Here is a 51,068-nt window from a genome sequence, read left to right as displayed (position 1 = left end):
ACTTCTTCTTCGGGGAATGCTAAACTTTCACTATAGCTGTAGAGCCTCTGAGACAGTTCCATCATCGGGAATTCATTTTTAGGAGCCTCTTTAATCACACCTCGGATTGCTTCGACTTTTGAATACGTACCTGAGCTGTAGACACTCTTCAGCAAGGTAGCGCATAGCCAATAGAATAACTGCTTACGGAGGTGCTTCCCTTCTTGAGATTCCCACGTTAGACCCACTCTAGGGTTCTTATAGACGAAATAGATGATAGGCATAAGACAGACGTTACTAGTAACTGAGTGGCCATCGAATCCGTAACTCTCTATCAGCTCTAAAGTCCTGAACAAAGATTTCTCGAAGTCATCATCTGTCCACGTGTTCTTCATTTCCGTAAGAACGTCTCCATCCATGAAGTGCTCAATTTTGTACGCCATCGACTGTTCGGATACGCAGAGTAGATTCTTCAGAATGAAACTGATATCAAAACCAAACCCAGAGATATCCCTGTATCCATTCAATTCATCCACAAGGTTTGTAATCTCTTGTCTGGCGTCAATTGGCGGGTCGCTCTGAGACCATTCTGCTGTCGCCATCGACAATAACACCTCGTCTTTACCGAGCTGTGTCCCACCTTCATTCGCCCGGATGAAGACATTCAGGATACGGTCACTATCTTGTTTTTCCGTTTCGTAGAAGTTGATTACAGGACGCTTGTGAACAGCATCCCAAAGAGCATCTAAATTCTGTTTTATGTACTTTTCATTGATGGTTGATTTGTCGACATTTGCGTACTCCAGCCTTTCGAGGACTGTATCGACGTAATCGTACTTGTCCTCCTCTTCCATGTCGAGGACATCACCGACCCTATACCAATACTCCCCATCGCTAACAGTTGGTTCGTTCTTGAATTCAAATTCATATTTCATCTGGAGAGCGTCATCGGTCTCGATTTTTGGATTTGAGAGAAGATTGAGATAGAGTTGTTTTCTTGTCCATGACTCTGGCTTCTTACGCATCTTCCCGTGGCCTCGGTCGGTGAAACTACCTTCAAGTCCAATATAGAATGAAGTCAACCTCTGCTGACCGTCTAATACTAGAGTCAGTTTGTCAGGTAGCTTTGCGAATTCATCGTGGACTTTCTGATTTCGATGATAAAGCTCATCGAACTGAGAGGGGTAGTTTCCTTCTGTTATGTAATCCTCGATGAATTTGTACTTGACTTGACGCTCAGCGAATTTCCCTCTGACATTCCAGTACAGGAACGAACCAATCGGGTAATCTCGAACTACCGAGTCAAATAGACGAACAATCTGCTCTTCATCCCATACAAATTCCCTCTGGATTGCGGGGAGGAACATCTGCCTGTTGATATCAGGTAGAGTCTTCGCAATCGTTGTCGACTGATACGTCATTGATACAAGAATGTCTTCGTCCTCGAAAGTAACTCTTGCGCCGTATTTGACAAGATTAGGAAAGAATTACTGGTTGTACACCAGCTCACATCTTGAACTTAATATCTACTCTCCGCATAACATATCTTATATCCTGTAAGCGGGTGACCACCCGCTCACAGCCTGTAAGCGGGTAGGGGTAATATATATACTCTCTCACATGCAAGCTACTACTATGGTTTTTAACGCCAAAAAGTCGGATATTGCGGTCTATGTTCGACGCTCAACAGATGGACAAACAGATGAACACCAGCGAGATGATATCGGAGATTGGCTTGAACGTCACGAGCTCGGAATGGCTGATGTTGAATTATTCGTTGATACTGGGTCTGGTGCTGATGGCGGTCGAAAAGAATTCCTACGCTTGATTGATGCAGTAGAAGACGGTGAACTGACCGATGTCGTCGTATGGGAGATTTCGAGAATTGCTCGCAAAGGAGTGCTGGCACAGCAATTCTTTGATGCATGCGAAAATGCTGACGTTGTTATCCACGTCACAAATGGCTCTGTCAGAGAAATCAAACCTGATGGAACCGGACGTATGGTCGCTGGCATTATCGCCGAAGTAGCAGCTGAAGAACGTCGAAACCTCATACGACGCACCAAGTCCGGGCAGAAGCGAGCTCGCAAGGAAGGAAAATGGATGGGACAAGTACCTGCTGGCTTTGAGCGTGTGGACGGGTACCTGCGAGTGAATCTTGAGCCAGACTACGAGGATGGCGAGACCGGCTACTACGATATTGTATCCGCACTTGAGGATATCGAGGACGGAGCATCATATCGTTCGGTCGCTGAACGCACACCAAATGTGACCAGACAAACACTCTCGACAATCTACCAAGACGAAGAGCGGCAACAGTGGTATCTCGGGTCAGAGGCAGATGATGAAAGAGTAGAAGCAGCGGTCGAAGCCGTCAGATAGACGGTCGACACATCATCCTTTCAGTTTACTAGCGCTCAGATATACTCTATGAGATATTATTGAGATAGAGATTATGAGAAAGGTAATCAGAGATATAAGCAATATAGGGATTAACACAGCCAACGCAGTGCTATTACTGTCAATCCCTATCAAATTGAACATGATGCCATCGAACAAGATGATATCAGACAAAAGTAGAATAATACTTAGTACACCAGCTATCTGTAGGGATTTTCTCACGAGCCAATGTGTGTAGTTCCCAAGTTCGATTTCGTATTTGTGGTCTACATCTTCTTTTGAATCTGAGCCTATGTTATGCCGCATCAAGAGAATAAACCCGAGGAACAGTATCTGACCTACAAATAGGTCAATAGCCTCAATTGCAATTGCTTGACGATATGATAAGGCCGAAGCAAGTGCGTAGGAAATCAAAAATAAAGCAAGTGCTATTGAGAAGTATGAAAAAGCCGAAAGCTTGTCGTCTTGTCTGAATGATTTAGTGAACTCAACTACTGCGTTGTCTGTGATTATGATGGCTGTTATTCCAAATAGAATTGATGCACCGACCATGCCGAAGATAATGGGTCTACCAGTCGTTTCGGTTAGATTTGACAAGTAAACGATTATAGCTGCGAATACACCGGAGACAGTAATCAAGCGGTAGTTCTGTTGAATGAAGGCCTCAACTGATTGGGGTGGTTTGTTCCCCGCTCTGTGCAAGTAGTAAGATATCGGGAAGAAGTGTTGTTCGTGGGGCTCAACCGGGTCCTCCGACTCCATTTGATATGCAAATGACGTAGATGGTTAAAAAACTCTCATATAGAGACGGACAGACAGACAGACCCCCGCCCCAAATGCGCCCGCTCGTGCGCACGTGCGAGGCCCGACTGATTCTCACCCACTAATTATCCTCCCCAAACAGTGGTTCATACTTCTGCTCATAACGCTGCTTGTGACGTGTCACAGTCTTGCTGGAGACCTCGTACAGGTCAGCAATCTCGCTATTGGTTAACTCAGTCGACCAAGCCAGCAGAGCAATCATCTCCCGCTTGTGTTCCTCCATGAGCTTGTCAAGCTCCTTTTGTGTGACCTCAGACCCATCCCCAGCAGCATCCGGGTCAAAGACAAACTCTCCCTCATCATACGTGCTCCAGTCGTCGAAATTAGTCGCAGGGACACCCGAGAGCGACATCATCTTACCAACCCCCTGTCTTTCAACTACGTCGTGATAGAATGATGCCTTCTTCTGCGATTCTTTGTGTACAAACGCAGTACACAGCGTCCGTAGAGATGGTCCAATATCTTTGCCATCCTGCCCGATAAGTAGCATGTTAGCATTGGCTTTTCGAGCCAGTTTCAGGAGCTTAGCGAGGTGTTTTGCTTTGTGTTGGTCAGAGCCACTCCCAGTAAAAATCTGAGCTGCCTCATCGATAATCATCACGATGGGCTCCACCTCTTCACCTGCCCTCATTCGCTCCCGACGGTCTTCCAGAATCTCAATCAACTCGCTGTAGTGCGTAATGCAACGGTCTAAGTCGTCGCTCTCAATGTTGGCAGCAAGAACGATATTCTCCTTTCCATATATTGAGATGAATATCTCTAACAGCAAGAAGGCAAAATCCGTCTTCCCGCTCCCCATAATCCCGTAAATATAGGAAATGAAGACTGGGATATCCCGAATCATCTGCTGAATACGCATCAGCGTCTGAACCCCGGACACGTCTGTTTGATAGCCTACAAGGCCCGAGTAATAGCTGAGATACTCAGAGTTCCGTGTTTGTAGAGCCATTGTTGCCGTTCTGTCACCATACTTTTTGATGAACTCTTGGCAGTATACGGTATCTTCAAAGTCATCTGGCATCCCGGCTACTGAGCCGTCATAGTTAGCGGCGCAGAAGGCTAGGTGTTCCGCAATCTCGGGGTCAGATATGAGACCAGTCCAATAGTATACGTCCCTGTGGTCCTGTTTCGGTAGGTTTCCGTGTGCGTATTCTCGGAACTCGGCTTCTACTGGTCTGCTGTCAACATCTGGTTCTTGTGTGCTCATTGCTCATCACCCTCTTCCTCCGTTGCTTCAGCACCTTCTTCGAACCTCTCTTCGAGGTCTCGTTGGTTCTCAGAACGTTTGTCAACGATACGTTCCTGTCGGTCGTACTTCTGTTCTAAGTAGTCCTGTAGCGGTGTAGATGGTGTTTCACCAGTCTGTAGGGTACCACGTTCCCTGCGCCGGATAGACTCATTAATTTCCGCCATCCCTGCTTCTCGTGCTACTCTTTCCTTTGAAGATGAAGTGTCAATAGCAGCGTTGACCAGTCGATACATCTCTGTCCTGATGTCTTCCACGACGCCTTTGGCGGTCCTGATATCAGACGGGTGCTCCCCGGCATACCAACTAGTGATTGCTGTGTGTGTATCCGAGTCGTATTCGTCGGCTTCGTAGGCTTGTGTTCCACTGTACGTCGATATGCGATGGAGCCCATCTGTACCAATCTCATTACCCTCATAATCCAACACAGTCATACTGCTCAATCGTTCACTGGGAAGCTCCCATACGCCCGTCTGACCAGTCTTCGCATCCACTGCACGCAGTACCGTATTGCTCCGCTGCATGATTTTAGCAGCCACAATGAGGGCAGGTAGAGAACTAAGTGTGATAGCCCACCAGCTGATTAGCAAAAGGGGCTCGTGTTCAGGACCTATCCACGCAAATACCTGCTTGTCAAGGAGGCTGATTCCGTTAACCCAATCAAGCATCCGAAAACCGAGAATTTGAAGACCGCCGATTAACCAGACGGCACCCATCACCCCAATAGGGGCTAGACTGACTGTCCAGATAATAACTGTCTTGATTCCTCGTCCAATTGATTCAACGACTCCCTTCGCTTGTTCTGTTTTCGTCATTTTACACCACCTGTTTAATCCGGTTCTTTACAACTCTCGAAATCCACATCACGTTGGCCAAAATCCCGATAAATGCGATGACTGAAGCAAGGACAATCGCATGCATCGTATAGTTGCCCTGAGGCACCGCTCTTATGCCGTCATCATACCCATTAAGCCAAATCCCACCATCGCCCGATATCGTTACTTGACGGTCTTCTACAACGGTGTACGAGACGGTTGTAACACCATCACGTGCAATCTGTTCTGTCTGCGGTTGTAGGTCTACATTCTCACCGTTTCTAGCTGTTCTTCCAGCGTCGACGATTGTGACAGACGTGCTCCTATCTGCTTCAAAACGGGCAGTGAACGTCTTTCCGTCCCACTCTGAGTCAATCATTCTAAGCGAATCAGACATGACTAGTTCGTATTCTCGTTCTTCGTCAGATTCGTCGGCCTCCGGGGTCTCGGTCTCGTCTACTTCTTCTTCTTCTTCGGTTTCTACGTCTGTTTCTTGCGCTTCCACGATTGGCATCATCGCTGTCACTGCGACGATAACCAACACTAGTAACAGTGCTAGTTTGATTATTTTATATTTTAACATATATGTAATTAATCACAGTTAAAGAATAAAGGTGCTTCCCGTAGGGAAGCAAAAGTTTACTTGCTGACTCGTGCCGCAACTGCCAAGAACGCTGCAAGCAGCGTCACAAGCGCCCCGGCATAGATGATAGTGTCACGGTCCACAGTGCTGTCACCAGCACCACCACCAACCACATCATCACCATCATTAGCGTCAGACCCGTCGTCAGTACCATCGTCAGCGTCAGTGCCGTCAGAGCCATCGGTACCATCATCAGTGCCGTCAGACCCGTCGTCAGCTCCTCCGTCGCCAGTACCGTCACCAGCGTCAGTACCATCATCAGCACCATCGTCAGTACCATCACCAGCGTCAGTACCGTTAGTACCGTCGTCAGCACCGTCACCTGCGGTGTCGTCGACCACTACGCCGCTAATCGTGATATCCATTATCTCTAACGGCATGTCGTTATCGGTGTTAGTTAGTGACATCGTCCAACTATCCACACCTGTGCCGTCCGCATCTATCGTCGTCGTGTCACCACTATCCAACGCCCCCGGTGTCGTGTCAGATGTATATGTTATGTCGGTCCCATCGGAATCATCAATTAGCGTTAGTGTATCGGCATCATACGCCGTATTAGCTGTGATTATGATTTCTACGGGTTCAAAATTGTATGATTTAGTGTCATATGTTGCACCCGGGTCAAGCATCAGTTTTGGTGATGACCCACCCGCCATGTAAGTCACACCCGCTGGCAGCGCACCATCGGTCGCATCGACAAAGTCTTGTTCTGTTTCTATCTCGATTGTCGTAGTATCCTGCGCCATCACCGGCATCGTTACCATCGACAGCACCACCACTAGTGCCATCATTGCCGTCGTCATCGTTCCAATCTTTTTCGTTACATTCATTTTCTTTGTTTCTGTTATTTTATGTTTTCGAGTGTGTCTGTAACCCCGACACAGGGTATTCTGATATCGTTACGTCGCAGGGTGCAATCGGAAGGCTACGTACAGAACGAATAGCACGAACCCAAATCCGAAAACGATGACAGCACCGCCGAACAAGCCAATAAGACCCGTCACAAGCGGACTAATCCCATCACCATCGCCAGCACCACCACCAGCAGTCAAGTCATCTCGCTCATCTACCGCATCACGGATGTCCTGCTGCGCCTCGATACGGTCCTGCGCTGAAGACCCAGTGAAGTCAGTGTTAACACCCGTGTGCGTCACTGCTACTGTTTGCTCGTTACCGTTTGCGTCGTAATTCTCGGTCAGTGTCCAAGAGTTGCTGAGCTGTGTCCGGTCAATATCCCCACTACCCGTTGCGTGGAGCATATCGTAGTTCTCAGAGTAATCATTGCCCTGAACGAATCCACGCACCTCAGTGATAAGCTCGTCCGTGAACAGAACATACGTTCCAGACTCGACTACGTCTTCTCCAGATTCATCGACTGCCCGGAAGAGAACGAAGTTCTCATTCTGCATGTCCGACTTGTCGAACGTCGCTGTGACGTTGCTACCGTCTCTGCTGACGGTTTCGCCGTCGACGTTCAGCACGTCGATAGTAACATCACTGGTAGCGATATCAGACCCATCAGCGAACGTAATCTCAGCCGTCTCAGTCACATCTTCTTCACCAGTTTCGACGAACTCAAGAACTCCCTCATGGGTGTTTGAGCTGAGCACCACGTCACCATTATTGGATACTGGAAGTGGGTTCTCATCGTACACTAGTGGTGCAGATTCAGCTGAATCTACGATGATTCCACCCTCCAGCACACCCGCTTGAGAATCATCCACAATCATTGTCGCATCGTACGTCGAACTGTACCCTAGCGTGTTGTAGAAGTACAGTTGCGAGGCGACAGAAGTGTCCATCCCAGCACCGTAATCAGTGTAGTACTCCCCGGGGCCGTAGTACTCATCTGGCGGGACCTCCCCGGCCCCAACATCATTGTACCAGTTGGCCTGCACAGTGTCGATATCATCGATAACGTTAGCACGGTCACTATCAAGCTCATCCATTCTGCTGAATGTGTTGAATAATCGGAAGTCATCCATCCCGCCGTTGGGGTCGTTACCACGGATATCTAGACGGTCTACACGTGGCGTGTGGGAATCAACTACCTCCTCGTTGGTCACACCCTCGTATGATACTCCGACAGCCCCATCTCCGCCGTCAAACCCGTCGCCGTAGACGGCAAACACAACGTCGGTGCGGTCCCCATCAGGCATCACATCATCGTTACGAGTAATGTCGATGTCAGTAATCCGGGATACGTACTCAACCTCCTCTCCATTCGGCAAGGTTACAATATCATACTCCAGAGTACTGTTCTCGCTAGCTTCCCAGTTTACTCGGAACTGCGTGTTAGCCGTCGTAGGGAAGCTGTGCTGATGTTCAACGTCGATGACAGTATCAGTTAACGGGTCCACATTTGTCGCACGTGACCCCGTGTAGATTTCTTGCCATTGTTGCTTTTGCCCCTCAATGTAGGACTCAAAAGCCACAGAATACTCCTCGTTCGCTGCCTGACGACCAGCCAACCTAGCATCAGTTGATGACTCATCAGCATATCGTGCCTCCACGATTGCTTTTTCTGCCTCAAAAAATGCTAATGTATCATACTCTGCGTCAGCAAAGTCAGACGACATTTTCGAGTTTGTTTCATCAATACTACCATGCGATACGTACACTGTCTCAGCTAGGTTCACTCCGGTCGGCAAGTCGGTGTCGCCGAACAGTGAACTCGCTGAGCAATACACACTGGATAGGCTCCCTCGTACGTCTAAGGACATCAGCGACCACCAGTCCCCGTCTATTGGCTCACAAACCACGGTCTGTGTCGTATTGTCGCTGTCATCTTGCGCAGATGCGACCCCGACTGCCCCGATTGGCATCAAGACCATGCTCGTCACCATCAAACACGCAAAAGCGAGGGCTAAGGACTGCCTCCCAGCTGTTTTTAAGTTATTCTTATTCATTACTATCCCACCTGTTTTAGAGCTCGTTCTGAGCTGTCTGAGCCGCAAAGTACATCGAGAGACCTGCGACTCCAAAGCCAACTAACCCGACAAATGCAGCCGTAGCCCCATCGAGCGACGCAATAACGTCAACTCCGAGATTTTGTTCGATACCTACAATACCACTGATTACACCGGCTCCGAAGCCAGTAATTACTTTTCCAATACTCATTTTTAGTTCACCTACCTCTTCAGTATTTTTCGAGAGATAGAGTAATTAAACAAACTAGCACAGACTGCAAAGGTTTACCCCCGAATAGTATGCTACTCGCTCACAAAGCGTATCGAAAACCCCCGAGAAACCGGGGAAAACCAAACCAGCTTTTCAAGACTTCAGACGCCCAAATATGAATCCCGCATGCACAGACAGGGCGTCTACATTACCATATGAAGGACGATTGCAAAGGTCTACCCCCACACAAGAATACGAACAGAAGTCCGGGAATCTGTGCAGGAATCTCTGAAGGAAACTGCAGATAAAACCGTACAGAAATACTCCTATGAAGCCCACTAGAACACTACTGAGTAAACCGACGAGTAAACCCACTACCCGGACAGCGACTCCGCCGACCTCGGAACCCGTAACCAAGCAGGCCTACTAAAATCAATCGGACTAAGCAACACCGAATCACCCTTGACTTCCCGGGTACCCGGTGCATCTGTATTCGGGTGTAATGGGGCATCGACCAACTCATATGCGTGTACACCCCCCGCAATCGTCGCCGTCGACCCATCCTCGTGAAGCCAAACGACAACGTACATATCAGCGTGGATACGGCCACCTCGGGCAGCAGGCACAGAATCATACCGATGGCCGTAACGTGCCATGTGCTTGCCCCAATCCCGTGTTTTAACGTCTATACGAACGCCAAAAACCTCAAAATCATGTGTACGAGTACCAACACGATGCCAGTGTTCTGACGGAATATTTTGATGTAACCAAAACTCGAACACTGCTTCGCCTTTTGACCCAGATTTTAAATCATCGTCAACCCGGGCAGCCGACCGACCCTTTTTTCGGCTCGCACTGAAGTCCCGCCACTTACGTAAGTCATCCACAGACGGCATAGGCATCTCGTTCATCCAACACGTAGGCACGTCCACCGTCATGGTGACATCACCCACTTGATTATCAACCCAGTGCCAACCATCACACCCACTACCAGAACACTAGCCTCGGCGGGCGTCATTATCGACCACCCGTATCATAATACGACTCTTCAGCTCTAGACTCTCCCTCGATAAGGGATTTTTCAGCGAGATAGATGTCTAATCCGGTGTGAAACTCCTCACAAGGCTCGTCAGACCACCCACACACAACACACCAGTACTCGGGTTTAGGCAGTACCAATCGCCTCTCATTTGGATTTAGAGACGTTTCTTCGTCACCCCCGCACGAATCACCGTCATCAACAACGAATGCGTCTACACACGCAGCACACAGGTGCTCAACGTACTCGGACCCGCAGACACTGCAACTCATTGGCCATCACCGGCATCACCCCCGTCATCAGCTACCCGCCAGCAATGGTCACACGCCAACCCAGCACAATCGATAATCATCGGGTGCCCACAATCATCACACAATCGCCCCTCCGGGTCAGGTACGACACCTGCCCAGTCACCATAGTTACTCATCGAGAATCACCCGTGAGCACGCAGTACCCCTCTCCAGAATCAACTGCGTAATCTTTGACTTCAGCAGTCACTCCGGGGAAATCATACACTTCGTTGATTCCCTGAGCTGCTTCTAATGCTTTTATTCTGCTACTATACACCTCGAACCGAGTGCCAACCATCATGATTGACACAGTTTGGTTTTGTGAGTTCATCTTGTTTTCACCCCCGTTTTGGTAGACCGGACGAGGAGACCGGGAAAACCTGAATCAGGAATCGAACCTGCGTGGGCCAGTATCAGGCGATTAATTGTCGAAGAACCAATCCTCAGAGTCCGCATCTGTGCGGATGTGCACGTAATAATTGCAGTGTGCAGCTGCGTTAACATCGTCGAGGAGCTCACATGCGAGTTCATTGTGAGCATCCTGACCAGAATCAACCTCATACTCCTCAATCAGGACGAGATAATCCTCATCCTCATACTCTAATAAGTCCTCGTGGACTCGCACATCCTCAAATTGTGTCTCTGCTACTGTGCTGCTGTCGTCGGCTTGGTTTGTTTCGTTCATTGTTCTAGTAGTAATACAGGTTAATTGTGCGGGTTGATTCGAAGTCGATGTTGATGTCTACGGTATTGAAGTAATCTACAAAGTCTTCCCAGCCTTCCTCACAGTCGTTATCAGTAATTGTGTTGGGGCTGATGTAGTCTACTCCTTCCTTCATGTCCCACGTGTTGGGGACTACATCATAGTGTAGCCAGTGGGTCCCGGTCTCGTCTTGTTCAATTCGGAGAATGTGGGAGTTGCCTTCGTGTTCCCGCATTAATCCTTTTAACGCCTCTAGTACTGTGAGTCGGTCTGTGTGGATGTCTAGTGATTCGGTGCTTGCTGCGTCGTCGGCTTGGTTTTGTGCTTTCATCACAACTCTACCTACTCGGCAGGGGAATAAAGGTGTATCCCCGACCATACTGGGTGGGTTGGAGACAACCCTTTATGCACTTGACGTGAACACTACCTATGGCAAAACAAACAGAAGCAATGATAGACATCATGGATAATATACGACTACACGGGTACGCCCGAACAACTGACTTAAACGGGTACAAAAAAGGACATTACTCCGCCAAAACCGCCAGCAGAGTCTTTAGAGAGCTCCGAGAGAACGGATACGTAACCAAAGAATCTGAAGCAGCTCACACTTATTATCCGACTGATAAACTCACTCGATTCGAACGGCCAGAACTCTAACTCTAATTCTAAAAATTTTTACTTTTTACCTGACCCAAGCCCCTAAACACCCGCCAAGCTAATACGGACACAACTACATTTTATCAGACGGAACAAGCAGTGACCAAACTACGTTTGGGAACAAGCAGAGTAGAAGTCCAACCACTAAAAACGATAGACGGCAGTTAGTTCAGCACCTCATCAATAGTAACATCACGGCCCACTAGCTCCGACAACCGACTGAGTTTTTGGTCAATTACCACTTGTCGCTGGGTAAGGTCCCACCCCGTGTAATCAGACATCAATTCCATGTCGTGCTGAATGTCCCGCCGAATCGTATCCGGGTCAGTCGTCGTCCACACATTATGTTCCGACATTATAGCTCACCCTCTGCATCATCAATATCTGATTGAATATCAGACATTAGTTTACTAACCATCTCTATCTCTGCATACTCTGTCCCCTCCAAAGCATCAATCATAGCTATCTGAGTCGATGTCATCGTCCGTGCATCACCAGACCGTGACACAGTTAAATCCCTGATAAGATTGCGTTCCAGTTCGGCGTCATCCAGATAATACACATCATCTGTCGTCATCAAATCGTTATCCACACCAAGGCAATCCTCGATATCATCTATATTCTCGAATAACTCTTCTTTTGAGATGAGACCATGCCCACGTTTGTTGTGACCCATCTCAATCGTATCATCAATGATTGTATCAATCTCCGCCCACAAATCGGCTAAAGGCGCAGCTGATAGTTGTAGAATCACTTGCTGTGCGTGCTGATTAGCAGAATTATACGATACTCCGACATCACGCATAATCATGTCACGCACCTCTTTCTTAGTAACTCTTTTAGCATTTTGACCACGCAGGCACGCAATATAGATAGCTGTCTTATCAATCCCACGAGCACCCGCCAGAACACTTAGGTCGTGCTCAGACTGTACCAGATAACCTTGTTCCTTAGCTAGTCGTTCTAGTTCTTCGGCAGGATTATCAGCTGTTAACTCTGGTTTGGTTGTGTGTGTGTCCCCTGACTCGTCATCCGAAGACAAGATAGCAGTATGCAGGTCTGATACCATTGAGATTAAGTCGTCAGATGATTCATTAGCTACTAAGTCGTCTACCACCTGACCTTGCTTATAACGGCTTCCGTGCCGTTCTACCGCCATTTCTTCTAGTTTATCAGCTGTCTCCTGTCGTACATTCAGGTTCTTCGGTACTCGGTTGCCAGTTTGACTTTTTTCAGTCATACTTAGCAGTACACATTAAGGGTATATTGGTGTTGCTGCTATACTACTACTATACTAATACTATTTTACTATAAATTAATATATAAGGTTAAAAACCGCCTTCAACCACAACGCAAACCGACCACCTCAGCTATTGGTCTCTACTCCTGAAAGTGCCGAAAACGACCGTCTTACGGATTTGACCCCTTCGAGCCATAGGCACTGGGGCTAGCTCCCTGCCTGAGACAGCACACACTCAACCAAAAATAAGGTTAAACGATAAGACATCGATTCACCACCACCAGATTAATCAGGCCACCATAGGATACGGCAGATTAGTGCTTAGGATTATGGGTCGTATGTACGGCTATCGTACGGATTCTGTGAAATACTTCTGGGGGAAGTAGGCGGTTTATAAGGGGCGATTCTTACTAAGACAGATTCCAAAACCGCACTCTGAATCAGATTTCGTCGCCTTCAGCGGGTTCGATATCAAGCGTCTCTAGGTCCAGACGGAACGCCGTGTGTGGCAACGTGTACTGGATTTCTTTCGCTTGGTTGTTGTAGCTCTTAGTAAGTATTGATGCGTCAACTAAATTTTCCAGTTCTCTATAGATTGATTCCCTCTTTGTATCTTCATACTCTTCTATATATCTTCGATGCGCTTCAGCAGCTGAACGGGGACTACGTTCAATGATTTGAATTAGATTGAGACGAGTATTCAGATCAACCGCGATGCACTCTCGGTCGCGATCGACACCCGGAAGACCATACCGTTCGTCTCGACTCGGACCGACCGCAGTCAGGCCGAAAGGAGCGTTCGCTCCGGCGGAAACATGGTACGAAAAAGAAACGTCGCGCGTCGCGACGTGGAACGGGTGTCAGTCGTCGGTATCCGCGAGCGTTTGCTTGATCTGCTCTAATCGGAGGTACGTGGCGAGGGCGAGTATGGTGCTCGGCCACAGGCCGATGAACTGGCCGCGCTGCTTGTCACCGCGAACGTAATAGAAGTACAGTGCGAGAGCGACGGAGCCCATGGACGCCAGCGCGGCGGGTCCGAAGTCGTCGACGTTGATCGCAGCCGCGGCCTCGTCTGGTACCGTGTCTGATGAGTTGTTCACGGTTTATAATTGCGCTCCAGTGACAAATCAGTTCAGCCTAAGATGATTAAATCGCCGCAGTATCGCTAGTCGCGTCCCGACGGCGCAGACTGGCTAACGACCCGCGTTGCGGTCGCCTTCCACCGTATCGCCACGTCGTCGACGGCGTTCAGGGCCAACCGATCCGCGCTCTCTCCGGTGATCAACACCCGGAAGACCACCCCGTCCACGGCGACTCGAACCGCCGACACCGTCTCGCCCGCCTCGGTCCCGACGACCTCGCCGCGCAGCCGGTTTCGGGCGCTCGTCGCGTCCGGGTCTACACCGACGTCTCCCGTATAAATCGTCACCGCGTCCGCGCCGATCCGCACCTGCACGGCGTCGCCGACCGCCGCGCCGTCGTGAAGCCCGCGAACGGTCCCGACCGCGGTGTCAACGTCGGCCAGTTCGCCGTCGACGCTCGCGACCGTCCCGTCGAGCACCGTCTCGGGGACTCGCGCGGTCGCAGCCAACACCGCCTGCAGGCGGTCGTAGCGGTCGAGCAGGTTGCGCCCCGCCGCGGTCAACTGGCTCCCGCCGCCGCCGGAGCCGCCGCGTCGGCGCTCGACGAGGGTGCCGAACGCGTCCTCCAGCGCCTCGATACGCGCGAGAGCACGAGCACGAGAGCGACCAAGGTCCGAGGCCGCGCCCGCGACCGAGCCCGCCTCGTAGACGGCCCTGAGCAGTGTCGCGTCGCGACCGTCGAATTCCGCGTCACCTTCGATGAGCGCGGCCCGACCCCGGCCCGCGGCCTCGTCGCTGCCCCGCGAGTTGTCGACCCCGTCGTCAGCGACCTCGTTTCCGTCGCGATCCGCCGACTCGTCCATATCGCGTCCGTCTCGCCGCGTGGTGTTGGCGTTTTCCCTCCGTCCCAGCTGTCGTCGATGTAACGAGATTCAGATACGCGACGGATCGCGGCGGCGACGCCCGACCCGCGCGATCAGCCGGACTGTCTCGCTCTCTGGAACGAATCCGCTATCGCCGCCGCCCGAGCATAACTAATTATGATTACTCCCGCGGCAGAAGATATATTTGGTATCGGGCGTTCGGTGTATCTATGACGATACATCGTCGGGGGTTCCTCACCGCGATCGGTGGGGGGGCAGTCGCGAGCACCGCCGGGTGTACCCGGCTCGTCGGCGGTGGTGCCGGCACCGGTGACCGGCCGGCCGTCGTCGGCGAGACGCTCACGCTCACGACGACGACGAGCACCTACGACACGGGCCTGCTCGACGAGATCCACACCGACTTCGAGGCGCGGTACGGCGTGACCGTCGACGCGGTCGCCCGAGGGACGGGCGCGGCCCTCAAATCGGCTCGTAACGGCGACAGCGACGTGGTGATGGCCCACGCCCGCTGGCTCGAAGACGAGTTCATGCGCAACGGGTACGGCGTCAACCGCCGCGATCTGATGTTCAACGACTTCGTGATCGTCGGTCCCGAGAGCGACCCGGCGGGGATTCGGGGAACCGGCTCGGCGACCGAGGCGCTCACCGCGATCGCCGACGGGGAGGCGACGTTCGTCTCTCGCGGGGACAACTCCGGCACCCACGCCAAGGAGCGCACCCTCTGGGAAGCGGCCGGAGTCGACCCCGGGGGCGAATGGTATCAAGAGACCGGTTCCGCGATGGGCGAGGCGCTGAACGTCGCCAATCAGCAGGGCGCGTACACGCTCTCCGACCGCGGCACGCTCATCTCCCAGCGCTCGGAGATCGACCTGACGATCCTCGTTCAGGGTCCCATCGAGGGCGGCCCGGAGATCCTCGCGAACCCCTACGGGGTCATGGCCGTCAATCCCGGCGTCCACGACAACGTCAACTACGACCTCGCGATGGCGTACATCGGGTGGGTCACCAGCCCGGAGACACAGGCCGGGATCGCCGAGTACCGGCGCAACGGGGAGCAGTTGTTCTTCCCCGAAGCCGTCTCCGAGGACCCCAACTTCCAACAGTACGTTCCGGAAGGTTGGAGTGGCGACTCGTCCGACGAGTGAGCGTGGCGATCGAATCTGTGGCACCGTTGGCGCTGATCGCTTCCGGTTTGCCTGCAGCCGTTGATCTGTTGGGCGCCTCTGGACTGCCGTCGACCCTCGATCCGTCGGCCGTCCTCGGTCTGCCGGACGTCTTCGACCTCCCGTTTCGGGACGGGTACGTTTCGAGCATCATCTACGTCTCGCTGTACGTGAGCGTCGTCGCGGTGGCGCTGAGCACGCTGTTCAGCGTCCCGGTCGCCGTCGTAATGGGATTCGCCGACTTCCCCGGCAAGCGACTCGCGAAGGCGGTCATCAACACGGGCATGGGCTTCCCCAGCGTCGTCGTCGGACTCCTCGTGCTCTTTGCCGTCTCCAATCAGGGACCGCTCGGGACGCTGAACCTGGTGTTCACGAAAGAGGCGATGATCATGTCGCAGTTCGTCCTCGCGACGCCGCCGATCACGGCGATCAGCCTCGCGGCGATCACCGGCGTCAACGAGAGCGTCCGCGACGCGGCGAGCGCTCTCGGCGGAACGAGACTGGACGTGGCGCTCGTGGTCCTCAAGGAAGCGCGGTACGGGATCGCCACCGCGATACTGGCCGGGTTCGGTCGCGCCATCAGCGAGGTCGGCTCCGTCCTCATCGTCGGCGGCAACATCACGGGCGCGGACGGGATTTCGAAGACGCGCACGCTGACGACCGCCATCCAACTCGAAGCGCGTCAGGGCCAGTACGAGACCGCGATGCTGCTCGGCGTGATCCTCGTCGCGCTCGTGTTGATCGTCAATACGGTCGTCCTGCGCCTCGGCGATCAGGAGGTGCCCCGCTGATGCTCACCGCGACCGACGTGACGCAGTCGTACGGGGACGCGGCCGTGTTCCGCGACCTGTCGATCGACGTCGACGCGGGCGAGGTCGTCGCCGTCATCGGCCCGTCCGGCGTCGGAAAATCGACGTTACTCCGGACGCTGGCGTGTTCCGTCGAGCCCGACGCCGGAACCGTCGCCCTCGATGGCACCGACCCGTGGACGATGGGGAAGTCCGATCGGCTGTCCCTGCGGCGGCGCATCGGCGTGGTGTTCCAGGAGTCGAGCCTCTTCGACGCGTCGGTCGCTCGCAACGTCGAATACGGGCTCCGCGTGCGTCGGTCGTGGGAGGAACGGCTCCGGAACGAACTCCGCTCGCTCGTGAGCTCGAACGGGACCGCGGAGGGGGTCCGTGACGCGCTCGACGTCGTCGGGCTGGCGGACAAGACCGACGAACACGCGGCGTCGCTCTCCGGCGGTGAAGCGCAGCGCGTGTCGTTCGCTCGCGCGCTGGCGTACGACCCCGATTTCCTGCTGCTCGACGAGCCGACGTCCGACCTGGACCCGCGAAACAGCGCGGTCATCGAGAACGCGATCGAACGGGCCCGAGACCGCGGGCTCGGCGTCGTCGTCGCGACACACGACATGCATCAGGCGGAGCGGATCGCGGACCGGACCGCGGTCCTGCTCGACGACCGCATCACGGAGGTCGGCCCCACCGACGTGATCTTCGAGAGTCCCTCCGACGACCGCACCCGGAAGTTCATCTCCGGCGAGTTGGTGTACTGACGGGGCCGACGCCGCTCGCCAGAGTCACTCGTCGAGCGCGAGATCGAAGGAGAGCCGCACCGCGTCCCCGGCCTCGGCGTCGCCCGGATCGACCACGTCGTCGCCGACCGCGAACCCCGCGTGGAGGTGTCCGTAGGTGCGGTCTATCGCCTCGACTATCACCTTCGTCTCGCCGGTGACGGGCATGAAGTTCGTGTCGCCGTTCCATCGCGGGACCACGTGGGTGTGGAGGTGGTCGACCGAGCCGCCGGCGGCGGCCTCGCCGAGATTCTGTCCGGTGTTCACGCCGTCGGGGTCGACGTCGCGCCGCACCGCTTCCAGCGTCGCCGTCTTCAGTCTCGCGTGGTCGAGGAGGGCCCGATCGTCGAGTTCGGTCGGGTCCTCGCGGTGCTCGCGCGGGATCACCATCGCGTGCCCGGGGTTGTACGGGGCGTTGTTCAGGAGCACGTAGTTGTGATCGCTGTACGCGACGATCCGCGCCTCGCGGGCGTCGTCGCGCTCGGGGAGGACGCAGAACGGACACCCCTCGATCGGGTCCGCGTCGCGTTCGACCCACTCGATCCGCCACGGCGCGTAGATCCGGTCCATCAGTCGAAGTCGTGGATACCCGCGGTCGTCACCTCGACGCCGTCCTCGGTGACGAGCAGGGTGTGTTCCGCCTGACTCACGAGGGCGTCGTCGCTCTCTTTCAGGACGGGGTACCCCTTGATCGCGTTCGCCTGCTTGAGGCGTCGGAGCGCCATCCCGACGCGGTCGCCGTCGAGCCACCGCGCCGCGAACGGCAGGTCGTCGAACGCCTCGATCTCTTCGAGGGCCTGGCGCGCCCGGCGGTCGCGGACGCTTGCGGAGCCCTGCCGTTCGAAGATCTCCTCGTCCGTTCCCTCGCCGACTTTCCCCCGACCGTCGGTGGCGAACGGCTCGATGGCGACCGCCTGTCCCGGTTCGAGTTCCACGGAGCGGTCCACGCCGCGGTTCGGGATCGACGGCCCCGTGTGGGCGTCGTAGCGCTGAACACCGTGGCCAGAGAGGTTCAACACGGGCGTGTAGCCGTATCCGCGGATCACGTCTTCGATCGCCTGTCCGACGACGCCGACCTCGACGCCGGGGCCCGCCTCGTCGACGGCGGCTTCGAGCGCCATCTCGGCGGCCTCGACCAGCTCCGTGTTTCCGGTGTGGTCGACGGTGACCGCGGCGTCGGCGATGTAGCCGTCGACGTGGACGCCGATATCGAGACACACCATCTCCTCGCCGAACTCCGTGTCGTCGTCGCGGCCCGGAGTGGCGTGTGACGCCTCCGGGTCGACGCTGATGTTGACGGGAAACGCGAGCCCTGCACCCTGATCGCGGATGAAGTCCTCGGTCCACTCGGCGACCTCCAGGTGGGTCCGCCCCGGCTCCACCATCTCTCGGGCCTCGTTCATCGCCTCGACCAGCACCGCACCGGCCTCCCGGTAGCTCTCGACCGCGTCGTCGTCCAGGGATCCGTGACTCATGTCCACGAGTTTGGCGACCGACCGCAAAGAGGTTGCGGAGGGGACGCGGCGATGGCGAGAGATGGAACCGTCACGCCTCCCGTCAGGACTCCTCCGCGGCCGGCAGCCACATCGTCACGAGCGTGCCCCGGGGCTCGCGGGTCTCGATGTCGAGGTCACCGCCGGACTCGGTGACGATCCAGTGAACGAGCCAGAGCCCGAGCCCGCTCGCGTGTTCGAGGGCCGTCTCGCGGGCCTCCGAGAAGACGGCCCGCTCGACCGGCGGAATGCCGGGGCCGTTGTCGGCCACGCCGATGTAGAACCCGTCGCCGTCGGCCGCGACGCTCGCCTCCACCACGGGCTCGGGCTCGTCGTTGTGGACGACGGCGTTCTCGAGGACGTTCCGGACCGCGGACTCCAACAGCTCGTCCGCGCAGACGACCGCCGAGTCGGGACAGGAAACCGTCACCGTCGCGTGCGGGAACGACGACTCCAGCGACTCGCCGAGCCGGGCAACGAGTTCGGAGAGATCGATGGTCGCTCGGCCGACCGAGCTGTGGAGCGCGACGTCGATCTGCCGAGCTTGATCGCTGAGGTGCGTCAGGGTCTCGACCTTGCGGTCGATGACGTCGAGATACTCATCGCCCTCGTCGTCGACGTGATCGCGAAGCAGATCGGCGTAGCCGCCGATAACGTTGGTGTCGTTTTTGAGGTCGTGTCTGAGCACGCGGTTGAGCACCTGGAGCCGCTGCTCGTACCGCCGGTTCTCCGTTACGTCTGTCGCGGTGATCACCAGCTCCTCAGTGTCGTCGAACAGGCGTTCTATCACCGTCTCGAACAGCCGCCAGTTACCGTTGGCGTGCGCGATTCGATGGTCGATCGGCTGCGGGTCCCCGCTGTCGAACGCCCGCTCGAACGCCCGCTGGGCGTCGAGTTGGTCGTCCGGGTGGACGAGGTCGATTATCGGTCGGCCCTCGATCTCGGCGGACGTGTACCCGAGCAGCCGCTCGACGGACGGGCTCACGTAGCGGAGGAGCCCGTCGGTGCCACAGACGGCGATGACGTTCGGAGACTTCTCGATGAGCGCCCGATAGCGCCGCTGGAGCGTCTCTCGCTCGGTGATATCACGGAGGAGGAGAACGCAACCGCCGACGCCGGATCCGTCGGCTATCGCGTGTACGTCTGCCGTGAGGAAGCGCGGCGCGCTCCCGTCGTCGAGCGTCACGTGGAACTCGTCGGTGACACGGCGATCGGTGGGACCGCTACCGTCGCCGTCCGGAGTTACCGCGTCGGCGACCGCCGGGACCTCCGCGAAGGCGTCGTCGGCACACCGGCCGACCGCGACCGACGGGAACAGCCCGCGTGCCGGGCCGTTGCAGTCGACGATCCGCCCCTCGCCGTCGACCACGACGACTCCGTCGGAGAGATTCGCGAACACCGCGTCGCGAGCGACCGGCGAGATGTCGAAGAGCCGGTGTTTGAACACGACCCAGCCGACCGCAGCCGACGTGAGAGCGAACGCCACCGGCGTGAAATCGACGAACGTCGGTCCGAACCTGCCCCACAACCCGAGGACGCCGGCTGCCATCGGGGCCACGCCGGCGAGGAGCAGTACTCCGGCCTGCCGTCGGAACATCCCGTCACGCACGAGGGCGGCGTATCCGAGCACGGCGAACGTCACGAGATTCACACAGTACGTGTACGCGATGAACCCGATCAGCGACGCCGTCGGAGTGTACGCCATGACGTTGTAGCCGTCGGGAGAGACGAGCGTGGGGGACTGATAAAAGAGGGCGTCCGCGCCGAACGCGAGGACGCCGACCATCGTTGCGGTCGGCACGAGACAGAGCAAGGCGAGCCGACGCGGCTGCAGCCAGCGCGTCAAGTCGACGTACGCCAGCACGAAGGCGGGCCACGCGGCGGCGAGCAGCCCGACACCGATCCAGACGAACCGGTTCCAAAAGAGAGTCCACTCGAGCGTCACCGCCGAGAGCTGTGTCGCGTACGCCAGCGACCAGATCCCGCACCCGAGCGTGACCGCGACGAAGGTCCAGACGAGCGCGTCTCTGTCCCGACTTCGCTGAGAGAGGGCGTAATAGAGGAACGAAAAGGAGGCCGCCGCCGCCACGAGCAACGGGGCCGTGTACGGCGTCGGTTGCCACTCCATCGATACGATGGTGCATGTCACTGGTGAATAAAAAGGAACCGACCCGCTCGGAACCGCCAACCAAACCCACTAATACGGCGTCATCCTCACGTAGTGTATGCTCGAACCGGGCGATTCCGCACCCGAGATCACGCTCCGTGACCACCACGACGAGACCGTCACCGTCGATCCGAGCGCCGCGCGTTACACCGTCGTCTACTTTTATCCGCGCGCGGACACGCCGGGGTGTACGGCCGAGGCGTGTGGCTTCCGCGACGAGTGGGGGGCGTTCGAGGACGCCGACGTCGCGGTCGTCGGGATCAGCGACGACCCGGTCGACGATCTCGAACCGTTCGCGGAGGCGTACGACCTGCCCTTTACCCTCCTCTCGGACCCCGACGGCGCGGTCGCGAGCGCGTACGACTCGTACGGCGAAAAGCAGATGTTCGGCAACACCTTCGACGGCGTGTTCCGGAACACCTACGTGATCGACGCGTCGGGGACGGTCGTCCTCGCGTACGAGGGCGTGTCTCCCGAGGACCACGCGACGGAGATACTCGACGACATCGCGGCGCGAGACGACTGAGACGACAGGGACGACAGGGACGACAGGGACGACTGAAACGACAGGGACGACTGGAACACCGAGACAGCGGTCGGGCTGGCGGCCGGATCGCTGCGTCCGAGACGCGCAGTCAAAACAGCCCGCCGACCCGCGCGAGCAGCTTCGGCACTTCCGTCGCGATCGCGTGCCGCTTCAGAAGGCCGAAGCCGACGACGATGACGACGAATCCCGCGACCGTCATCGCGGTCACCGGCTCCGCCAGCAACACCGCTCCCGACACTGTCGCGACCACCGGAACGGCGTAGGAAACGAGGTTGATCTCGAACGCCCCGAGCCGGTCGAGAAGCGTGAAGTAGATCGTGTACGCCACGGCCGAGGCGAACACGCCGAGGAACAACAGCGAGACGAGCGCGGGGAGTTCCGTCGCCGGAAGTCGCTGACCCTCACCGAGCCCGAGGCTGAACCCGTGCATCAACAGTCCGCCGAACAGCATCGCCCAGCCGGTGAGCGCGATACTGGAAAAGGACGTCTCCACGGTGCGCAGCCCCACGCTGCCGACCGCGACGGCGATCACGCCGACGGAGATGAGCGCGACGCCGATCGTGACCCCACCGGTGAGGTTGGCCGGGTCCGGCTGGGCGACGAGACCCACGCCGACGAACGCCAGCACGACGCCCACCGCTCCGCGGGCGTCGAGATCCGAGCCGCCGACCCAGACCGCCGCCACCGCCGCGGTAGCGATCGGGACCAGACTGTACGTGATGGCGGCGATTCCGCTCGTGGTGTACTGCTGCCCGACGAACAACAGGGAGTTGTTGACCGCGACGGAGAGCCCGCCGCTGAACCCGATCGCGGCGAGGTCGCCGCGCGTCCGCGGGAACGGTCCGCGTTCGGTGAGGAGGACGTACGAGACGAGCACCAGCGCCGCTAGATCGAACCGGTACGCCGCGTACAGGACCGGCGAGTAGTAGTCGAGACCGACTTCGATCGCGATGAACGAGCCGCCCCACAGGAACGCGAGCAGAAAGAACAGGGCGGCGTCTCGGTATCCAGACACGCTCAGACGAACGAGCGGCGCAAATAAAGCGGTGTTCGTTCCGGCCAGCGACGGCGGGTTCAACGACGACGGCGCGGTGGGGGGGTGACCCCGACACCGCGAGGGCGAATTCGAGCCTATCGACGCGGAAACCGGGTTCGAACCCCTACGCGGCCAGCTCAGTACCCGCGAACGATCAGGTAGTCCGCGAGGTCTTCGAGCAACTCGCGTGAGCCGCTCTCGGGGAGGAGTTCGAGGTGCTCTTTCGACCGCGCGGTGAGATCCTCGGCGGTCTCTCTGGCGTACGCGATCGAGCCGACCGACTCGAGCGCGGTGACGGCGTCATCGATCGCCTCCTCCGTGGCGTCCGCCGGGGTGTCGGCGTCGACGAGCCCGTCGACGTCGACGCCCTCCTGTCGCGCGTGGAGGGTGATCAGCGTCTCCTTCCCTTCAACGAGGTCGGAGCCGCGCTGCTTGCCGAGCTCCTCCGAGGGTACCGTCAGGTCGAGCACGTCGTCTTGGATCTGGAACGCCCGGCCCGAGTCGATACCGTACTGGTATAAGGCGTCGACGACCTCGTCGTCCGCCCCGAGGAGGATCGCCGGTGTCGCGGCCGACGCGCCGTAGAGGACGGCGGTCTTCAGCTCGACCATCTCTAGGTACTCCTCCGGGAGGATGTCGTCGCGGGATTCGAAGGCGACATCGAGCGCTTGCCCCTCGCAGATCTCGGTGCAGGTCGTCGCGAGCATGCGCATCGCCTCCAGTCCGTCGGTCGGATCGGCACCGGTCTCGGTCATGAACTCGAACGCCTTCGAGTACAGCGTGTCGCCGGCGAGGATCGCAGTCGAGGTGTCGTACTGCTCGTGGACCGCCGGCACGCCGCGCCGGAGGTCGTCCTCGTCCATGATATCGTCGTGGATGAGCGTGAACGACTGGATCACTTCGATGGCGACCGCCGCGCGCATGATGTCGACCTCGGTCCCGTCGATCGAGGGGAACTCGCGAAAGTCGGTGCTCATCGGCTCGACGCCGGTGACCGCCTCCGCGGCCAGCGTCGTCACGGTCGGTCGGAGCCGCTTACCGCCCGCTTCGAGGATGTACCGCGCCGCCTCGTAGAGACGTTCCGGGTGCTGTACCGGCAGCTCTTCGTCGATAGCGACGTTGACCAAGTCACGCCGCTCGCGGATGGCGTCTAACACCCGCGCCTCCTTCGTCTCGTTCGTCATTCGACGAGTTGGACGATACTGCCGTTCTGCGTGACGTGCACGTCACGGCCGAGCTTGTACCCCTGCGACTTCGCGAGATCGACGTACGGCGAGCGACCTTTGAGGTCCTGGTGACCGGGAATGACGTGCTGCGGCTGGAGCGCGTCGAGCATCTCGTAGTGGCCCTCCTCGCGGAGGTGGCCGGAGACGTGGATGTCGTCGTAGAGGCGCGCGCCCTGCATCCGGAGCAGCTGTTCGGACTGGTAGCGCTGCCCCTCGTTGGTCGGCTCCGGGATGACGCTCGCGCTGAAGACGACTTTGTCGCCGTCGTCCAGTTCGTACGGCGTCTCGCCGCGACCCATGCGGGTCAACATCGCGCGCGGCTCGCCCTGGTGGCCCGTGACGATGGGGAGGAAGTTACCCTTCCCCTCCTTCATGATGCGCTTGAACGCGCGGTCGACCGACTTACGGTGACCGTACATGCCGACGTCGCCCTGGAAGTCGACGAAGTCGAGTCGCTCCGCGGTGCCCGAGTACTTCTCCATCGAGCGGCCGAGCAGGACCGGCTGTCGGCCGATCTCGCGGGCGTACTCGACCAGCGTCTTCACGCGGGCGATGTGGGAGGAGAACGTCGTGGCGACGATCCCGCCCGAGTAGTCCTCCATCGAGGTGAACGTGTCCTCGACGTGTTTTCTCGCGTACGACTCGGAGGGCGTCCGACCCTTCCGGCCCGCGTTCGTGCAGTCCTCGATGTAACAGAGGACGCCCTCGTCCTGGCGGCCGATCTCGCGGAACCGGTCCATGTCGACCGGGTCGCCGATGACGGGCGTGTGGTCCAGTCGCTTGTCGAGCCCGTAGACGATCGCGCCCTCGGGAGTGTGGAGGACCGGGTTGATCGCGTCGATGATCGAGTGGGTGACGTTGACGAACTCCATCTCGACCTGTTCGGAGTCGCCGATACGCATCGTGCCGCCCGCCTCCATCTTCACGAGGTCGTTGTCGACCTGGAACTTCCCTTCGTCGGCGATCTGCTGTTTGACGAGCTCGATCGTGTACGGCGAGCCGACGATCGGGGCGTCGTACCGGTGGGCGAGCTTCGGGATGCCCGCGATGTGGTCGAGGTGGCCGTGGGTGGGGACGATCGCCTGAACGTCGCCCTCAAGTTCGCTCATGACGCGATCGTCCGGGATCGCGCCCATGTCGATCAGGTCGAGGCTGTGCATGCTTTCGGTCTCCACGTTGTCGTGGATGAGGACCTTACTGAGGTTCAGGCCCATGTCGAAGATGACGATGTCGTCGCCCGCTCGAACCGCCGTCATCTGTCGACCGACCTCTTCGTACCCGCCGAGTGTCGCAATTTCGATTTCCATGGTTTGTTGGTTTCGAACGCCGTAATCGGCGTCCATCACTGAAACCCCGCAAGGAGCCGTCAGCGCTACGTCCGACCGCGCGTCGTTGAGGCCCCGCTACGGCCGAGCCGACGTCGGCTCACCGTGTCCCGCGGGAGTGTGGTGTTTGAGCGTACAGGTGCACGTGATAAAAACACCCGGGTTCGGTCATCGTCGACACTCGACCGCATCGCCGATGCGAGTGGCTGCCTTTTTGACTGGATTGACGGCCCTCTCGTCCCGGTATTTTTAATAGTGCGACGAGTGCAGTAGAGACAATGAGTGGACGACCCCTCGACGTGCTCGAAGCGTCGCTCGAGGAGCCGGTGACGGTACACCTGAAAGACGGCACGACGTACTACGGAATCCTGTCCGGCTACGACCAGCACATGAACGTCGTCATCGAGCCGGAGTCGGAGGTCGACGACCGCGTCGACGACGAACTCGACGGCGAGTTCGCCGTCGCAATCGAAGACACAACGATTATACGCGGCGATAACGTCGTCACCATCAAAGCATGACCGGCTCCGGTACGCCCTCTCAAGGGAAAAAGAACAAGACGGTTCACGTGAAGTGCCGCCGCTGCGGCGAGAAGTCCTACCACGTCAAAAAGGAGCGCTGCGCCTCCTGCGGCTTCGGCAAGTCCGAGAAGCAGCGCGGCTACTCGTGGCAGTCGAAGAACGGCGACCACTAACGACGCGCTCTGTCTTTCTCCGCGCTGTTCTCGACTCGGTCAGCCGTGGCGCCGCCGACGTCGATGACGTCGCGGTGACGGGCCAGTTCGACGGCGTCGCGGTGGCGTGACTACTCTACGCGCTCGCGAGCCGCAGCGACGAGCATCGGCAGCATGACGGTCGCGTCGCCGTAGACAGAGGCGTTACGCGCGTCTTTCTCCAGTTTTCCCCACGATCGAGCTTCCTCTAAGCTCGCCCCTGAGAGCCCGCCGGTCGCCTCCGGATCCATCGTGATCTGAACCGCGTAGTCGTACGCGCGCGGGGTGACGAGCATCGTCTGCAGCGTGAAGTTCTTCGGAACGCCGCCGCCGACGAGCAGGCACCCGGCGTCGTCGGCGTCGAACGCGAGATCGGTCAGCTCCGTCATGTCGTCGAGAGCGTCGAGCGTGAAGTCGGCCGTCTGCGCGTACATCCACGCTTGCAGCCCCAACACGGAGTCCTGCACGGCCGGACAGTAGACGGGCACGTCGCACTCGTACGCGGCGGCGGCGACGCCCGGGTCCTCGGCCACGTCGTCGCGCTCGTTGACCGCGGCGTTTGCGCGGCCGAGCTCGCGCGTGAGGTCCGCGATGGAGACCGCGCCGTCGCCCGACCCCCCGCCACTGCCCGCCCCGCTGCCGTCGCCGTCGGGATCCGCTTCGAGCGCCGGAAACACGTCCTCGCGGAGGTGGCCCTCGAACGCGGCGAAGTGCTCTTGCGGTAGATACACGTTATAGATGCGGTCGACGCCCTCGTCGCGGAGGCCCTCGTCGTGCTCGCGGGGGCTCTTCTCTGGGTCGTGCGTGCGTCCGTGGTGGTGTTTCCCGCCGATCGCCTCGATGGCGTCGTGCGTGAGGTTCGCGCCCGTCGTCACGAGCGCGTCCACGTAGCCGTCTCGGATCAGATCCGAGACGATACGACGCATTCCCGCGGGGACCATCGCACCCGCGAGCGAGAGAAAGACCGTGCAGTTCTCGTTCGCGAACATCTCCGCGAGCACGTCGCCCGCCTCGTTGACGGCGGCCGCACCGATCCCCGCCTCCCCGTACCCGTCGACCAGTTCGCCGACGGTCATCCCGGCGGTCGCGCGGGTGTGTCCGACCGGGTCCTCGTGGAACTCCTCGCGGTGCGGCTCGTGGTCGTGGCTCGGCTCGTCGGCCGGGTCGTCATCGTCGCCGTCGCTCATACGGCAGGGTCGGGCGGGCGGCCGTTTGAAACGCGCGATCCGTCGGTCGCCACCGATACCCAGATCGCTACCGGTACGGAGGGGGCTACCGGTACGGGGGCGTTACCCCCTGACACGAGCGGGCTACCCGCCGCTCACGGGTGGGAACAGCGCGAGCTCGTCGTCTGCATCGAGGGTCACGTCGAGTCCCCCGTCGAGGTGCACGCTCCGGCCGTTCCGGAGGACGTTGATGTGGTCGGCGACCGCGCCGTCGTCGTCGAGCACGCGATCGCGAAGGTCGGGACGACCGTCGAGCAGGGCGTCGAGCGCGTCTCCGACAGTCTCTCCCGACTCGACGTCCACCGCGATCACGCGGTCGCCGGCGATCTCCGCGAGGTCGGCGAACAGCTTCCACTCCATATCTCATCTCCCGCGCGGACGCCTCAAGAGCGTTGCGTCCCGTCCTCCGCGTCCTCTCCGCGGTCTGCCGCTCCCGAACCGGCGTCGTCCGCCGCGATCCGCTCTTCGACACCCGGCCCGGAGTCAGCCGCGGCGTCTCGCTCGGCGGTGGGGACCGATCCCCCACCGCCGCTCCCCGTGGCCGCCGACTCAAACCGACGGATCGCGTCGGGGCGAGCGACGAGGTAGACCAGGTCCCCCCCGTCGAACGTGTACGATTGCGGCGGGATCGGTTGTACGGACCCCTCGGCGGGTCTGACGGCGACCACGACGACGTCGACGTCGCCGACGGTCTGCTCGTCGAGGTCGCTACCCGTTCCGATCTCGACGGCGGCCATCGTCTCGTCGACGGTCCGCAGCAGCGAGGCGAACTCCCGATCTGCCTGCGGCTCCGCCGGGAGGGTCACGAGCCGGTACGGCCCCTCCGACGCTAGTTTCTCGGCGTCCGACTCGTCGAGGGCGACCGTCACTGCGTCGCCAGCGACGCCCCTGAGCTCCCCCGTGGCAACGCGTCTCGCCTTCGGTTCCGGCTGCCACACCTGTACCATGTCGCCAGCGGTCGCGTTGTTCGGCGGGTCGGCCACCACGGCGACCGCAGCCGATCCGGGGGCCAGCGTCGGGCCGAGCCCGGCCGCCCGCGACCCCACCGCAAAGTACTCGACCGTGCCGTCAGCGGCGATGTCGACATCGACGTAGGCGACGCCGTAATCCTGTTTCACGCGCTCGACGAGCCTCTCGCGGAGCTGCTCCCCCGAGAGCTTTCGCGCGAACAGCAGCGTCTTGTCGGCGAGCTCCGCCTTCTTTTCCGTCGAGACGGGATCGTACGTGTCCATGTCGTTGATCTCACTCGCCTCGGGCAGCGTCACCGCGGTGAAACGGCCGACAGCGCGGACGATCCCGCTCAACTCGCCCTCCAGCTGTTTCGCTCCGGAGAGCGCGAACACGTCGACTGCGAGCCGGTCGCCGACGTATCTGCCCGCCGACGCGACCGCCGCCGCCACTCCGAGCGAGACGACGTTGAAGAAGACGCTCTCGGGAGCGAGCAGGCCCGGGTCCTCGCCGACCGCGACCGCACCGAGCGAGGTCGTGTTGAGATACAGCGCGACGACGGCGACGCCAAGCAGCGCGGCGACGCCTTCCGGGATCTCGGTGCGGAAGTACCACCGATACGCCAGCGCCGCCGATCCCGAGACGAGTATCGACAGAATTGCGAACGTCACGAGCGTGATCGCGGCCGTTCGCGGCTGCGCGAAGCCGACGAGTACAGGCGCCGAGTCGGCAGCGATCGCAACGCGCCCAGCGAGTGCAGCAGGGATCATCGAGCGACCTCCGCGAACCGATCGAGCGCGTCGCGGCTGCCGACGACGAACAGTTCGTCTCCGGCCGACAGCGGCTGGGACCCGCTCGGCGCGATCGTCCACGAGTCGTGCCGCGCCGCAAGCACAGCGACGTCATACGCCTCTCGAACACCGATCTCACCGATCGTGTGCCCGTCGAGTGGACCGCCAGCGATCACCGAGACCTTGCGGAAGCGCTTGCCCGCGCGCCGAAGGAGCGTCGTGAGTTCGTACTCCCGCCTCGTTCCGCGCGAGAGCACGACCACTCGCCCCCGGTCAGCCCGCAAGAGCATCGCCGCCGCCGACCGGTCGACGGACACGGTTACCCGGCCCTCCCCCCCGGTCGTCGTCGGCGCGCTTGCGGATGGAGGCGCTTCCGAGGGCTCTTCGCCCCCGTCTGTTCTCGCGTCGCCGTCGGTCGTCGGTCCACCGGGCAGCGGCCCGTCGGTTCCCGGATTATCGCCGCTCGTACCGCCGGAGTCCGTGGATGGCTTCGCCTTCGACAGCTCCGGCTGTCCGCTCGATTTCGCCGCCAGTATCGTCCCGTCGACGGTGACGTCGGGCGTGAGCACGCGAACGACGTCGCCGCGGGCGATTCCGGTGGGGACGAGCGCGGGGACCGATACCGCTCGCTTGCCCGCCGGCACGCGCTTCGATAACGCACCGGTCGGCGGCGCGGCAGCCACCGTCGCGCGCGCCTGTTCGTCGATCCGGACGGAGACGTCGGCAAGGTCGAGTTCGGTTCGAAGTCGCTCGGCGAACCGGTCTTCTAATTCGACGAGCGGGAGGTCCGCCGGGAAGGTCCACTCGCCCTCGACGATCGCCCGACGCGTCTCGGCCGGAAGCGGCGGGTATCCCTCCATGTCGCTTACCTCACCGGCGATCGTGACGGTGGCGCGCCCACGCCCGCCGACGAGCTCCACGACGTCGGTCGAAAGCGTCCGGTCGCGAAGCTGTTTGAGAGAGATCCGCTTGGGAACGCTGGCGCCGAGTTTGTCGCCTTGGGCGTGGGCGTACAGCGACAGCATCAACACGACGACGATCGCCATGAGGATCGCCGGTGCCCGCTCCGAGGAGCGAATCGTCTCGTCGTTGAGCGCGAGCAAGCCGCCGTTGATCCCCGCAATCGCCAACGCGAGAACGACGACCCCGAGCCCCGGAACCGTCACGCCGGTGACGTACTTGAACAGGAACCCAAGCACCCCGGCGACCAACGCGGGAACGATCCCGGTGATGACCCCTAAATAGATCCCGAACAGGATTTCGACAGGAAGCGACATACGCCGTTCAATCCTCGGATGACTTAAACCAGTATCGGCGCGGTACGGTGGTGGAGGGCTGTCGGCCGCGGGCGGATGGGAACCGGTCCGGAGCTGTCGGCCGCGGGCGGATGGGAACCGGTCCGGAGCTGTCGGCCGCGGGCGGATGGGAACCGGTCCGGAGCTGTCGGCTTCTCGCGAGGTTTAAGTTCGGCGTCGGCGACGGGCCGATATGGAGCTAACCCGCGACTGGGTGACCGTGCGGGCGTCCATCGCCCTGACGTTCGCGGTCGCGATCCTGTCGATTCTCGCCGGACTCGCCCAGATCGGCGGGGTCGGTGTCGACGGACCGCTGGCGCTTTACGTCCCGGACGTAGTTCGGCAGACCGTCGGGTTCACCGGGACGATCACCGGATTTTCGATGCTCGGGAGCGGCTTCGCACTGAAGAACGGCTACCGTGTCGGCTGGTACTCGACCGCGGTACTGCTCCCCCTGACCGCGTTGCAGGGGCTGATGCAAGCGTCCGTCCTGTCGTTCCCGCTGGTCGCGCTGTCCGTCCTCTCCATGCCAGCGCTGGCGTACAACCGCAACCGGTTCGACCGACCGTTCTCGCCGTCACCGACGCAGCTCGCGGCCGGCGCGGCGCTCGTGACGGCGATCTCGTACGGAACCGTCGGATCGTACGCGCTCCGCGACCAGTTCGAAGGAATCGACACCATCGTCGACGCGTTCTACTTCACCGTCGTCACCGCCTCGACGGTCGGCTACGGGGATATCACCCCGACGACCGGCGCGGGGGGCGATATCGCGCAGCTGTTCGTGCTCTCCTCGCTCGTGATGAACGTCGCCGCGTTCGCAGTGGCACTCGGCGTCCTCCTCACGCCCGCCATCGAAGCGCAGCTCTCCAAAGCGCTCGGAAAAATGACCGAAAAACAGATCGATCTCCTCGACGACCACGTCCTCGTTCTCGGTTACGGGGACCTGACGGAACCGATACTCGAAGAACTGAACGGACGGGACGGCGTCATGTACGCCGTCATCACGACGGACGAGACCGCTGTCCGCCGACTCGACGAGCGAGGAGTCCCCGTGCTCACCGCCGACCCGAGCGACGTCGAGCCCCTCGAACGAGCCCATATCGATGGGGCCCGCGCAGTGGTCGTCGCCACGGAAGACGACGCCCGCGACGCGCTCGCGATCCTCACCGCTCGCCAGCTCAACCCCGGCGTGCGGATCGTCGCGGCGGCGACCCAGCGTGAGAACGTCAACAAGCTCCGGCGGGCTGGCGCAGACCAGGTCATCTCTCCGTCCACGCTCGGCGGGCACATCCTCATCGACTGCGCGTTCGGCGCGAACAGCGACGACGCGACGACGGAGCTCCTCGGCGACGCGGTCGACGTGTCCGACGACGTCGACGCGGCCGACGACTGACTCACCCGCGACCGCCTCGCCACCTAGCGGCTCTGTCTTCCCTTCGTCTGTCGGTAATCGCGACTCAACACGTTCTCACGCATGTGCTCGACGAACGCCGTGACCTCAGTGTCGGTCATGGACGCCGGGTCGGTCATCGGTACCAGCTCGAACCCGCGGCCGCGGATCGTCGTCGCGTGTTCGGCCTCGATGTCGAAGGAGTCCGGCCGTCGCGTCGTGTACTCGACGGCGAGTTCGCGGAGCGGTCGCTCTCCCACGGGAACGATGATCTGCGGATTTATCATCCGAATCTCCGCGTTCAAGAACGGTTCGCAGGTGTCAACCTCCCGGTCGGTCGGCGCGCGGTCGGGGTGTCGACAGCGGGTCAGGTTCGTGAAAAAGACGTTCTGTACGTCCGGCTCGGTCGCCTCCGGAGTCGATCGGACGAAGCCGAGGTCGGCGAAGATCGACTGTACTCGCTCGCCGACTCCAGCGCCCGTGAACGGGACGCCGTTCGCCTCGGCGGCCGCCGTCGGTCCCGTCCCCACGACGAGGAACTCCGCGCCCACGTCGCCGTAGCCGTGAACCACGCGCTCGCGCGGACCGCACAGCTCGGGACAGTTCTCGCACGCTTCGTCCATCCCGAACGGGTTCTCGAACTCCTGTTGGTTCGCGTCCACAGCTCCTCTGAGTACTCTGGGGTTCTAAACGCTCCGCCGCGGCGATCGGTGTTCCGACCGCGCTCAACAGAGTGGACCGTCGCGCTCGGTCAGTTCAGTGCGTACGTGTCGCCGTCGTACTCAACCATCCCCTCTCTTTTGAGGGTTTTGAGGATACTGTACAGCGAGAGCTTCTTCATGCCGAGCGAGTCGCCCATCTCGGAGACGGTCGCATCGCCGTTCGTCGTCAGATACAGGTACACGAGCTTCGCACGGGGAGACTGCAGCTCCGGCGGCAGCGTCGGGGCCGCCATACGTGCGGTCTCTGTTTCTATCATCTTACTCGGTGCATTGAGTTCGACAATAATAAACCCCCTATTCAACGATCGTCGAAATACATAGTTCAGACACTTCAGGCGCGTAGCGCGGTGTATTCGGGGGAAGACAGACGATCACGGTCGCGAATCGGGTGCAGAACGGTCAACGTTACCACGCTATTTCGACCGATGACGGATAGGAAACCGTGATCGATCGGTATCAATCGGGAACGACCGCGGTCGCGTTCCGGTGTTAGTACGAGCGCGTCTTCGGCTCGTACGCCTTCTCCTCGCCTTCGAGCATCGCTGGCTTGTACCACAGCTCCGGCTCGCCGTCGTTCCACGAGACGAGCGTGTGTTTCAGCCAGTTCTCGTCGTCGCGCTCCTGCCGCTCTTTTCGCCAGTGAGCCCCGCGGAACTCGCGGCGCGCGAGCGCGCCCATCGTCAGCGCCTCGGCGATGTCGAGGATGTTCCGGGTCTCCATCGTGTGGATGAGGTCCGTGTTGAACGTCCGTGACGGGTCGGAGACGGCGACGTCTTTGTACGCGTCGCGGGCTTCGTGGAGGTCACCGAGCGTCTCTTTGAGCCCCTCCTGCTCGCGGAACACGTTGACGTTCGCGGTCATCGTCTTCTGGACCTTCGAACGGATCTCCGCGTGGTTACGTCCCTTACGAGAGAGCAACTCGTCGACGCGCTCCTGCGCGCGAGTGACCGCCGTGTCGAGCACGCTGTCGGCGTCCGTCGCCACTGCACCGCCGTCGGCCGCAGCGGGGCCCTGCCCACCGGTTTCGCCGACTTCAGCCTCGAACTCGTACTCCGCGGGCTCCCATTCGCCCTCCTTGCCGGTCGGGATCTTGGCTTCGCCCATCTCCGTGCCAGCCGCGTGGTGGCCAGCGCGCTTGCCGAAGACGGCGAGTTCGGGGAGCGCGTTGCCACCGAGGCGGTTCGCGCCGTGGACCGACGCACAGGCGCACTCGCCGGCGGCGTACAGCCCGCCGATGACGGTCTCGCCGAACTCGTTCGTCTCGATTCCTCCCATCGCGTAGTGCTGGCCGGGCTTGACCGGCATCGGCTCCGTGAGCCCGTCCGCGCCCTCGAAGTCCTCCGCGAGGTGGAGAATGTTCTCCAGCCTGTCGAGGATGCGCTCCTCGCCGAGGTGTCGCATGTCGAGGTGAACGTACTCGTCCTCGATGCCGCGCCCCTCGTTGACTTCGGTGAGCTCAGCCCGCGAGACCACGTCGCGGGAGGCGAGTTCGCCGTCGTTGTTCGCGTACCCGTGCTCGAACATGAACCGCTCACCCTCGCTGTTGTAGAGGATTCCGCCCTCACCGCGGACGCCCTCCGAAATCAGAACGCCGGTGGACGGCAGCGTGGTCGGGTGGAACTGAATGAACTCCATATCCTCCATCGGGACGCCCGCGCGGTACGCCATCGCGACGCCGTCGCCGGTGTTCGCGACCGCGTTTGTGGTGTGATCGAACACCTGTCCCATCCCGCCCGTCGCCAGGATGACGCCGCCGTCGGCGCGGAAGCCGCTGATCTCTCCGCTCTGGATGTCGTAGGCGACGACGCCGTGACAGGTCCGCTCGGCCGGGTCCTCCTCGTCGGTGACGGCGAGGTCCATCACGTGCCACTCGTCGTACACCGTGATTCCGCGCTTGACCACTTGCTCGTACATCGTGTGGAGCATCTGATGGCCCGTCTCCGCGCCGGCGTAGGTCGTCCGCGGGAACGAGAGCCCGCCGAACGGGCGCTGGGAGACGCGGCCGTCGTCCTCGCGCGAGAACGGCATCCCCCAGTGTTCGAGCTGGATGACCTCCTCGGGGCTCTCCTGACAGAGCGCCTCGACCGCGGGCGCGTCTGCGAGGTAGTCCGACCCCTTCATCGTGTCGTACGCGTGGTCTTCCCACGAGTCGGCGTCGCGCAGCGCCGCGTTGATTCCTCCTTCCGCGGCGCCCGTGTGCGAGCGGACCGGGTGGAGCTTCGAGACGATGGCCACGTCGGCCCCGGCTTCCTGTGCCGCTATCGCCGCTCGGAGTCCCGCCCCCCCAGCGCCGACAACGATGACGTCGTGTTCGTACATTGTGATATGGTAATTGCTTAGGTCTGAAGTCCCTTGAGCGTGTCTCCCGTTGTCACCAGAACTTCAGGTTGTTCTTGACCGCTTCGCGCTTCAGCTCCTGGATGTGCTCGGTGAGAGGGATGTCCTTCGGACACACCTCCGTACAGGAGAACTGGGTCTGACACCGCCAGACGCCGTGCTCCTGCTCGATGATCTCCAGCCGCTTCTGTTTGATGTCCTCACCCTCTCGTTCGTCCATGGCGAACCGGTACGCCTTGTTGATCGCGGCGGGGCCGAGGTACTCGTTGTCGCCGGCGGCGATGTTACACGAGGACATACACGCGCTACACCAGATACACCGGGTCGACATCTTCACTTTCTCCCGGTTCTCCCGAGTCTGCCGCTGCTCTTCCAGTTCGCCGTCCGGGAGGTCGTTCGTCTGGAAGTACGGCTCGACCGCCTCCATCTGGTCGTAGAAGTGCTCCAAGTCGACGACGAGGTCCTTCGTCACCTCGGCGTGCGGGAGCGGCTCCACGCGGATCGGCTCGTCCAGTTCCGATATCTGCGTCTTACAGGCGAGCTTCTGTCCGCCGTTGACGAACATCGCGTCCGACCCGCAGATCGCCTGCCTGCAGGAGTGTCGGAAGGTGAGCGAGGAGTCGTACGTGTCCCGCGAGTACATCAGCGCGTCGAGGACGGTCATCCCCTTCGTGAACGGGACGTGGAACGTGTCGAATCGCGGCTCCTGTTTCCCTTCGATTTCGGGGTCGTACCGGAACACCTTCAGTTCGATCGTCTCCTCGTCGGCCGCGGCCTTCTCGGCCTCTTCGGCCTCGCGCTGACGTCGCTGCTCGTCCGCTCGACGGCGTTTCTCCGCGCGGCGCTCGTCGCCCTTCGAAGGGATGTCAGTCTCGGTCTCGGTCTCGGTTTCGCTCGATTCCTCGGTCTGCTTCGGTATCTGTGTACTCATGGTCTGTTCAGTAGAGTCCGATGCCCGCCCACGCGTTCGCGGTGCGGATTCCCTGGACGATCAACACGGCGCTCGCGGCGACGAGCGTCCACTTGATTACGGTGCGCTTGGTGCCTGTCAGTCCCTGATTAATAAGAGCGTTGTACACCCCGTTGACCCCGTGGAACGTCGCAGTCACGAGGAAGAGGATCATCAGCGAATAGTAGCTCAGCGTCTCCATTCGTCCAGCGCTGGCGAGGAACGACACCTCGTCGGCGTGGTGGACGAAGTGTAGCAGGAAGAAGTGGAACGCGAGCACGACCAGCAGGAACACTGCCGTAACGCGCTGTAGGAACCACATTTTCCCGCCGTGCTGGAACGAGGAGTAGCGTTCGGCCATCTCAGAACGCCCCCGCGATGAACGTCGGCACTGACGCGACGGTGATAGCCCCCGTCAAGATCAGCGACGCGTAGAAGCTCTTGTCCTGTGCGTCCAGCCCGATCCCCAAGTCGACGAGGAGGAGCCGAGTGCCGTTGAGCATGTGGAACACGGCGACTGCCAACAGTCCGACCTCCAGAATTCGAACGAGTAGGAGCCCTTCGAGGGTGACGATCGTTTGCGTGTACACGTCTTCGCCCGCCATCAGCGCGGCCTCGCTCGCGCCTGCGGCCGGGATTCCGGTGCTCAACACGGCGATATGGGTGAACAGGTAGCCGATGAGCACCCATCCCGTGAACTTATGAAAGATCCAGGCCCACATCCCCGCCTCGAACTCCCGCCAACGGCTGAAGTCCTCGATGAGGCCCCGATTGTACGACTGACTCATACCTAATGGTTCTGGACTGGGGTCGTATAGTAGTTTCTAACACGGCGGGGGATGCGGGGATATCTGCCCGCAGTCACGGGATGGAACGCTCACGGACACTGGGGGAGAAACTCCGCAGTTACCGGAGGGAGAACCCCCCATCCGCTCGAACGCAAAAACCGAGAGACGCGGAGGAAGACAGACGGCAGTCGGCGACCCGCGTTCGATCGGGTGGCCCCGGGCGGGTGAGTACTAATCGGGACACATGCGTACACTGAGCCGGGACACGTGCGTACACTGAGCCGGGACACGTGCGTACACTGCTCGCGGAAGTGTTTTATATCGGTGGCGCGCTCTTACAGACGCAATGGCGACCGGAAAGGTTGATTTCTTCAACGACACTGGCGGCTACGGGTTTATCGAGACTGACGACGCGGACGAGGACGTGTTCTTCCACATGGAGGACGTCGGCGGCCCGGACCTGGAAGAGGGTCAGGAAGTCGAGTTCGACATCGAGGAGGCCGACAAGGGTCCGCGCGCGACGAACGTCACCCGTCTGTAACCGTACCGACGACGACGTTCGATGGTTGTATCGGCTTTTCGACTATTTCCACTCCCCGAGCCGACGCTCCGTACCGCAGCCGCTGCGCTGCGCAGCGGCACGCAGGAGCTACGGGAACTCGCGTATCTCCCCGACCGATAGGAATTTATCAGTTGCTGACTGACCGGTCAGTCAATGAGCGAACAGCCGAGCGCGGCGGACGAGATCATGGACGGAGTCTACCACGCGCTCCGCGCCCACGGCTACGCCGATGTCACGATGCAGGATATCGCGGACGAGTGCTCGAAGAGCAAGTCGCTGCTCCACTACCACTACGACACGAAGGAGGACCTCCTCGTCGCGTTCCTCGATCACGTCATCACGGACTCCGAAGCGCGGATCGAAGCACACGCCGACGATCCGCCGACGGAGCGGCTCGTCCAGTTCGTCGGCTGGTTCGTCTTCGAGCCCGACGCCGTCGACCGCGAAGCGTTCCACATCGCGCTGTTGGAACTCCGCACACAGGGGCCGTTCAACGAGCGGATCCGCGACCAGTTGGTACGGAGCGATCGGCTGCTCCGCGGGACCGTCTCCGACATTCTCGAATCCGGCATCGAGGCGGGTATATTCCGCGACGTCGACGTCGAGGAGACGGCGGCGCTACTCGTCGCGACGCTCGACGGCGCGCGAACGCGGCAGATCACACTCAGCGGAGAGGCGAATGACGACGAAAGCAACGGCAAAGCGACAGACGAAAAGGGGGAAGACGGTGCGGAGCGCGGCCGTAAGCCGACTGCTGGGGGCGTTTCGTCGACGTACACGCGGACCGTCGCCGAGGCGACGCTCCAGCGGGTCGTCGGCCCGCTGCTCGCGGAGGGCGTCGAGCTCCCGTCGCTCGAAGACGGAATCGACGAAATGACGCGTGACGGTCGATACGAGGAGTGACTCGACTTCGTAACGGTACGACGGCCGGACGAGTGAGACGACAGCGGCGAGGGGACTGAGATGGCGTGGCTCGGCTTCGATCGACCGCCGACGGTGTTGCTCGCGGTCATCGCGAGCACCTTCTTCGTCGGCTTCGGCGGCGGAGTCGTGTTCCCGATCCTGCCGAACCTCGGCGCGGTCCTCGGGATCTCGGCGTTCATGGTCGGGGTGATCCTCTCGGCGAACCGCTGGGTACGGCTCGTCGCCAACGCCCCGGCGGGCGCCCTCGTCGACCGGTACGGCACCCGGAAGCCGTTCGTCCTCGGGCTATTCATCGAGGGGATCGCCACGCTCGGGTACGTGATAGCGCTCGTGATGCCGTCCGCGGCGTCGCTGCGGTGGCTCGCCGAGGCGCTCCCGGCGGGGACGGTCGGCCCGGTCGCGGTCGGGGCCGACTGGTGGATGACGCCGATCGCGGCGGCCGTCGCGCCGGAGACCTGGTTCCTCCTCGCACGCGTCCTCTGGGGACTCGGCTCCGCGGCGGTGTTCGCGACGGCGTACACCATCGCCGCCGACCTCTCCGACAGCGGCTCGCGGGGAACGAACATGGGCGTCGTCCGCGGCGGGATCACGATGGGCTTTCCGGCGGGGCTCGTGCTCGGCGGGGTCGTCTCGTCGCTCGCGGGCAACGCCGCGGCGTTCGCCGTCGCCGCCGCCTTCGCGCTCGTCGCGAGCGCGGTCGCGTACCGGCTCGTTCCCGAGACGCACGTCACCACCGACCGCACGAAGGAGTCGGTCAAGCCGTGGGACATCGACACCTCGGTTCCGGCGGTGACCGTCGGACTCGTCAACTTCGGGCTGCTGTTCGCGTACATCGGCGCGCTGTTCGCCACCCTCGTTCTCTTTCTGGGCGAGAACGACCTCTCGCTCCTCGGGCTCGACCCGCAGGGGACCTCCGGGCTGTTCATGGCCGGTACCGTGCTCTCCGCGTCCTTTTTCATGCTCGTCGGGGGGCGGATATCGGACACTCGCGAGTCGCGAACGCCGGTTCTGATCACGTTCCTCATCGTCTCGTTCGTCGGGTTCTTGCTGCTCGCTCGCTCTGAGTCGATCGCCGACCTCGCGTTCGCCTGCGTCTTCATCGGAGCCGGACAGGGCGGAACCAGCGGGCCGATGATGGCCCTCTTAGCGGACCTCACGCCCGATGAGCGGATGGGACGCGCTTCGGGGACGAACAACGTGCTCGGTGACGTCGGCGGGGGACTTGGTCCGATGGTGTCGCTCCCCCTGATCGAAACGGTTGGATTCGCACCGATCTACGCCGCCTGTGCAGTCGTTCCGCTCGCTGCTGGCGTCGCGCTCCTCCTCGGCGTTCGGCGGGAGACGGGAACGTTTCTGCCGGGGCGAGCGGCGGGCGAGACGGCCGCGGCCGACGACGGGGCTACGGCGGATGACGAATCGGCCGCTACCGAGTGAATGCGCCGCCGTGTGCGAACCGCTCGCGCCCGCTGCCCGAAAGAACAACCGTTAAAAGTCGTCACCGGGTTCGTACGGATATGGCTGGAACTATCGAAGCGCTCGTCCCCGGCGGGCAGGCCAACCCCGGTCCGCCGCTCGGTCCCGAGCTCGGACCGACGCCGGTGGACGTACAGGACGTCGTGGCGCAGATCAACGACGAAACCGCCGCGTTCGACGGCATGGAAGTCCCCATCACCGTCGAGTACGAGGACGACGGCTCGTTCACGATCGAAGTCGGCGTCCCGCCGACGGCCGAACTGATCAAAGACGAGGTCGGATTCGAGACGGGTTCCGGTGAACCCCAGAAGGACTTCGTCGCCGACATGTCCATCGAACAGGTGAAGAAGGTCGCCAAGCAGAAGTCGAGCGACCTGCTCGCGTACGACGTGAAAAACGCCGCCAAGGAAGTCGGCGGCACGTGCGCCTCCCTCGGCGTCACCATCGAGGGCGAGGACGCCCGGACGTTCGACGACCGCGTCGACGCCGGCGACTACGACGACGTCCTCGACGAGTAACGCGGCTTTTCGCGGCTTTTACTGCGGTGTTCCGTCTGACAGCCGCCTAGACCGCGGGCCGATTCGCGGGGTCGGGTTCCGCAACGTCGGTCGCGACCGGTCGCACGTCGGTCCACGTCCAGCCGATGATGGCGGCCGCGGCGACGAGCGCGTAGAACTGGACGAACACGCCGGCGATCGTACCGAGAATCGGAACGACGGAGAGCACGCCGACCGCTACCGAGCCGGCGAACACCACCGCGACGGCGGTGAGCCATCCGACCGCGTACGCCCGCTTCGTGACGACGCCCCACAGCGTGCCGATCGCGAAGCCGTCGCCGACGCGTCCCGAGTCAGCGACCGCGGCCAGCGCGGCCGGGGTCGCGTAGAGTCCCGCAAGCGAGACGGCGAGCGCGACGACGACGAACAGCAGCGCCAGTAGCCCTCCCACCAGCCCACCGAAGAACCCGCCGGCGCCGTTACCGGACCCGACGACGACAGCGCCGATACCGAACACGGCGGCAACGGTGAGAATCGCGAGCGGTAACAGCGAATAGACGAACGCGACGGCGAACGCCTTCAGCCCCTCGACGAGGAGGTCACCCCACGCCTCGAATACCGGCGCCTCGTCGTCTCCTTCGGCCGTCTGTCGGATAACGCGGGTGAGGTATCCGAGCACGAGGAACGAGGGAATCAGGAGGGGACTCGCCAGCAGCAGTACTCCGCCGATTGCAACCGTCACGATGGCGTCTTCGCCGTCTCGAAGGTAGTTGAGCGATGCTGATATCATGAATAATCTCACGTACGGACGCGCTGAGAGGGCTTAATCTCGTAGGTCGGTTCACCCGAGACGCGGTTGCCGAGTCCGTCGAACGACGCAGACAGCGCGGACGGCACTTTTACCTCCGAATCGCACGGACGTTCCGACATGCCCGACCTCAATCCGATCGCCAAGCGCATCCACAACATCCAACCGCGACCCGTTCGACTCACGATCGACGGCGACGAGGTCGGCGTCTTCGAGTTCTCCTCGACGGAGTTCTTCCAGCGGGAGTTCCGGGGCGAGGGAGTTCGAACCGACGCCGACGCCGATGCGGAGTTCCGGCTCATCACCTCCGACGATTACGAGTCCATCCTGCTCGGCCGGTCCGGGTCCGACGCGGAGGGATGGTCGATGATCGGCGAGATCACCGCGGCCGAGCGCGCCGACGACTGAACGCCGTGAAGAAGCGCCGCCAGACGGCCTCGCGGCTCACCGAACGACGGTGACCGGGACCTCCGCTCTCCTGACGACGCTCTCAGCGACGCTACCAAGTACGACGCGTGAGAGTCCCGTCCGTCCGCGACTGGCGAGGACGACGTGATCGAAGGGGTCGGCGAGGCCAGTTTCCTCGTCGTCGACCGCGCGCTCACCGGCCGCAACGTCGAGTATCGTCGCGGTCGGTCTCCCGACCTCGAGTCTGGTGTCGATGTCTCGATCGACCGCGGCCGCCGCTTCCTTCAGGATCCGCTTTCCGCGCTTGGTGGCGCTCTCGTACCACTGGTCGACCGCACCGGGAAACCCGCCCTCGGCACCGGTGGTCGAATCCGCCGGGTTGATCACGTGCAGTGCCGTCAGTTCGGCGTCGGGCCACTCCGTGGCCGCGAACTCGAGTGCCTCCGTAGCCTCAGCCGATCCGTCGATAGCGACGAGGATTCGTTTTCCCATATCCGCGTTTCACTCGCTCGGGTTAAAAATGACTGCACCGGCTCCAACGCGACGGAAACCCTCCTCGTGAGAGGTGAGTCGGACATCATCGGCGACAGTGTACCATTCAGAAAACACTTGCCAGACGGTCATGCATCCCCTCGCATGGATACGTCCTACCCACTACAAGTGCGAATGGCGTCAGTCACCGCCCGCGGTGGCGCGTGGCTCGTCGACATCGTCGCGAGCGTTATCGTCGCCGTCGTCGTTCTCGCGGTCGTCAGCGTCGTCTCAGAAGCGCTCGCTATGGGCTCGTTTCTCCTCATCCTGGTGGGATGGTACGTCGTCTCGGAGGCCGTCTGGGGGCAGACACCGGGGAAGCGGCTCGTCGGGATCAAGGTCGTCGACACGAACGGCAACGAGATCTCCGCGGGTCCCGCGATCGTGCGAAATATCACGAAGATCGTCGGGGGATCCTCGCTCCTTTTCATCCTCGCTGGTGTCGTGCTGATCGCGGACTCGCGGGACAACCAGCGGCTCGGTGACCGACTGGCGGAGACGCTGGTCGTGCGGGCCTGAGCCAGGCATCCCGTAGGGGGTGAACCAGTCGGTGTGCGGCGTCGACCGCGACGTTCCCCGTTAGTCGCCGTGGCGCGTCACGCACGTCGAGAGGCCGATCAGTTCGACCGGCTCGGAGTTGTCCGGCGAGTAGACGACCATCTGGCCCTTCTCCATGTACGGGACCTTTCCGGCGAGGTTGGAGGGAATGTTCACGCTGGAGATCGCGTCCTCGTCGCCGAGGTTCAAGACGATCTTCGTGTTCACCTGTTTGAACACGGACTCCGCCACGTCCTGCGGGTCTTGGGTGATCAAGAAGAGGCCGAGTCGCTCCTTGCGGCCCTGCTTTGCGGCCTCCGTGAACTTCTGGACGACCTTTTGGGCCTGAACGTTGTCCGCGTCCGCGAGGAAGTTGTGCGCCTCGTCCATCCCGACGAGGAGCGGCGTCTCCTTGATCCGGTCGCTCGCGGGGTCGTTCGAGAGCTTGTCGTCGATCAGCAGCCCCGCGACCGCGAGGACGACGATCTCCTTCTGTCTCGACGTCGGCAGGTGGTACGTGGGGACGACGGAGAGCCCGCCGGGGCGGACGAGGGTGTGGTCCAACTCGGTGATCGGCTTTGCGTCCTGGTCGAACACGCCGCCGGGAACGCCGCGGACCCGCCGCTTGACGGCGTCGTACGTCGCCTCGTGGATCCGACCGCTCTCGTGAAGCTCCTCTTTGAGCGCCGGGTCGTCGAGGTACGACAGGAACTGGCTGTACGTCCCCGAATCGCCGTAATCGCGGAAGAACCGGTTTATAAGTGTCAACAGCGCGGGGTACTGGTTGTCGTTGAGTCCCGACCCCGCCACGAGCCACGGCATGTCCTGCGCCAGCGAGAAGGGGATCGTGAACTCGACGCGCTCGGCCCGGTGACCCTCACCCGGGTACGTCGCGTCTGCGACCCGCGGCACGAGGGCGACGGTGTCGTCGTGCCCCCCGTGAGCGATCCCCTCTCGCTCCAGTCGCCGGGCGAACGCCGCGTCGAGGTCGGGGTTGTCGTCGTGCATCTGCGCGTACTCGTCTTGCGGGTCGAACTGGACGACCGCCATCCGCGACTCTCGCCCGTCGCCGGTCGGGTACGTGCGGTCCGCGTCGAGGTACTGCCGCAGGACGTTCTTCGAGGCGTGCGTCTTCCCGGAGCCGGTGCCCCCGGCGACCAGGGTGTGCCGGAACGCGAGCGGGTCGCCGTCGGCGTAGTCGTCCTTCACGCGGTAATCGACGGTTGGCGGCTCCGCGGCCGTGCGCACCTTCTCGCCGCCGACGGAGAGATGACCGAGGAACACCCCCTCCTCGGGGATCTTCAGTCCCGTCTTGATCTCGGCGTCGTCCGCGGCCTCCTCGACGACCGCGCCGGGCTTCGGGACGCGGTCCGTCATCCGTCGTTTCATGTCGTCGCCCGCGCCGTAGACGACCGACATCGGCTCCAGCTCGGCCATGAACTTGTAGTCGCGCTCGGCGAACTCGTCGCGACGCATCTGTCTGCGGGCGTGGATCTCGGTGGCGTCGTCCGACTGGAACTCCTGTGCGTACTCCAATCCGACAATTCGGCAGAACAGCCGCTCGCCGTCGGGATACGGGATCAGGAGGTACTTTCCGAGCCTGACCGCCTCGCGGTTGCCAGTCGTGACGAACGCCTTCAGCGTCGTCTCTTCGGCCTCCTCGGCGACGCGAAGCCCCTGTGAGACCGAAACGACTCCGAGTCCCCTGTCGCTGCCCGCGGGCTCGACGTCGTACGTCGCGAAATCGTCGCCCGCCTCGTCGGCGGGCACGCTCCCGCCCGCGCCGTCGACGGGGGCGTCTCCAGTGGGACGAGTGGACCCATCGCTCTGTGTGACGCCACGTTCGATGGATTCAGCGGCTGTAGCGTCTCTTTCGGCGGCTTCCGCCGTCGCGGCGTCCCTTCCGCTAGTCCCGGCCGCGTCGGCCCCGGACCCCGCCGGTGGGTCGGACTCGTCGGCGTCTCCGCCGCCGTCCCCGTCGGTGAATTCGGTGAAGTCCTCCAGCGTCATGGATGTATCACCGCCGCGGGCCCCGAAAGCGTTTCCCCCTCCCCGCGGGGTCACCGTCCAAGCGGATTTGAGAGGCATCCGGCCGCGGGGTCCTTTTCAGTGTCCGGCTCGTACCGGAGACATGATACTCGTTCGCGGCAGCGGCGGTGGGACCGACCTCACCGGGACGGTGTTCGAGCGCGGCGAGGAGCCGCCGGTTTATAAGGGCGCGCCGAACGAAGACGCGCCGTACGTCTGGGTCTGTGATTCCTTTTATCAGGTCGAGAGCGGCGGCTCGGCCCTCCGCGTCGACGGCGAGGAGATCCGCGTCGCCTTCGAGGAGCCGATGCCGCGCGGGTTCGACACCAAGTCGGCCGCGATCGACGCGGCCAAAGACCACGTCAGGACGCAGTTCGCGCGAATCGGCGTCGACCCCGAGCGCGTCGAGGTCGAGGTGACGAAAGCCGACCCGGCCTGAGCGCTCGGGCTGATCGGCGACCGTCAGAGATGTCTCGGGCCGGTTGCGTCGAGCCCCGCAACGGGATTTACCTTCGTAGCCCCGGTATAGGGCGTATGTCGGAACCACCGGAGGACTTCGATCCCAGCTCGCGGAAGGAACGCGAAGTCGCCGCCGAGGCCGCGGACGACCGCTCCGACTTCCTCTCGCTCATGGCTCACACCTACCGGGGCGAGCTCGGGCGGATGAGCTCGTGGCGGACCCGCATCGACCGAACGACCAACTGGGCGGTCGTGGTGACGGCGTCGTTGCTCACGTGGACCTTCTCGAGCGAGTCGCGTCCGCACTACGTGCTGCTCATCGGGCTCGTGATGCTCAGCGTCTTCCTCGGGATCGAGACGCGCCGGTACCGGATGTTCGACGTCTGGCGGTCCCGCGTACGACTCTTAGAGGAGAACGTGTTCGCGAACGCGCTCGAGCCGGGGGGCGTCGAGCAGTCGAACTGGCGGCAGCTCCTGAGCGAGGACCTCCGCGAACCGACGATCAAGACGCCGAGTATCGAGTCGATGTCCCGCCGTCTCCGCCGGGTGTACGCGCCGCTTTTCACCGTCCTGATCGTCGCCTGGACCGTCAGACTCACGGTGTTCATGCCCTCCGGGAGCGGGGTCGTCGCGACCGCGGCGGTCGGCGCGATTCCGGGTGCGCTCGTGCTCGCGCTCGTCGGCGGTTTTTATTTTGCCGTGCTGGTGTTGACGCTGCACCATCGCCCGAGGCACGCGAAGGGAGAGCTCCGGTCCGCAGAGGACGTCGACGAGTGGAAGTGAACCGGTCACAGTTCCGCTTCCCATAACCCCTTTTCGCCCTCGGTCTAACCGAGTCGTATGACAGCGCTACCGCACCGCGTCGTCGGCGACGCGCGCACGAGCGACTTCGGGTGGACCCTCCTCACGGATCTCGTCGATATCGGCAACCGAATGGCCGGCTCCGCGGGCGAGCGGCGCGGCGCGGAACGCGTCGTGGAGGCGTACGAGGACGCGGGGCTCCGCAACGCCGGGCTCGACGAGTTCGAGATCCCCGGCTGGTGGCGCGGCGACTCCGCGATCGAGCTGTCGGGCCCCGTCGACCGCCGACACGAGGGTTCTCACGAAGTGATCGCGCTCCCCGGGACGCCTGCGGGCGAGGTGACGGCGCCGCTCGTCGACGTCGGCGACGGAACCGACGAGGCGTTCGAGGCGGCGGGCGACGAGCTAGACGGCGCGGTCGCGATGGCGTCCTCGCGTACACCGGAATCGCACGACCGGTGGATCCACCGGATGGAGAAGTACGTCAACGCGGCCGAGCGCGGCGCCGTGGGGTTCGTCTTCCGAAACCACTTGGAAGGTGCGCTCCCGCCGACCGGCGAGGTCGGGTACCACAACCGGCCGGGCCCGATCCCGGCGGTCGGCGTCTCGAAGGAGGTCGGCGCGCGGTTCGCGCGCCTCGCTGCGGGGGACGACCCCGTCGAAGTCGGAATCGAGATCGACTGCCGAAACGAGCCCACGACCTCCGTCAACGCGGTCGCCGACGTGGGGCCCGACACCGACGAGGCCGTCCTGCTCACGGCGCACGTCGACGCCCACGACGTGAGCGACGGCGCGAACGACAACGGGGCCGGATCCGCGCTCGTGGCCGAAGTCGGACGCCTGCTGGCGACGGTCGAAGATGACCTCGACACCCGCGTCCGGCTGATCACCTTCGGCTCAGAGGAGATCGGCCTCTGGGGAGCGTATCACACCGCGGAGACGACGCCGCACGACGAAATCGCCTGCGTGATCAACCTCGACGGCGCGTGCAACTCCCGGAACCTCCGGATAGGTACCAACGGCTTCGACGGGATGGCCGCTCCCTTCGAGGCGGTCGCGGAGGCGTTCGATGCACCAATCGAGACCGGTGAGACTATCTCGCCGCACGGGGACCAGTGGGCGTTCGTCCAGGAGGGAATCCCGGCCGTGATGGCGTCAACCGCGGGAGCGCAGTCCGGACGCGGGTGGGGACACACCCACGCCGACACGCTCGACAAACTCGATCCGCGAGACCTTCGAGAGGTGGCGACGCTGGTCGCGGCCGCAACGTACCGCTTCGCGACGCCGGGCGACGACGCCGCCAGCGGGGGTGCCGTCGAACACCGGCCGAGAGATGAGATACGGGCGTCGATCCCCGACGGCTACGTGCGGGAGCTCAAAACGGGCGGTCGGTGGCCGTACGAGTAGCGGTGCTACTCGTCCTCGTCCGAATCGCAGACGCCGAGCGGGAGCGTCTCCGCCGCCTCCGCGTCGCCGTCGAATCCCTCGTACGCGTCGTCGATGAGGCGAGCGAGCTGGGCCTCCGGCGTCACGCCGCGAGCGGCCGCCAGCGCCGTGAGCCGCTCGTACTGCTCGGTCGGAACGGACATCGAACCCTCGTTCATACGCGGCGGTCCGTCCCGAACGTACAAAAGTATTGTTCGAGATAAGGGGAGAACGCGCCGTTTTAGCTCGATTTCGAGGATCGTGTGCCGCGGTTCTCGGCGTCGACCACCCACGCCTCAAATCGGTCGAACAGGGCGTCCATCACCGTTGACTCCGCCCGAGAGAGGTGTTCCCACACGGTGGTCGTCCCCAGTTCGAGCTCGCCGGCGACATCTTCGACGCCGACCCCGCTACCGTGGTCGTAGTATCCGATTGCGATCGCCGTCGCCAACACCTCGCGCTGTCTCGTGGTAAGCCCGTCGAGGATCCCGGAGGCCGGCATCCCCGGCGGCCGCTCCATCGAGGCGAGCTCGACGTTCCGCGCCAGCTCGACGTCGTTTCCCCCGCGCTCCAACGTCCGAATCACCGCCGACAGATCCTGATCGGCGGTGATGTACACGGTCCACCGCTCTATTCCGCCGGCGATCGTCGTCCCGGTGCGATAGTGAACGCCCATCTCGGAGAGCCGTTCGCTGATCCCGTCCCATCCCTCGGTATCGACGCCGAGTGCGACGTAGGCGTGGTTCCCCGTCACCGGCGAGAGCGGTTCCGCTTCGGTCACCGCCTCCGCCGCTCGCAGTTCGTCGATGAACGACTCGATCTCCGCGGTCGGCCCGCGGAGTTCCATGATCCGCTTTCGCTCGGCCTCGCTCCCGGTCATCGAGGAGACGGAGCGGAACGTCACCTCCGGATGGCGGGCACTCACTTCCGACTCCGGGCCGCCGCGGTGGCGGATCCGAAACGTCACTTCGCGCATACCGAACCGTTCGCGCGGAAGTTCAAACGGTTTCCGGCAGCGGGCTCGGCAGATAGCGCCGGGGGGTCCGCACCCGATGAGACAGGGAAGGTGTCAAGATATTGCAGTGGTAACTGGACGGTGAATGCCCGATCGACCCTCCCGCGACGGGCGCACGTCGGAGTCGACGAACGGTAGCGGTTCGAGCGCGTCGACGGACCCGACGCGCGAGGCCGACTCGCCGACCGCGCCAGCGGACGCGACCGTAAACGGTCCGCCGGCGGACGCGACCGTGGACGAGACGGTGCAACGTCGTCTCCGCGAGGCGTACCTCAACGACGAGGAAGCGGTCTTGGTCGTCACGGGGGTACGGTCTACAGACGACGCGGTCGTCGTCGAGATGGAGACCCCGCACGGCGGAACCACTCACGTCGAGCGGTTCCCCGCGCCGCGTCGGGGGTCGCTCTCGGAGTCCGAGGCGTTCCTCGAATTTCTCGGTGCCGCAGGCGTCTCACCGCTCGACATCGACGGGCTGATCGGCGAGCGGGTGCCCGCGACGTACGACGTGGACGACGGGTGGCGGATCGACGGGGCGTCTCTGTGCGGACGGGACGACAGAGCGGACCCGCGGGGAGACCCGAACTCGCCGGGACGCGTGACGCGATCGCTCCGGTGGATCAACACGCATCGCTACTGGCTGCTCGCGGGAGCACTCATCGTCGGCGAGTTGGCGTTCGTCGCGGTGATAATCCTGTTTTACGCGTGAATCGGGAGGGCGGCTTACGCCCGCGGAAGGGGCGTCACACGGTCCAGATAATCGCGATCCCGACGGTCGTCACGACCGCTAACAGGATCTGCAGCGGCCCGCCGACGCGCAGGAAGTCGGTGAACTCGTAGCCGCCGGGGCCGTACACCATCAGGTTCGTCTGATATCCGACGGGGGTCGAAAAGGAGGTCGCGGACGCGAACATCACCGCGAGCAGGAACGCGAATCCGTTCGCACCCATCTGTGCCGCCGCGTCGACAGCCACGGGAATCATGAGGACGACCGTCGCTACCGGGGTGATGACGTTTGCGAGCAGCCCGGTGACGAGCGTGAACAACAGGAGGACTGCGACGGGGGAAAACACCGCTTCGGTCGCCACGAGCGTCTCGGCGATCAGCGACGCGCCGCCCGTCCGGTCCATCGCGAGACCCAGCGGGATCACGCCCGCGAGGAGGAAGATCACGTTCCACGAGACGGCGTCGTACGCGTCGGAGGCGGTGAGACACCCGGTGACGACCATCAGGAACACGCCCGCGAGCGCGGCGATAACGATCGGGAGGACGCCGAGCGCGGCGGCGCCGACGACTCCGGCCATGATCGCGATCGCAACCGGGGTTTTCGGGGACAGCGGAGCGATCGTCTCGATGTCTTCGTCGTCGAGGCGGTCGAGCGTTTCGGCGTCGACCGTCAGGAGGTCGCCGGATTCCGCGAAGTGTGCCTCGGACTCCGGCGTCGTCTGGATCAACAACAGGTCGCCCACCGCGATCTCAACGTCGTCGAGCCCCGTTCGGATCAGTTCTCCCTCGCGACGGACCGCGAGCACGGTCGTGTCGTAGACGGCCGCGAGACGCGTCTCTGCGACGGTCTCCCCGACGAACCCCGAGGTCTCGGGGACGACCGCCTTGTCCAGTATTCCCTCCGTCGTGTCGTCGTCGAGACTCCTATCGCTCACGCGCCGTCCGCCGACGCGACGGAGATCGTGCGCCTCGCGGAATCGATCCGCGGCCGCGAGCGACCCGTGCACCACCAGAATGTCACCCGCCTGAAGTTCCCGATCGGAGTCGACCGCGAGGAAGGGCTCTCCGTCCCGGCGAATCTGCAGCACCGTCGCACTGGTCTCCGAACGCGTTCCCGAAGAGACGCCGTCACCACTGCCGTCGGTTCCGATCGACTCATCGATCGGAACCGGGTCGATCGCGCCGAGCTCCTCGACCGTGAGACCGACGGCGTCGCTGTCCGCGGGCACCCGCAGCCGCGTGAGATAGTCGTCGAGATCGAACTCCGCCAGCAGGTCGACATCGACCGGAATTCGCGCCGGTGTGAGCCAACGGCCGACCGTCATGAGATAGGCGATACCGACGAGGAGGACGACGACTCCGAGCGCGGAGAACTCGAACATCCCGATCGCCCCGCGCGGGAGAAGGGTGGCCGCGAACTCGCTGGCGAGGAGGTTCGTTGAGGTCCCGATGAGCGTGAGGGTGCCGCCGAGGATGGCGGCGTACGACAGCGGGAGCAGCAGCTTCGACGGCGACACGCCGCTCTCTTTTGCGAGGTCGGAGATCATCGGGATGAACACCGCGACGACCGGCGTGTTGTTGATGAATCCCGCGATCGGACCGGTCGTCAACACCGTCGCCGCCAGCGCGCGCGTTTCGCTCCCCCGCGTCAGCGCCGCGAGGTGGAGGCCGAGCCGCTCGACGAGCCCGGTGTTGCTGATCGCGGCGCTCAGCATGTACATCGCGACGATGGTGATCGTCGCCGTGTTCGCGAATCCGGAAATCGCGCCGGTGGCACTGACGCCGGTCCACGGCTCCAGCGCGGCCAGCGCGACGACGATACCGATAGCCGTGACGTCGTTGGGAATGACTTCGGAGACGAACAGAACGAGGGCTATCATTATGAGCCCGAACACCACGAACGCCCCCGTCGACACGCTGGCAAGCATGTATGTCACGCCTCGGAGAAGCTACAAAGCGTTTCGCTCTCTGGATTCACCGGACAGCCGCCAACCGCTACAAGGAGCTACTGAATGTGGCCTTCGCGCCGCAGCTGGTCCGCATCCTCGTCGGTGTACCGCCACTCGACGTTCGCCTTCTCGTCCTGCCAGGCCCACGGTTCTGCGAGTACGACGTCGCCCTCGCTGATCCACGTTCGGTACTTCATGCGGCCGGGAATGCGGCCGAGTCGCGTCTCGCCGTCGACACAGCGCAGTCGCACGTGATTCCCACCGAGGTGTTCTGTCACCACGGCGAACACTTCGTCGTCCGAGGGCATTCGGAGGTT

At 61.7% G+C, this 51,068-nt stretch carries 54 protein-coding genes (1 of these 54 only partly in view); 18 read left to right on the top strand and 36 right to left on the bottom strand.

The window, feature by feature from the left end:
• The coding region (locus tag ACNSN4_RS13555) for a DUF262 domain-containing protein (RefSeq protein WP_418286353.1) at positions 1–1,400 on the bottom strand (1,400 nt) is incomplete at its 3' end.
• A gap of 214 nt (positions 1,401–1,614) precedes the next feature.
• On the opposite strand from ACNSN4_RS13555, the gene ACNSN4_RS13550 reads away from it, so the two are divergent.
• A complete protein-coding gene (locus tag ACNSN4_RS13550) occupies positions 1,615–2,361 on the top strand; it encodes a recombinase family protein (RefSeq protein WP_418286352.1) in 747 nt (248 codons plus the stop codon).
• Between the two features lie 12 nt (positions 2,362–2,373).
• Here the strand turns inward: ACNSN4_RS13550 and ACNSN4_RS13545 are convergent, their stop codons facing one another.
• The 12 genes from ACNSN4_RS13545 to ACNSN4_RS13490 all read right to left on the bottom strand — a co-directional run bounded on the left by ACNSN4_RS13545 (position 2,374) and on the right by ACNSN4_RS13490 (position 14,902).
• On the bottom strand, positions 2,374–3,141 hold the full coding sequence (locus tag ACNSN4_RS13545; RefSeq protein WP_418286351.1) for a hypothetical protein: 768 nt from the start codon (positions 3,139–3,141) through the stop codon (positions 2,374–2,376).
• Positions 3,142–3,262: 121 nt separating this feature from the next.
• A complete protein-coding gene (locus ACNSN4_RS13540) occupies positions 3,263–4,408 on the bottom strand; it encodes a P-loop NTPase family protein (RefSeq protein ID WP_418286350.1) in 1,146 nt (381 codons plus the stop codon).
• Positions 4,405–5,262: a hypothetical protein gene (locus ACNSN4_RS13535; RefSeq protein ID WP_418286349.1), complete on the bottom strand. Its 858-nt coding sequence runs from the start codon at positions 5,260–5,262 to the stop codon at positions 4,405–4,407. The genes ACNSN4_RS13540 and ACNSN4_RS13535 overlap by 4 nt, the downstream gene beginning before the upstream one ends.
• 1 nt (position 5,263) lies before the next feature.
• Entirely contained in the window at positions 5,264–5,845 is a 582-nt protein-coding gene (locus ACNSN4_RS13530) for a DUF8063 family protein (RefSeq protein ID WP_418286348.1), read from the bottom strand.
• Between the two features lie 56 nt (positions 5,846–5,901).
• A complete protein-coding gene (locus ACNSN4_RS13525; RefSeq protein WP_418286347.1) occupies positions 5,902–6,735 on the bottom strand; it encodes a hypothetical protein in 834 nt (277 codons plus the stop codon).
• A gap of 69 nt (positions 6,736–6,804) precedes the next feature.
• Complete coding sequence (locus tag ACNSN4_RS13520) at positions 6,805–8,814, bottom strand: Env/VP5 family phage fusion protein (RefSeq protein ID WP_418286346.1); 2,010 nt, start codon at positions 8,812–8,814, stop codon at positions 6,805–6,807.
• Between the two features lie 16 nt (positions 8,815–8,830).
• Positions 8,831–9,025, bottom strand: coding sequence for a hypothetical protein (locus ACNSN4_RS13515; RefSeq protein WP_418286345.1), 195 nt, complete (start codon positions 9,023–9,025; stop codon positions 8,831–8,833).
• A gap of 1,750 nt (positions 9,026–10,775) precedes the next feature.
• Positions 10,776–11,039, bottom strand: coding sequence for a hypothetical protein (locus tag ACNSN4_RS13510; protein ID WP_418286344.1), 264 nt, complete (start codon positions 11,037–11,039; stop codon positions 10,776–10,778).
• A 4-nt stretch (positions 11,040–11,043) separates the two neighbouring features.
• Positions 11,044–11,388 (bottom strand): hypothetical protein, encoded by a 345-nt coding sequence (locus ACNSN4_RS13505; protein WP_418286343.1) that lies wholly within the window; start codon positions 11,386–11,388, stop codon positions 11,044–11,046.
• 684 nt (positions 11,389–12,072) lie between these two features.
• Positions 12,073–12,957 carry a hypothetical protein gene (locus ACNSN4_RS13500; RefSeq protein WP_418286342.1) on the bottom strand — a complete coding sequence of 295 codons (885 nt, stop codon included), beginning with the start codon at positions 12,955–12,957 and terminating at the stop codon, positions 12,073–12,075.
• A gap of 860 nt (positions 12,958–13,817) precedes the next feature.
• Positions 13,818–14,057, bottom strand: coding sequence for a hypothetical protein (locus ACNSN4_RS13495; RefSeq protein ID WP_418286341.1), 240 nt, complete (start codon positions 14,055–14,057; stop codon positions 13,818–13,820).
• A gap of 65 nt (positions 14,058–14,122) precedes the next feature.
• Positions 14,123–14,902: a LysR family transcriptional regulator gene (locus ACNSN4_RS13490; protein ID WP_418286340.1), complete on the bottom strand. Its 780-nt coding sequence runs from the start codon at positions 14,900–14,902 to the stop codon at positions 14,123–14,125.
• A gap of 230 nt (positions 14,903–15,132) precedes the next feature.
• Here ACNSN4_RS13490 and ACNSN4_RS13485 point away from each other — a divergent pair, with 230 nt between their 5' ends.
• From ACNSN4_RS13485 to ACNSN4_RS13475, 3 genes are all read left to right on the top strand, one after another.
• Positions 15,133–16,068 (top strand): ABC transporter substrate-binding protein, encoded by a 936-nt coding sequence (locus tag ACNSN4_RS13485; protein WP_418286339.1) that lies wholly within the window; start codon positions 15,133–15,135, stop codon positions 16,066–16,068.
• An 83-nt stretch (positions 16,069–16,151) separates the two neighbouring features.
• Positions 16,152–16,877 (top strand): ABC transporter permease, encoded by a 726-nt coding sequence (locus ACNSN4_RS13480; RefSeq protein ID WP_418286376.1) that lies wholly within the window; start codon positions 16,152–16,154, stop codon positions 16,875–16,877.
• Positions 16,877–17,641 carry an amino acid ABC transporter ATP-binding protein gene (locus tag ACNSN4_RS13475; protein WP_418286338.1) on the top strand — a complete coding sequence of 255 codons (765 nt, stop codon included), beginning with the start codon at positions 16,877–16,879 and terminating at the stop codon, positions 17,639–17,641. Before ACNSN4_RS13480 ends, ACNSN4_RS13475 begins: the two co-directional genes overlap by 1 nt.
• Positions 17,642–17,665: 24 nt before the next feature.
• Here ACNSN4_RS13475 and ACNSN4_RS13470 read toward each other — a convergent pair whose 3' ends face one another.
• From ACNSN4_RS13470 to ACNSN4_RS13460, 3 genes are all read right to left on the bottom strand, one after another.
• Positions 17,666–18,229, bottom strand: a complete 564-nt coding sequence (locus ACNSN4_RS13470; RefSeq protein WP_418286337.1) for an HIT family protein — start codon at positions 18,227–18,229, stop codon at positions 17,666–17,668.
• Positions 18,229–19,134: a type II methionyl aminopeptidase gene (map, locus tag ACNSN4_RS13465; protein WP_418286336.1), complete on the bottom strand. Its 906-nt coding sequence runs from the start codon at positions 19,132–19,134 to the stop codon at positions 18,229–18,231. The genes ACNSN4_RS13470 and map overlap by 1 nt, the downstream gene beginning before the upstream one ends.
• 82 nt (positions 19,135–19,216) lie before the next feature.
• Positions 19,217–21,280: a histidine kinase N-terminal 7TM domain-containing protein gene (locus ACNSN4_RS13460; protein WP_418286335.1), complete on the bottom strand. Its 2,064-nt coding sequence runs from the start codon at positions 21,278–21,280 to the stop codon at positions 19,217–19,219.
• A 97-nt stretch (positions 21,281–21,377) separates the two neighbouring features.
• Between ACNSN4_RS13460 and ACNSN4_RS13455 the strand changes: the two genes are divergently transcribed.
• Positions 21,378–21,845, top strand: coding sequence for a peroxiredoxin (locus ACNSN4_RS13455; RefSeq protein ID WP_418286334.1), 468 nt, complete (start codon positions 21,378–21,380; stop codon positions 21,843–21,845).
• Positions 21,846–21,954: 109 nt separating this feature from the next.
• Here ACNSN4_RS13455 and ACNSN4_RS13450 read toward each other — a convergent pair whose 3' ends face one another.
• The 3 genes from ACNSN4_RS13450 to ACNSN4_RS13440 form a co-directional block, all read right to left on the bottom strand.
• The gene (locus tag ACNSN4_RS13450) at positions 21,955–22,881 is read right to left on the bottom strand and encodes a DMT family transporter (RefSeq protein ID WP_418286332.1); all 927 of its coding nucleotides are present in this window, start codon (positions 22,879–22,881) and stop codon (positions 21,955–21,957) included.
• Between the two features lie 158 nt (positions 22,882–23,039).
• Positions 23,040–24,086: a geranylfarnesyl diphosphate synthase gene (idsA3, locus tag ACNSN4_RS13445; RefSeq protein WP_418286331.1), complete on the bottom strand. Its 1,047-nt coding sequence runs from the start codon at positions 24,084–24,086 to the stop codon at positions 23,040–23,042.
• Positions 24,083–25,435, bottom strand: coding sequence for an RNase J family beta-CASP ribonuclease (locus ACNSN4_RS13440; protein ID WP_418286374.1), 1,353 nt, complete (start codon positions 25,433–25,435; stop codon positions 24,083–24,085). The genes idsA3 and ACNSN4_RS13440 overlap by 4 nt, the downstream gene beginning before the upstream one ends.
• A gap of 296 nt (positions 25,436–25,731) precedes the next feature.
• Here ACNSN4_RS13440 and ACNSN4_RS13435 point away from each other — a divergent pair, with 296 nt between their 5' ends.
• Both ACNSN4_RS13435 and ACNSN4_RS13430 read left to right on the top strand, forming a co-directional pair.
• Positions 25,732–25,974: an LSM domain-containing protein gene (locus ACNSN4_RS13435; RefSeq protein ID WP_418286330.1), complete on the top strand. Its 243-nt coding sequence runs from the start codon at positions 25,732–25,734 to the stop codon at positions 25,972–25,974.
• Positions 25,971–26,147, top strand: coding sequence for a 50S ribosomal protein L37e (locus ACNSN4_RS13430; protein WP_418286329.1), 177 nt, complete (start codon positions 25,971–25,973; stop codon positions 26,145–26,147). Before ACNSN4_RS13435 ends, ACNSN4_RS13430 begins: the two co-directional genes overlap by 4 nt.
• 110 nt (positions 26,148–26,257) lie before the next feature.
• Here ACNSN4_RS13430 and ACNSN4_RS13425 read toward each other — a convergent pair whose 3' ends face one another.
• From ACNSN4_RS13425 to ACNSN4_RS13410, 4 genes are all read right to left on the bottom strand, one after another.
• Positions 26,258–27,352 carry a deoxyhypusine synthase gene (locus ACNSN4_RS13425; protein WP_418286328.1) on the bottom strand — a complete coding sequence of 365 codons (1,095 nt, stop codon included), beginning with the start codon at positions 27,350–27,352 and terminating at the stop codon, positions 26,258–26,260.
• 123 nt (positions 27,353–27,475) lie between these two features.
• On the bottom strand, positions 27,476–27,751 hold the full coding sequence (locus ACNSN4_RS13420) for a ubiquitin-like small modifier protein 1 (protein ID WP_418286327.1): 276 nt from the start codon (positions 27,749–27,751) through the stop codon (positions 27,476–27,478).
• 23 nt (positions 27,752–27,774) lie between these two features.
• Positions 27,775–29,109, bottom strand: a complete 1,335-nt coding sequence (locus tag ACNSN4_RS13415) for a DUF8167 domain-containing protein (RefSeq protein WP_418286326.1) — start codon at positions 29,107–29,109, stop codon at positions 27,775–27,777.
• Positions 29,106–30,407: a potassium channel family protein gene (locus ACNSN4_RS13410; RefSeq protein ID WP_418286325.1), complete on the bottom strand. Its 1,302-nt coding sequence runs from the start codon at positions 30,405–30,407 to the stop codon at positions 29,106–29,108. The genes ACNSN4_RS13415 and ACNSN4_RS13410 overlap by 4 nt, the downstream gene beginning before the upstream one ends.
• 211 nt (positions 30,408–30,618) lie before the next feature.
• Here ACNSN4_RS13410 and ACNSN4_RS13405 point away from each other — a divergent pair, with 211 nt between their 5' ends.
• Positions 30,619–31,818 (top strand): NAD-binding protein, encoded by a 1,200-nt coding sequence (locus ACNSN4_RS13405; protein ID WP_418286324.1) that lies wholly within the window; start codon positions 30,619–30,621, stop codon positions 31,816–31,818.
• Positions 31,819–31,841: 23 nt separating this feature from the next.
• On the opposite strand, the gene ACNSN4_RS13400 is transcribed toward ACNSN4_RS13405, so the two are convergent.
• The 6 genes from ACNSN4_RS13400 to sdhC form a co-directional block, all read right to left on the bottom strand.
• Entirely contained in the window at positions 31,842–32,477 is a 636-nt protein-coding gene (locus ACNSN4_RS13400) for a uracil-DNA glycosylase (protein WP_418286323.1), read from the bottom strand.
• Positions 32,478–32,566: 89 nt separating this feature from the next.
• A complete protein-coding gene (locus ACNSN4_RS13395) occupies positions 32,567–32,794 on the bottom strand; it encodes a helix-turn-helix domain-containing protein (protein WP_418286322.1) in 228 nt (75 codons plus the stop codon).
• A 232-nt stretch (positions 32,795–33,026) separates the two neighbouring features.
• A complete protein-coding gene (locus ACNSN4_RS13390) occupies positions 33,027–34,856 on the bottom strand; it encodes an FAD-binding protein (protein ID WP_418286321.1) in 1,830 nt (609 codons plus the stop codon).
• Positions 34,857–34,908: 52 nt separating this feature from the next.
• Positions 34,909–35,805, bottom strand: a complete 897-nt coding sequence (locus ACNSN4_RS13385; protein WP_418286320.1) for a succinate dehydrogenase/fumarate reductase iron-sulfur subunit — start codon at positions 35,803–35,805, stop codon at positions 34,909–34,911.
• A 7-nt stretch (positions 35,806–35,812) separates the two neighbouring features.
• Positions 35,813–36,184 carry a succinate dehydrogenase hydrophobic membrane anchor subunit gene (locus ACNSN4_RS13380; RefSeq protein ID WP_418286319.1) on the bottom strand — a complete coding sequence of 124 codons (372 nt, stop codon included), beginning with the start codon at positions 36,182–36,184 and terminating at the stop codon, positions 35,813–35,815.
• Between the two features lies 1 nt (position 36,185).
• Positions 36,186–36,611: a succinate dehydrogenase, cytochrome b556 subunit gene (gene sdhC, locus ACNSN4_RS13375; RefSeq protein WP_418286318.1), complete on the bottom strand. Its 426-nt coding sequence runs from the start codon at positions 36,609–36,611 to the stop codon at positions 36,186–36,188.
• A gap of 346 nt (positions 36,612–36,957) precedes the next feature.
• On the opposite strand from sdhC, the gene ACNSN4_RS13370 reads away from it, so the two are divergent.
• The 4 genes from ACNSN4_RS13370 (at position 36,958) to ACNSN4_RS13355 (ending at position 40,088) form a co-directional block, all read left to right on the top strand.
• The gene (locus ACNSN4_RS13370) at positions 36,958–37,152 is read left to right on the top strand and encodes a cold-shock protein (RefSeq protein ID WP_418286317.1); all 195 of its coding nucleotides are present in this window, start codon (positions 36,958–36,960) and stop codon (positions 37,150–37,152) included.
• A 174-nt stretch (positions 37,153–37,326) separates the two neighbouring features.
• Positions 37,327–38,076 (top strand): TetR/AcrR family transcriptional regulator, encoded by a 750-nt coding sequence (locus tag ACNSN4_RS13365; protein ID WP_418286316.1) that lies wholly within the window; start codon positions 37,327–37,329, stop codon positions 38,074–38,076.
• Between the two features lie 60 nt (positions 38,077–38,136).
• Entirely contained in the window at positions 38,137–39,531 is a 1,395-nt protein-coding gene (locus ACNSN4_RS13360; protein WP_418286315.1) for an MFS transporter, read from the top strand.
• Positions 39,532–39,611: 80 nt separating this feature from the next.
• Positions 39,612–40,088 carry a 50S ribosomal protein L11 gene (locus ACNSN4_RS13355; RefSeq protein ID WP_418286314.1) on the top strand — a complete coding sequence of 159 codons (477 nt, stop codon included), beginning with the start codon at positions 39,612–39,614 and terminating at the stop codon, positions 40,086–40,088.
• Between the two features lie 46 nt (positions 40,089–40,134).
• On the opposite strand, the gene ACNSN4_RS13350 is transcribed toward ACNSN4_RS13355, so the two are convergent.
• Positions 40,135–40,857, bottom strand: a complete 723-nt coding sequence (locus ACNSN4_RS13350) for a DUF4013 domain-containing protein (RefSeq protein WP_418286313.1) — start codon at positions 40,855–40,857, stop codon at positions 40,135–40,137.
• A gap of 138 nt (positions 40,858–40,995) precedes the next feature.
• Between ACNSN4_RS13350 and ACNSN4_RS13345 the strand changes: the two genes are divergently transcribed.
• Positions 40,996–41,283: a DUF8072 family protein gene (locus ACNSN4_RS13345; RefSeq protein WP_418286312.1), complete on the top strand. Its 288-nt coding sequence runs from the start codon at positions 40,996–40,998 to the stop codon at positions 41,281–41,283.
• Positions 41,284–41,319: 36 nt separating this feature from the next.
• Here the strand turns inward: ACNSN4_RS13345 and ACNSN4_RS13340 are convergent, their stop codons facing one another.
• Positions 41,320–41,775, bottom strand: coding sequence for a universal stress protein (locus tag ACNSN4_RS13340; protein ID WP_418286311.1), 456 nt, complete (start codon positions 41,773–41,775; stop codon positions 41,320–41,322).
• 144 nt (positions 41,776–41,919) lie between these two features.
• On the opposite strand from ACNSN4_RS13340, the gene ACNSN4_RS13335 reads away from it, so the two are divergent.
• Positions 41,920–42,333 carry an RDD family protein gene (locus ACNSN4_RS13335; protein ID WP_418286310.1) on the top strand — a complete coding sequence of 138 codons (414 nt, stop codon included), beginning with the start codon at positions 41,920–41,922 and terminating at the stop codon, positions 42,331–42,333.
• Positions 42,334–42,393: 60 nt separating this feature from the next.
• Here the strand turns inward: ACNSN4_RS13335 and ACNSN4_RS13330 are convergent, their stop codons facing one another.
• Positions 42,394–44,361 (bottom strand): ATP-binding protein, encoded by a 1,968-nt coding sequence (locus ACNSN4_RS13330; protein WP_418286309.1) that lies wholly within the window; start codon positions 44,359–44,361, stop codon positions 42,394–42,396.
• Positions 44,362–44,482: 121 nt separating this feature from the next.
• Here ACNSN4_RS13330 and ACNSN4_RS13325 point away from each other — a divergent pair, with 121 nt between their 5' ends.
• The 3 genes from ACNSN4_RS13325 (at position 44,483) to ACNSN4_RS13315 (ending at position 47,046) form a co-directional block, all read left to right on the top strand.
• A complete protein-coding gene (locus tag ACNSN4_RS13325) occupies positions 44,483–44,818 on the top strand; it encodes a DUF7113 family protein (RefSeq protein WP_418286308.1) in 336 nt (111 codons plus the stop codon).
• Positions 44,819–44,913: 95 nt separating this feature from the next.
• Entirely contained in the window at positions 44,914–45,621 is a 708-nt protein-coding gene (locus ACNSN4_RS13320) for a DUF2270 domain-containing protein (protein ID WP_418286307.1), read from the top strand.
• A 57-nt stretch (positions 45,622–45,678) separates the two neighbouring features.
• Positions 45,679–47,046: a M28 family peptidase gene (locus tag ACNSN4_RS13315; RefSeq protein ID WP_418286306.1), complete on the top strand. Its 1,368-nt coding sequence runs from the start codon at positions 45,679–45,681 to the stop codon at positions 47,044–47,046.
• Between the two features lie 5 nt (positions 47,047–47,051).
• On the opposite strand, the gene ACNSN4_RS13310 is transcribed toward ACNSN4_RS13315, so the two are convergent.
• Positions 47,052–47,243, bottom strand: a complete 192-nt coding sequence (locus tag ACNSN4_RS13310; protein WP_418286305.1) for a hypothetical protein — start codon at positions 47,241–47,243, stop codon at positions 47,052–47,054.
• 62 nt (positions 47,244–47,305) lie between these two features.
• Positions 47,306–48,040: a helix-turn-helix domain-containing protein gene (locus tag ACNSN4_RS13305; RefSeq protein ID WP_418286304.1), complete on the bottom strand. Its 735-nt coding sequence runs from the start codon at positions 48,038–48,040 to the stop codon at positions 47,306–47,308.
• Between the two features lie 124 nt (positions 48,041–48,164).
• Here ACNSN4_RS13305 and ACNSN4_RS13300 point away from each other — a divergent pair, with 124 nt between their 5' ends.
• The gene (locus ACNSN4_RS13300; protein WP_418286302.1) at positions 48,165–48,785 is read left to right on the top strand and encodes a hypothetical protein; all 621 of its coding nucleotides are present in this window, start codon (positions 48,165–48,167) and stop codon (positions 48,783–48,785) included.
• A 34-nt stretch (positions 48,786–48,819) separates the two neighbouring features.
• Here ACNSN4_RS13300 and ACNSN4_RS13295 read toward each other — a convergent pair whose 3' ends face one another.
• A complete protein-coding gene (locus tag ACNSN4_RS13295) occupies positions 48,820–50,730 on the bottom strand; it encodes an SLC13 family permease (RefSeq protein WP_418286301.1) in 1,911 nt (636 codons plus the stop codon).
• 77 nt (positions 50,731–50,807) lie between these two features.
• Positions 50,808–51,068, bottom strand: partial view of a translation initiation factor eIF-1A gene (locus ACNSN4_RS13290; RefSeq protein ID WP_418286300.1) — the 3' portion only. It continues 24 nt past the right edge of the window; the window shows 261 of its 285 coding nt (coding positions 25–285); the start codon falls outside the window, past its right edge; it ends in the stop codon at positions 50,808–50,810.

The sequence above is a fragment of the Halorubrum marinum genome (assembly GCF_048381195.1).
Taxonomy (GTDB): domain Archaea; phylum Halobacteriota; class Halobacteria; order Halobacteriales; family Haloferacaceae; genus Halorubrum.
The sequence above is the reverse complement of the archived record's forward strand: the minus strand, read 5'-3'. Positions and strand labels throughout refer to the sequence as shown.

What these genes read in the sequence shown, in the direction of transcription:
- ACNSN4_RS13550 (WP_418286352.1), top strand. Translation starts at nt 1,615, where the DNA reads ATGGTTTTTAACGCCAAAAAGTCGGATATTGCGGTCTATGTTCGACGC.
- ACNSN4_RS13545 (WP_418286351.1), bottom strand. Translation starts at nt 3,141, where the DNA reads ATGGAGTCGGAGGACCCGGTTGAGCCCCACGAACAACACTTCTTCCCG.
- ACNSN4_RS13540 (WP_418286350.1), bottom strand. Translation starts at nt 4,408, where the DNA reads ATGAGCACACAAGAACCAGATGTTGACAGCAGACCAGTAGAAGCCGAG.
- ACNSN4_RS13535 (WP_418286349.1), bottom strand. Translation starts at nt 5,262, where the DNA reads ATGACGAAAACAGAACAAGCGAAGGGAGTCGTTGAATCAATTGGACGA.
- ACNSN4_RS13530 (WP_418286348.1), bottom strand. Translation starts at nt 5,845, where the DNA reads ATGTTAAAATATAAAATAATCAAACTAGCACTGTTACTAGTGTTGGTT.
- ACNSN4_RS13525 (WP_418286347.1), bottom strand. Translation starts at nt 6,735, where the DNA reads ATGAATGTAACGAAAAAGATTGGAACGATGACGACGGCAATGATGGCA.
- ACNSN4_RS13520 (WP_418286346.1), bottom strand. Translation starts at nt 8,814, where the DNA reads ATGAATAAGAATAACTTAAAAACAGCTGGGAGGCAGTCCTTAGCCCTC.
- ACNSN4_RS13515 (WP_418286345.1), bottom strand. Translation starts at nt 9,025, where the DNA reads ATGAGTATTGGAAAAGTAATTACTGGCTTCGGAGCCGGTGTAATCAGT.
- ACNSN4_RS13510 (WP_418286344.1), bottom strand. Translation starts at nt 11,039, where the DNA reads ATGAACGAAACAAACCAAGCCGACGACAGCAGCACAGTAGCAGAGACA.
- ACNSN4_RS13505 (WP_418286343.1), bottom strand. Translation starts at nt 11,388, where the DNA reads ATGAAAGCACAAAACCAAGCCGACGACGCAGCAAGCACCGAATCACTA.
- ACNSN4_RS13500 (WP_418286342.1), bottom strand. Translation starts at nt 12,957, where the DNA reads ATGACTGAAAAAAGTCAAACTGGCAACCGAGTACCGAAGAACCTGAAT.
- ACNSN4_RS13490 (WP_418286340.1), bottom strand. Translation starts at nt 14,902, where the DNA reads ATGGACGAGTCGGCGGATCGCGACGGAAACGAGGTCGCTGACGACGGG.
- ACNSN4_RS13485 (WP_418286339.1), top strand. Translation starts at nt 15,133, where the DNA reads ATGACGATACATCGTCGGGGGTTCCTCACCGCGATCGGTGGGGGGGCA.
- ACNSN4_RS13475 (WP_418286338.1), top strand. Translation starts at nt 16,877, where the DNA reads ATGCTCACCGCGACCGACGTGACGCAGTCGTACGGGGACGCGGCCGTG.
- ACNSN4_RS13470 (WP_418286337.1), bottom strand. Translation starts at nt 18,229, where the DNA reads ATGGACCGGATCTACGCGCCGTGGCGGATCGAGTGGGTCGAACGCGAC.
- map (WP_418286336.1), bottom strand. Translation starts at nt 19,134, where the DNA reads ATGAGTCACGGATCCCTGGACGACGACGCGGTCGAGAGCTACCGGGAG.
- ACNSN4_RS13460 (WP_418286335.1), bottom strand. Translation starts at nt 21,280, where the DNA reads ATGGAGTGGCAACCGACGCCGTACACGGCCCCGTTGCTCGTGGCGGCG.
- ACNSN4_RS13455 (WP_418286334.1), top strand. Translation starts at nt 21,378, where the DNA reads ATGCTCGAACCGGGCGATTCCGCACCCGAGATCACGCTCCGTGACCAC.
- idsA3 (WP_418286331.1), bottom strand. Translation starts at nt 24,086, where the DNA reads ATGACGAACGAGACGAAGGAGGCGCGGGTGTTAGACGCCATCCGCGAG.
- ACNSN4_RS13440 (WP_418286374.1), bottom strand. Translation starts at nt 25,435, where the DNA reads ATGGAAATCGAAATTGCGACACTCGGCGGGTACGAAGAGGTCGGTCGA.
- ACNSN4_RS13435 (WP_418286330.1), top strand. Translation starts at nt 25,732, where the DNA reads ATGAGTGGACGACCCCTCGACGTGCTCGAAGCGTCGCTCGAGGAGCCG.
- ACNSN4_RS13430 (WP_418286329.1), top strand. Translation starts at nt 25,971, where the DNA reads ATGACCGGCTCCGGTACGCCCTCTCAAGGGAAAAAGAACAAGACGGTT.
- ACNSN4_RS13425 (WP_418286328.1), bottom strand. Translation starts at nt 27,352, where the DNA reads ATGAGCGACGGCGACGATGACGACCCGGCCGACGAGCCGAGCCACGAC.
- ACNSN4_RS13420 (WP_418286327.1), bottom strand. Translation starts at nt 27,751, where the DNA reads ATGGAGTGGAAGCTGTTCGCCGACCTCGCGGAGATCGCCGGCGACCGC.
- ACNSN4_RS13415 (WP_418286326.1), bottom strand. Translation starts at nt 29,109, where the DNA reads ATGATCCCTGCTGCACTCGCTGGGCGCGTTGCGATCGCTGCCGACTCG.
- ACNSN4_RS13410 (WP_418286325.1), bottom strand. Translation starts at nt 30,407, where the DNA reads ATGTCGCTTCCTGTCGAAATCCTGTTCGGGATCTATTTAGGGGTCATC.
- ACNSN4_RS13405 (WP_418286324.1), top strand. Translation starts at nt 30,619, where the DNA reads ATGGAGCTAACCCGCGACTGGGTGACCGTGCGGGCGTCCATCGCCCTG.
- ACNSN4_RS13395 (WP_418286322.1), bottom strand. Translation starts at nt 32,794, where the DNA reads ATGATAGAAACAGAGACCGCACGTATGGCGGCCCCGACGCTGCCGCCG.
- ACNSN4_RS13390 (WP_418286321.1), bottom strand. Translation starts at nt 34,856, where the DNA reads ATGTACGAACACGACGTCATCGTTGTCGGCGCTGGGGGGGCGGGACTC.
- ACNSN4_RS13385 (WP_418286320.1), bottom strand. Translation starts at nt 35,805, where the DNA reads ATGAGTACACAGATACCGAAGCAGACCGAGGAATCGAGCGAAACCGAG.
- ACNSN4_RS13380 (WP_418286319.1), bottom strand. Translation starts at nt 36,184, where the DNA reads ATGGCCGAACGCTACTCCTCGTTCCAGCACGGCGGGAAAATGTGGTTC.
- sdhC (WP_418286318.1), bottom strand. Translation starts at nt 36,611, where the DNA reads ATGAGTCAGTCGTACAATCGGGGCCTCATCGAGGACTTCAGCCGTTGG.
- ACNSN4_RS13370 (WP_418286317.1), top strand. Translation starts at nt 36,958, where the DNA reads ATGGCGACCGGAAAGGTTGATTTCTTCAACGACACTGGCGGCTACGGG.
- ACNSN4_RS13365 (WP_418286316.1), top strand. Translation starts at nt 37,327, where the DNA reads ATGAGCGAACAGCCGAGCGCGGCGGACGAGATCATGGACGGAGTCTAC.
- ACNSN4_RS13360 (WP_418286315.1), top strand. Translation starts at nt 38,137, where the DNA reads ATGGCGTGGCTCGGCTTCGATCGACCGCCGACGGTGTTGCTCGCGGTC.
- ACNSN4_RS13355 (WP_418286314.1), top strand. Translation starts at nt 39,612, where the DNA reads ATGGCTGGAACTATCGAAGCGCTCGTCCCCGGCGGGCAGGCCAACCCC.
- ACNSN4_RS13350 (WP_418286313.1), bottom strand. Translation starts at nt 40,857, where the DNA reads ATGATATCAGCATCGCTCAACTACCTTCGAGACGGCGAAGACGCCATC.
- ACNSN4_RS13345 (WP_418286312.1), top strand. Translation starts at nt 40,996, where the DNA reads ATGCCCGACCTCAATCCGATCGCCAAGCGCATCCACAACATCCAACCG.
- ACNSN4_RS13340 (WP_418286311.1), bottom strand. Translation starts at nt 41,775, where the DNA reads ATGGGAAAACGAATCCTCGTCGCTATCGACGGATCGGCTGAGGCTACG.
- ACNSN4_RS13335 (WP_418286310.1), top strand. Translation starts at nt 41,920, where the DNA reads ATGGATACGTCCTACCCACTACAAGTGCGAATGGCGTCAGTCACCGCC.
- ACNSN4_RS13330 (WP_418286309.1), bottom strand. Translation starts at nt 44,361, where the DNA reads ATGACGCTGGAGGACTTCACCGAATTCACCGACGGGGACGGCGGCGGA.
- ACNSN4_RS13325 (WP_418286308.1), top strand. Translation starts at nt 44,483, where the DNA reads ATGATACTCGTTCGCGGCAGCGGCGGTGGGACCGACCTCACCGGGACG.
- ACNSN4_RS13320 (WP_418286307.1), top strand. Translation starts at nt 44,914, where the DNA reads ATGTCGGAACCACCGGAGGACTTCGATCCCAGCTCGCGGAAGGAACGC.
- ACNSN4_RS13315 (WP_418286306.1), top strand. Translation starts at nt 45,679, where the DNA reads ATGACAGCGCTACCGCACCGCGTCGTCGGCGACGCGCGCACGAGCGAC.
- ACNSN4_RS13310 (WP_418286305.1), bottom strand. Translation starts at nt 47,243, where the DNA reads ATGAACGAGGGTTCGATGTCCGTTCCGACCGAGCAGTACGAGCGGCTC.
- ACNSN4_RS13305 (WP_418286304.1), bottom strand. Translation starts at nt 48,040, where the DNA reads ATGCGCGAAGTGACGTTTCGGATCCGCCACCGCGGCGGCCCGGAGTCG.
- ACNSN4_RS13300 (WP_418286302.1), top strand. Translation starts at nt 48,165, where the DNA reads ATGCCCGATCGACCCTCCCGCGACGGGCGCACGTCGGAGTCGACGAAC.
- ACNSN4_RS13295 (WP_418286301.1), bottom strand. Translation starts at nt 50,730, where the DNA reads ATGCTTGCCAGCGTGTCGACGGGGGCGTTCGTGGTGTTCGGGCTCATA.